We start from the raw sequence: 46,104 nt of genomic DNA, 5'->3' as shown, positions 1-46,104 counted from the left end.
GTCCGCCTCGCGAGCGCCCCATGCATCGGGTGTGAGGCTCGTCCCCAGCGGCGGCTTCCGCGTCGGTGAAGCCCCCTTTTTTACGTTCGCGGCATGTTGATGCACGCGAACGGAGGAGGAGTCGATCATCTGGAGATCGCCATCGTAAGCCGCGGAAACCCTATCGAAAATCCGGTCCCAGACGCCGATCTTCCGCCATCGGACGAAGCGGTTGTAGCAGGTCGTCGCCGGGCCGTAGCGCTCCGGGATGTCGGCCCAGGGGGATCCCGTTCGAAGGCGCCAGTAGATGCCGTTCAAAACCTTCCGATCGTCCGCCCGAGGTACCCCACGCGGCTTGTTCGGAAGCAGAGGGGCGATAATCCCCCACTCGAAATCGGTCAGTTCGTATCGACGCTGGCTCATGGTCGGCTCCTTCAAGGAGCTTGAATCACCGTTCGATCGAAAGGGGAATACCATTTATGAGTTTATGACCTAGTGCGGCGGCCTTGCTCCTGTCCCGGACAAGTCCCGTGACTCGGTGGCCGGCGTTCAAAAGTTCGTCGATGACAGCCGATCCGACCCAGCCGGTCGCCCCGGTTACGAAAATGCGCATGGTTTACCTCCTGATTTTCTTGTTTTGAGACCCACAGCAGGCTCCGCGTTCAGCCGACCCGCATGGACAACTCAACATCGTCGGCGAACGGCACGGACATGTAGCCGCCGCCCGGTCGGCGCACGCGCTCCAGATATTCCGGGCTAAGGTCTGCATTGTCGGCGACGATGAGCGCGCCGGGTCTGAGGTGGTTCTCGACCAGAGCGAGGATATCCGGGTAGAGCGCCTTCGCCCCGTCGAGCAGCAGCAGGTCGACGCTGTCGGGTAGGTTGGCGCTCAACGTCTCCAGGGCGTCGCCCTCGCGAATCTCCACCAGGTCGACCAGGCCGCCTTCCGTCAGGTGCTCGCGCGCCCGCGCCACTTTCGACGGCTCGAATTCGCTGCTGATGAGGCGTCCGCCGCCGTTGTCGCGCAGCGCAGCCGCCAGATGCAAAGTCGAGATGCCGAAGGACGTGCCGTACTCGACGATGCTGCGCGCACCTGCGCTGCGCGCTAGCATGTAGAGGAGCGCGCCAGTCTCCCGCGAAACCGGCAGCCACAGATCCTTCATCAGCCCATAGAGGCGGAGATACTCGGTCTTGCTGCGCATCAGCCGGTCCCGCTCGTCGCGGGAGAGCTCGACCATGGCCGGGCTCGTCGCCGCCTCGGCTTCCGCGAACAGCCGGTCCAGAAGTGGCGCGACGGGCGCAGTGTCCAGGGTGGTCATGAGGCAATCCTTCGAAGTAAGGTGTTGTTCTGTCTCGGGAATCAAAATACGATTGTTTCGTCACATTTCCTATTCGCATTCTCCGGCGCCCGGATGAGCAATCGACCAAACCCACGGATTTCCTCGCGAAAGCAGCCCAAGCAGGCTCGCTCGACCGAGCTTGTCTCGGCGATTCTGGAAGCGGCTGTTCAGGTTCTGGCGGAGGGGGGCGCGCAGCGCTTCACGACGGCACGCGTCGCCGAAAGGGCCGGCGTCAGCGTCGGGTCGCTCTACCAGTATTTCCCGAACAAGGCGGCCATCTTGTTCCGGCTGCAAAGCGACGAATGGCGTCAGACAACGGAGCAATGGGGAGCGATCTTGGGCGACACAGCGCGGCCGCCGCTCGAACGGCTACGAAGCCTTGTCCACGCGTTCGTCCGCTCCGAGATCGAGGAAGCGGCGCTGCGCGGGGCACTCGACGATGCCGCGCCGCTCTATCGCGACTCGGACGAGGCGGAGCAAATTCACGCTGAAGGCGATCGCATCATCGAAAGGTTCATGCGCGACGCGCTCCCGAACATTCCGGATGCAGGCCGGCGACTGGCTGGCGACCTCGTCAGCACGACGGTGATCGCAGTCGGGAAGGACTTCTCGGAAACGCCCAGGACTGACGCCGAGGCCCGTGCCTATGCGGATGCTATGGCCGACATGCTCTGCGCCTATCTCCGTGAACTGGAGCGCAGTTGAGGAATCCGCCGCTTGGTTGCGGGATTGCCGCGCTCCCATGACGCTGCGCGCGGCGCACATATTCGTATTTCTTTACAATAAGATAGAAGCTCCCATCTTCATCCTCACGGGCGCGTCGTTTCAGTTTTTGATGTGACCCTGCCCCCAAATTGCCCCCGCTCATAACCGGACTCTGATCTGGTTCTGGTCTTTCTGGGACCGTGTTGCGAACGCGTTCGGGGTTCGGCCGCCCAGAATAGTGTGCAGCCGGTGGTCATGGTCGTCGAAGCACCAAGCCCTGATGATCCCGCTGGCTGCCGACCGGCCCTGGAAGAGATACTCGTCGCGGCGCTCGTCGCCGAACCGTCCATTGAGGCTCGCGACGAAGGTGTTCTGGATCGGCTTGGCCGGCGCGATAGCGTGCCACGCGACGCGGTGGTCCTGCTGCCAGGCGAGAAATGGCGTAGGACGTCGGATCGGTGCCGGTGTCGCCGAGCACGATCGGCGGGTCGCCCCGCACCTTGATCAGACGGTCGAGCTCACGGGCGACCCGCCTAGCTGTCCGGCAGGCGGGTCGCCGTCGCGGGCAGACGAAACGATCCGATGCGGCGATCCCGTCCCGGGACCGACCTTCGGCCCCGGCCCGGGCCGCCCGCCCCCGGCCGAAGTCTTGCGGTTCCCGTTACGCCGCAGGCTGGCCGATGCGCGCCGCGCGGGCTTCGGCTTCCAGCGACAGGCGCGTGACGCGGAAGACATGGGATTGCGGCATGGCGCTTTCGGAGCGGTCGCGCACGTCGTCGAGGAAATGCCGGAAATAGGTCAGCGGCTCGGCCGAGGCGTCGATATGGCGGGTGCCCTTGCGGTCGGCGACGAAGACATGATCGGCGCCCGGGCGGCCGGCGATGTCGACATATTTGCGCAGTTCGATGGTGCCGTCGGTCCCCAGGATGGTCAGGCGGCCGTCCCCCCAGGCCGGCAGGCCGTCCGGGGTGTACCAGTCGACCCGGATATAGCCGGAGGCGCGATCGCTGCGCAGCAGGATCTCGCCGAAATCCGCAAAGGCCGGGATATCGCGGACGGCATGGTTGGCAACCGCGCTGGCGACGATCACCGCATCGGTCGAACCGGTGAAGAACAGGAACTGGTCGATCTGGTGCGAGGCGATGTCGACCAGGATGCCGCCATAGGCGGCCGGGTCGAAGAACCAGGCGGGGCGGATGGCCCGGTTCAGGCGATGCGGGCCGATCCCGATGGTCTGCACCACGGTGCCGATGCCGCCGTCGGCTACGATCCGGGCCGCCACTTCGGCGGCGCGGACGACGAAGCGCTCGGAGAAGCAGACCGAGAAGATGCGGCCGGTCTCGGCGACGCAGGCCTCGACGGCCGCGAGTTGGGCGGATGTGGTTACCCCCGGCTTGTCGACCATCACGTCCTTGCCGCGCCGCATCGCCTCGATGGCGATCCCGGCCCGGTCGCGCGGGATCGCGGCCGAGCAGACGACCGCGATGGTCGGGTCCTCCAGCAGGCGACGGCGGTCGACCGGCTCGAGATGCGGAAAACGCTCCCGGAATCCGGCCAGGACGCGCGGGTCGGAGGTCGACGGACAGTAGCCCGCGCATTCGGCCCCGGCGGCGGAGAGCTCGGCGACCATATGGTAGATGTGGCGGTGGTCGAGCCCGATGGCGGCGAAGCGGATCATGGCGGCTCAGTCGCTCCGGACGCGAACGCGTTCGCCGGTTCGGCCGGCTTCGATCAGCGCGTCGATCAGCCGATGCACCTTCAGGGCCTCCTCGCCGGTCACCCGGGGCTTGCCGCCGGAGCGGACCGCGGCTGCGAAGTCGGCCATGACGGCGCGGTGATAGTCGTGCGGGAAGGCCATCGGGTCGGCGCCGGTACCGCCCGCGCTGCGGTCGGGCTCGATCTCGGTGCGGCGGCCGTCGTGCCAGGCGATCTGCAGCGCGGTTCCGACCAGGGAGGCGGTCGCGTTGCGGGCGATCAGCTCGATGCGCTCGGGAAAGCCCGGATAGGCCGCCGTCGTGGCGTCGATGGTGCCGATGGCGCCGTTGGCGTAGCGCACCGCCGCCGCCACCATGTCCTCGGTCTCCATGCGATGCACCGGGCTGGTCAGGGCGCTGCCGGCCACTTCGGCGATCGGGCCGGCCAGGCTCAGCATCAGGTCGAGGGTATGGATGCCCTGCGAGATCAGGACGCCGCCGCCGTCGCGGGCGAAACTGCCGCGGCCCGGCTCGTCGTAGTAGCTCTGCGGCCGCCACAGGCGGATCACGGTCGAACATCCGACGATCTCGCCGAGCGCGCCCGTGGCGATCTCACCGGCCAGCGTCATCGCGGCCGGCCGGAACCGGTGCTGCAGCACGATGCCGAGCGTCACGCCGGCGGCGCGGCAGACGGCGACGACGGCCTCGGCGCGCGCGGAGGTGATCTCGATCGGCTTTTCGAGGAGCACATGCTTGCCGGCGTCGGCGCAGCGGCGGACGATATCGAGATGCGTGTTGGCGGGCGTCAGCACGAGGACGGCGTCGACGGTCCGGTCGTCGAGGATCGCGTCCAGGCTGTCGGCGAGCGGAAACGGGAACCGCCCGGCGAAGGCGGCCCGCCGCTCCGCGCTCGGGCTGAAGGCGTGGGCCACCTCGACGGTGTCGGCGAGGTCCATGAGGCCGCGGGCATGGGGGGTGACCGCCATCCCGAGGCCGACGATGCCGATGCGCAGCTTGGTCATGGCAGATGCGTTCCGATCAGGGGCCGAGCCAGCGGACCGGGCCAAGGGTGAGGACCGGCACGTAGGTGACCAGCAGGAGGACGGCGCAGAGCGCGGCGATGAAGGGGAGGACGGCGCGGAAGACCTCGACGACATTGGCGCCGCCGACGCGCGCCGTCGTGAAGACCAGGACGCCCATCGGCGGCGTGAGGGCACCGATGACCAGATTCATGACCAGGACGATGCCGAACTGGACCGGATCGACCCCGGCGGCAACCACCACCGGCACCAGGATCGGCACCAGGATGACCATCGCGGCGATCATCTCCATGAACAGGCCGACCACCAGCAGGAAGAGGTTGATCAGCAGCAGCAGCAGGACGGGGCTCTGGGTATAGGCGCCCAGCGCCGCGGCGATCTTCTGCGGCACCTGCTCGGCCGCGAGCACCCAGGCGAAGGGCGCGGCGGCGGCGATGATCACCACGATGACGACCGTGTCGAAGGTCGATTCGCGGACGGCCTCCAGGAAGCGCCGCGCCGACAGGCTGCGGTAGTAGAAGGCGCCGCACAGGAGCGCGTAGACGAAGGCCACGGCGCCGGCCTCGGTCGCCGTGAAGACGCCGAAGCGGACGCCCCCGACGATGAGCAGCGGCAGCAGCAGGGCCGGGATGGCCTTGACGAGAGCGTCGCCCCGCGTGCCCCAGCTTGCCCGCGCGACATTGCCGCCGAAGCCTTTCACGCGGGAGACCACATAGACCACGACGATCAGCGCCGCGGCGGCCATCAGGCCCGGAATGATGGTGGCGACGAACAGGGCGCCGACCGACACGGAGGCGAGCGCGGCGTAGATGATCAGGCCGAGGCTCGGCGGGATCAGGTTGGCGAGCGTCGAGGAGGCGGAGGTCAGCGCGCAGCCGAAGGCGCGGTGATAGCCGTGCCGCTCCATTTCGGGGACCATCAGCTTGGCGATCGCCGAAGCGTCGGCGGTCGACGATCCGGACACGCCGGCCAGCAGCGTGTTGGTGACCACGTTCGCCTGGCCGAGGCCGCCGCGGAAATGGCCGACCAGGGTGATCGCGAAATCGACCAGACGCGACGTGATGCCGCCCGCATTCATCACGGCCGCCGCCATGATGAAGAACGGGATCGCGAGCAGCGTGAACGAATTCAGCGACGACGCCATGTTCTGCGGCACGATGACCAGCATGATGTCGCCGAGCGGCGCGAAAGCCGCAAAGGCGCCGAAGGCCAGCGCAAAGGCGATCGGAACTTCCAGGAAGACGAGCACGAAGGCCACCGCCATCAGCGCCGTGGCGCTGCCGGCCTCGTGCCAGACCAGCGCCGCCCCATGCCGGACCGCCAGATAGACGGCCGCACCGGCGAGGACGCAGAGCAGTCCGGCGAGGCTCGGCCGGCCGCCCACCGGGCGCACCAGATAGACGAGGTTCAGCACGCCGCCGGCCGCGATCGAGACGAAGAGCCAGGTCAGCGGCCACTGCATCGCCGGCGAAACCTGAATGGCCCGCCCGGCGAAATCCAGGCCCTGCACGACCATCATGACGCTGGTGGCCGCGACCATGGCCTCGACCATATGGGCATGGACCCGGCGCAGGCGCGGCGGGAGATGCCGGCTGATCAGGTCGATGGCGATATGCGAGCGGCGTCCCACGGCGAGCGCCATGCCGAGGAAGACCGCCCAGGTGAACAGCCAGATCGCGACCTCTTCCGGCCACGGCAACGCCGCGGAGAGCACATAGCGGCAGAATACCTGCAGCACGGCGATCCCGGCCGAGCCGAGCATCAGGCCGACGCAGAGGGTCTCGAGAACGCCGTCGAGCAGCCCGAAGCCGCGCCACGCGGCGGGCGGGACGGTCGAATCTTCCGACATCATTTGGGCAACCATGGCACTCGAAATCCGGGGGCGACAGACGGGCGCCGTCGGCCGGATGCACGCTCCGGCCGACGGCGTGCGGGATGCGATCAGGCGAGCTGCCGGATCTTCTCGATCATCGCCTTGGTCTCCGGGCTCTTGGCGCCGAACTGATCGAACAGCGGCGCGGTGAGCTTGGCCCACTGGGCGCGCTCCTCGGGCGAAACCCGGTTGACCGAGCAGCCGAGCTTCTCGAGGTCGGCGAGCGCCTTGTCGGCATTGGCGCGATTGGTCGCGCGCTGCTCGGCGAAGACTTCGCGGGCGGAGCTCCGCACGAGATCCTGCAGGTCGGCCGGCAGGCTATCGAGCCAGCGGGCGTTGACGCGCACCGCCTTGGGCAGGAACCAATGCGCCGTCACGGTGATGTTCTTGGCCTGCTCGAACCACTTGAAGCCGATGATCGAGAAGAAGTCCGAATCGAGCCCGTCGATGACGCCGGTCGACAGCGCCGAATACTGCTCCGAATAGGGCAGCGGAGTCGGGTTGGCGCCCAGCGCCTTCCAGAAATCGACCCAGATGCGCAATTCCGGCACCCGGATCTTGAGGCCCTTCAGCGTCTCCAGCGAGGTGACCGGGCGCTTGGACAGGATGTGGCGGAAGCCGGTCTCCGCATAGGCGACGAATTCGACGCCGGTCTTCTTGCGTGCGATGTCGGAGACTTCCTTGCCGAGCGGCCCCTGCAGGACGCGGTCGACATGGGCCTCGTCCTTGTAGATGAAGCCGGGCGCGCCACCGAAGGCCGCGATCTCCGGGGCGATCGCCTCCTCGCTGTCGGGGCCGGCCGTGGTCACCTGGATGGTTCCGATCCGGCTGCCTTCCAGCGCCTGGGCGAGACCGCCGAGCTGGGCGGCGGGGAAATGCTGGGCGTCGATCCGGCCGCCGCTCTTCTCCTTGAGAATGCCGGTCCACTTCTCGAAAGCCAGCGTGATCGGCGTGCCGATGCCCTCGGTATGGGCGATCCGGCAGATGAACTTCTGCTGCGCCCTGGCAGAGGTGATCACGCCCGGCATCGCCAGGGCCGCAAGCCCGAGGCCGCCGAGGCGCCTGCGCGAAATGGGTGTTCCGAAGCCCGAATCCATGAAATCCTCCCGATTGGTCTTTTTGGACAATGCGAATGCGGTCCGGGTGTCCCGGGCACCGCTGCCGCGTCTGGAGGAAACGGTACGTGCAAACGATTGCGCTGTAAACAGCCCGATGTGCCTGCTAGTTTGTCGCCCGTGAACCATGAGACGCGCAATCGATTGCGCAGGACTGTCGATGAAGCAACCGGTCAAGATGAAGGACCTCGCCGAAGCGCTCGGACTTTCGGTTTCGACCGTCGCCCGCGCGCTGGCGGATTCGCCCAGAATCAGCCGCGAGACCCGGGAGCGGGTCGCCGAAGCGGCCGAACGCCACGGCTATGTCGTCGATCGCGCCGCCCAGGCCATGCGGACGGGCACCAGCGCGATGGTCGGGCTGCTGGTCCCCGACATCCAGAACGATCTCTATTCGACCGCCGCCAAGGCCATCGCCCGGTGCTGCCGGGAGCGCGGCGTGCAGCTGGTGCTGGCCGTCACGGACGACGACGCGGCGCTCGAACTGCACCACCTGCGCAACCTGCGCTCCGCCCGGGCGATCGGCGTGATCATGATCCCAAGCATCGCGCCGCGGCCCGAGACGCTGAAGCTCATGCGGTCGATGGATCACATCCAGTTCGTACGGCATTGCCCCGCGGTCGAATCCGACTGGTTCGGGATCGAGGATGTCGAGGCGATGCGGCTGGCGGCGAGCCACCTGATCGCCCGCGGGCACCGCCGGATCGCCTATATCGGCTCGACGGTGGCGATCTCGACCGGCGAGTTGCGGCTCGCCGGGTTCCGCAGGACCCTGCAGGAGGCCGGCATCGCGGTCGACGAGGACCTGATCCATGCCGGAAGCTGCGACAGCGAATTCGGCCGCGCCGCCATGGACCGGCTCCTTGGCGGCGCCCGCCCGCCGACCGCCGTGGTGACCGCCGGCGCCCGCATCAGCATCGGCGCCTATGACAGCGTGCGCCGGCACGGGGTGTCGGTTCCCCGTGACCTGTCCTTCGTCGGCTTCGGTGATTCGCCGACCCTGCGCTGGTGCGGCGACGGCATCACCACGATCGCGTTGCCGGTCGAGGAACTGGCGACGGCCTCGACGGACTTCCTGTTCCGGATGGCCACGCGCGAGGGGCAGGTCCGCGAGACCCGCTGCAAATTCATGCTCCGCCCGACCCTGATCGAACGCGGATCGACAGCGGCGCCGAGCCTTGCGCCGACGGCCGAAATGGCCGGGTGAAGCGGCTTCGGACAACCCGGCATGCACGGCTCAGGCTGCCGATGCTGCGCCGCATCCGATCGTGATCCCGGCCGCGGACCGTCGGAACGGACGCGCGGCTTACCAGCGGAATTGCGCGTTGAGGCTGGCGAAGATCGCCGCCATCTCGTCGGCGACCGATGCGGCCCGGTCCGTCCCGGCGTCGACCCGGTCGAACACGCGCTGCTTCAGGAAGTAGCGCCAGTCGACCGGTGCGGCGGCAAGGAAATCGGTCAGGAGGGCGAAACGCTCCTCGGTCCAGACCGCCTCGAAGGCGTCGCGCTCGGCGCCGAAGGCGAAATCCCGCGCCGGCCGGACCGGGCGGCCGGCGCGAAGGGCCAGCGTGGCGGCGTCGTCGACGGCGCCGTCGCGCAGTACGACGCCGTAGTCGCGCCGCGCGCTTTCGGCCGAGACCGCGCCGCGCCGGACATCGGCCAGCACCCTTTCGGCCGGCCGTTCGAACGGATCGCCCCAGCCGCCGGCGCCCGGGCCGACCACGCGGACCACGTCGCCCGGACCGCAGCGCACGACATCGGTGTTGCCGAGTTCGACCGCATCGGGCCGGCCGGGGTTGCGCACGAAATGCGAGACGCAGCCGGCCTCGCCGCCGGCCACGCCCCAGCCGGCCAGGATCGAGCGGTTGCGGTTGCGCGCCGTCACGACCGTATCCGGCGCGGCGATCTCGAATTCCATCACCGCCGACAGCCCGCCGCGATGGCGGCCGGGCGCGCCGGTATCCGGCTCCAGCCCGTAGCGCAGGAAGCGGATCGGGACTTCGGCCTCGGAGATCTCGATCGGGGTGTTGCGCAGGAAGCCGGTCGCCCCGCCGGCTCCGTCGCCGCCGTCGCCGAAGGGCGTGCCACCGCCGCCGCCGCCGACCGGACCGATCGAGGCCATCACGGGCCGCCCGTTCCGGCCCGCCGTCTTGATGTTCATGATCGCATTGCCGCCCGGCGAGGCGGCCGGGATCAGGTCCGGCAGCGCCTTGGCGAAGGCGCCGACGGTGACGATCTGGGTCATCGCGCAGGTCAGCGAGCGCATGCCGACCGCCGCCGGCCGGGTGCAGTTGACGACCGAGCCCTCCGGCAGCACGGCGCGCGCCGGTCTGAGCGTGCCGGCATTGAGCAGCAGGCTGTTGTCGAGGGTGAACAGCACGTAGGTCAGCCCGACCATGACCAGCGGATGGCGCTCGCGCCCGCCCGTCGGCATGTTGAGCGAGGAGGCGAGCTGCGGGTCGCTGCCGGTATAGTCGAGCTCGACCTCGTCGCCGCGGATCCGGAGCGTCAGCGCGATCCGGCTCGGCCGGCCGCCGGGCGCGTCCTCGTCGGCGAAGTCGGCGAAGAAATAGTCGCCGTCCGGGATGGTCGAAAGGATGCGCCGCGCCTGCGCCTCGGCATAGTCGAGGATCGCCTCGACGCCCTCCAGGAAATCGGCGAAGCCGAAGCGGCGGATGATCTCGCCGATCTTGCGTTCGCCGATCGCCAGCGACGCGATCTGGGCCTGCAGGTCGCCGAGATTCTGCTCGGGCATGCGCACATTGGTCCGGATCATCTCGGCCACGAAGGGATCGAGCCGGCCGGCCGAGACCAGCTTGACCGGCGGGATGCGCAGCCCCTCCTGCTCGATCTCGGTCAGCGCGCGCGACAGCGAGGCCGGCACGGCGCCGCCGACATCGGTGTTGTGGATATGGCCGACGACGAAGCAGGCGATCTCGCCCTCGTGGAAGACCGGCTTCCAGACATGCAGGTCCGGCGTGTGGGTCGCAACGAAGCCGCTATAGGGATCGTTGGTCAGCCCGATATCGCCCTCTTCGTAGTGGTCGAACATGGCGATCAGGGGCTGATAGTCGATGCCGCTGTACCAGGGCGCGCCGAAATGGCGCGGATTGGCGAAGGCCAGCCCGTCGCGGGTGACGATCTGGCAGGAGAAGTCCTCGGTCTCCTTGACGAAGGCCGAATGCGCCGTGCGCATCAGCGTGAACGCCATGGCGTCGGCGGCGGCCTCGCAGAAATTGGCCAGGATCTTCAGGTTGCGGCGATCGAACGCCATGACTCAGCCCTCCGACCGGGTGATGAGGAGATTGCCGAGGCCATCGACCGCGACCTGGAAGCCGGGCGGCACCACCGTGGTGGTGTCGTCCTGATCGATCACCGCCGGACCGGCGAAGCGGTGGCCGGCCTGGAGGGCCGCACGGTCGTAGAGCGCGGTCGGGGTCGCCCGGCCGTCGAAAAAGGCCGTCACGGTCGCCCGCGGAACGGCTGGGCCGTCGGCCGCAGAGAGACGCGCCAGACGCGGCTTCGGCGTGCGGCCGACGATGACCAAGCGCAGATTGACGATCTGAACGGACGCGGACGGGTCGGCATGGCCGTAGACGCGGGCATGCTCGGCATGGAAGGCGTCGCGCAAAGCGCCGTCGTCGCCGGCGGCGAGCCAGGCCGGATCGAGGCGCGTCTCGATCTCGTAGGACTGGCCGGCATAGCGCATGTCGGCCGAAAGCCCGATCTCGCCCGGCCCACTGAAGCCCTGCCGGGCGAGCCAGTCGCGTGCCTCCGCGGTCAGCGCGCGCATGTCGCGGTCCAGTGCGGCGACGGTGGCGGCGTCGGCCTCGCGATAGACCGTGCGGATGAAGTCGTTCTTCACGTCCGCGATCAGCCCGCCGAGCGCGGAGACGACACCGGGCGAGGGCGGCACCACGACGCCCTTCATGTCCAGTTCGCGCGCCAGGAAGCAGGCGAGCATCGGGCCGGCGCCGCCGAAGGCGAACAGATGGAATTCGCGCGGATCGATGGCGAAGCGCGAGACGAGGCCGCTCACCTCCGCGAACATGCCCGAGACGGAGACTTCGACGATCCGTCCGGCCACCGCCTCGATGGAGAGATCGAGGGCGGCGGCGAGCGGCGCGATCGCCTGCCGGGCGGCCTCATGGTCGACCGAGACGGCGCCGAAGCCGAGCGCGCGGTGGCCGATCAGGTTGGCGGCCGCCATGGCGTCCGAGATGGTCGGCCGCGTGCCGCCGCGGCCGTAGCAGGCCGGTCCCGGCGTCGACCCGGCGCTGTCGGGTCCGACCTGGAGCACGCCGAAATCGTCGACCCGGGCGATCGAACCGCCGCCCTGGCCGACGGAAGAGACCGAGACCGACGGGATGTGGACCTGGAAGTCGCCGACCCTCTCGCCGACGCCATATTGCGCCTCGCCGTCGAGGATCACCGCCACGTCGGCGCTGGTGCCGCCGATATCGAGGCTCAGCACCCGGTCGAAGCCGCTCTCGCGGGCGAGCCAGCCGGCTCCGATCACGCCTGAGGCGGTGCCGGACAGGACCATCTGGACGCATTCGGCCCGGGCCTGGTCGAGGCCCATCACGCCGCCGTTGGACTTGGTGATCAGGATCGGCCCGGCCACGCCGGCGCCGCGCAGGGTCGCCTCGAAGCGGTCGAGATAGTGGGCGACGCGCGGGCGGACATAGCCGCTGATCGCCGCCGTCACGGTGCGCTCGTATTCGCGGATGATCGGCCAGGTCTCCGCCGAGCCGATCACCGGCAGGTCGGGGGCAAGGCCGGCGATCAGGGCCGCGACGGCGCGCTCGTTGGCCGGGTTGCGATAGGCGTTCAGGAAGGCGAGCACGATGGCCTCGGCGCCGGCCGCAAGGGCGGCCGCGACCGCGGCGGCGACATCGGCGGCTTCCGGCGCCTGCAGGACCTCGCCGGTCGCCAGCGTGCGCTCGCCGATGCCGAAGACCCGGTCGCGCGGGATCAAGGGCGTGGGTCGGACCGAATAGAGATTGTGGATCTGCGGGATCTTCAGCCGGCCGATCTCGAGCACGTCCTCGAAGCCGCGCGTGGTGAAGAGCGCCAGGCGGGCGCCGTTGCGCTGGATGACGGTGTTGATGCCGACCGTGGTGCCGTGGGTGAAGCGCTCGACGGCCTGCGGATCGATGCCGTCTCGCTCCCCCAGGCGGGCGAGGGCCGCGATCAGTTCCTCGCCCGGCCGGTCAGGGCGGGAGAACACCTTGAGGCTGGCGAGCCGGCCGTCGGCATCGTCCAGCACCGCGAAATCCGTGAAGGAGCCGCCGACATCCACCCCGATCCTGCAGGCCATGCGGTCAATCCTTTTCGGGTGGCGCGGCGTCGCGCGGCCGGGTCCAGGTCATGAAGCGTTCGGGATCGGGCGGCCGGCGATAGCCGGCGCGCTCGTAGACCGCATGGGCGTCGGCGGTGGCCAGCGTCCAGGTGCCGACGGTGGCGAGATCCGGATGGTTGCGGATTTCGGCGGCAAGCCAGCTGGCGAGGCCGCGGCCGCGATGCGCCGGCTGGGTGAAGACATCGCGCAGATAGGCGAAGACCGCATAGTCGGTCAGCACCCGCGCGAAGGCCGCCATGGTGCCGTCCGGGGCATAAATGCCGATCAGCAGCGAATGGGCGAGGCCGCGCTCGAGCTGCGCGCGCGGCATGCCGCGGGCCCAATAGGACTGGTTGGCGAGGAAGTCGTGGACGGCATCAACGTCGATCCGCGCCGGATCGGTGGAGAGGCGGTAGCCGTCGCCGCGCTCCACCTCGAAGAGGCGCGGGAAGACATCACCCGGTCCCGCCGCCGGCCTGCCATCGGTCATCAGATCATCCCCGGTTGGCCGAAATCGGTGCCGTCGACCATACGCTCGTAGCGGAACGGCTGCGGGTCGACGACCGGCCGCGCGCCGGTGACGAGGTCGGCCATCAGCAGGCCGGCGCCGGGGCCGATGCCGAAGCCATGGGCGCTGAAGCCGGAGCAGACATAGAGGCCCGGCTGGCGGCCGATCGGAGACACGACCGGGATCGCATCCGGCGTCATGTCGACCATGCCGCCCCAGGCGAAGGCCGGCTTCAGACCGGCAAGCGCCGGGTAGAGCCGGCCGATCCGCTCCAGGCCGCGCGCGACCAGATGGGCGTCGGGCGCGGGATCGAGCACGCGGTTGCGCTCGAAGGGCGAGACCGTGTCGGCCGTCCAGCGGGCGAAGGATTCCGGTCCGTCGAGAAACTGTCGGCTGATGCCGTAGGTCAGGTTCCGGCGCCGCGCCAGGAAGGTACGCCAGAAGGCGCGCGCCTGCAGCAGGCCCCAGGGCGAGGCCTGCCACTGGCCCTGCCCGTTCAGCCCGACCGTATAGCCGCCGTCGAGCCGGCGCCGCAGCGAGACATTCTCCATCGACAGCCCGCCCTCGATCACCGCCGCGGCGGGCATGGTCGCGAAGCTGGTCGACTTGACGGAGGCCTGCAGGAACTTGATCCCGTGATGGCGCAGGAACATGCCGGTCCAGACGCCGCCGGCCACGACCAGCGCCGCGCAGGCGATCCGCCCGCGCTCCGTGACGACCGCCGACACCCGCCCGCCGGTGGTCTCGAAGCCGCGCGCGGCGCAATTCTGGACGATGACGGCGCCGAGGCGCTGGGCGGCGCGGGCCATGGCCGGCACCGCCAGCCCCGGCTCGGCATGACCGTCGGTCGGCGAATGGACGCCGCCGATCCAGCGGCCGGCATTGCCGGGCAGTCGCTCGGAAACCTCGTCGGCGGTCAGCATGCGGGTGTCGACGCCGTGATCCCGCGCCGCCCGGCCCCAGGCTTCCCAGGTGGCGATGTCGCTCGCGCTGGTGGTGGCGTAGACGAGACCCTTCTCGCGGAAGCCGGTCTCCTCGCCGGTCAGGGCGTTCATCTCGCGCCACAGCTTGAGGCCGACCTGGGCGAGCGGCAACTCCCGCAGATCGCGGTTCTGCTGCCGGCACCAGCCCCAGTTCCGGCTCGACTGCTCGCCGGAGACCACGCCCTTCTCGACGACCGTCACCTGAACGCCGCGCCGGGCCAGTTCGAAGGCCGTCGCGATGCCGCCGATACCGCCGCCGAGCACGACGACCTCGGAACGGGCGGGCAGGCGCTCGGCGCTGGCGACGGGGGTGACCGGGGGAGACATGCCGAAACCTCCTGCCTCGCATCGCTCGCGGGCGGCACCCGGAGGATCGACGGGTCCGGCGGATGCCGGACGGAGCGAGGTTAGGGCTGTGAACGCGGTGCCGCGTGCCGAAGGCGTGGAGGCGACAGCGGATTGTTGCGATTTGCCGTCCCCGGCCGGCCGGATTTGCTGCGGGCCGCGGGTCGTCCCCGCTCGCCCTCAGCCGAGGGCCTGGCTCGCCAGGGCGTAGCGGCGCGGTCCGTCCGGCCGGACACCGCGATAGGGTTCGCGGCCGATCCCCATCGAGGTGACGATGTCGTGGTCGGCCAGGCCGCAGCGCATCAGGAAGGCGAAGAAGTCGCCCTCGGCCTCGGGCGTGTCGCAGCGCAGGAACTGGCCCACATGGGCGGCGGCATGCGGCGCCGCGACCGCGATCGCGTCGGCATCGCCGGCTGCCACGACGGGTCCGATCACATGGCCGCGCCCGAAGCGCCGGCACAGCGCAAAGGCCGCCGGCTGGCCGTCGCGGATGAGCATCGTGCCTTCGGCCTCGTCGAGCAGGCGCGCCAGCATCGGCGCGCGATCCATGCCGGTCGCCGACCGGTCGAGGGCGACAACCGCGCCCAGATCGTCCGGGCCGATCGGCCGGATCGTGGCGCCGTCCGGGGTCGGCAGATCGGGCGGCGCGAGGGCTTCGCCCTGGCATTGGTGGATCGGGCGTTCGTGGACGAAGTCGAGCGATCGGTAGAGGCGGCGAGCCACGCGGGTTGCGGTCAGCGCCAGACGACGGCCCTCGTTGCGCCGCATCGCCTCGCTCATCAGCCACCGCCCGGCGCCCAGCTCCTGCAGCCGCGGCGAGGTGATCATCATGCCGATCATGGTCGCGTCCGGGCCGTAGTGCATCCACATCACCGAACCGACCACCCGGCCGATCTCGTCGACGGCGGCCAGGCCCTGGCCGAGATCGCGCAGCATCTGCCAGTCGCTTGCACGGTGCGGCCAGCCGACTCCGATCGACAGCGCGTGCAGCGCCTCGAGGTCGACCGCCGCGATGTCGGTCAGCGTCAGTTCGAATGCGTCGAGGGTGAAGGTGACGTTCGGTTCCACCCGGCGGCCTCCGTTGCCGCGCGCCTCCCAGCGAGGACACGGCGCCATGGAAAGTGGTACCGCAAGCCGACGACAGAATGCACCGTCTTTGCCCGGCATTTCGGCATCGTGCACCGGATCCGGGCCGGCAAACGGCGTGCGAAAGGTTGCGCCACGCATAGACTGGCGGCGCGCAACGAGGCGGGAGCGGGTATGACGGTCGAAGACATCCTGGCGCGGCTGATCGCGGTTCCGTCCGTGGTCGGCCGGCCCAACGCCGCCGTCGTCGATCTCGTCGCCGACCTCCTGGACGGAACCGGCGCGCGCGTCACCGTGCTGCCCGGTCCCGAGGGCGACCGCGCCAACCTGTTCGCCACGCTCGGCCCCGCCGACCGGCCCGGCCTGATCCTGTCCGGCCATACCGACGTGGTCCCGGCCGGGGAGCCGGACTGGCGATCCGATCCGTTCCGCCTGACCGCGGAGGGCGACCGCCTGGTCGGCCGCGGCACCAGCGACATGAAGGGCTTCCTGGCTGCGGCGATCGCGGCGATGCGCGGCCTCGCCGGTCGCGACCTGCAACGGCCGATCCATCTCGCCTTCTCGTATGACGAGGAGGCGGGCTGCCGCGGCGTGCCGCACATGATCGCGCGGCTGCCGGACCTGTGCGCCACGCCGGCGGCGGCCGTGATCGGCGAGCCGAGCGGTCTGGTGCCGATCCTCGGCCACAAGGGCAAGGCGGCGGCACGCATCACGATCCACGGCCGGTCCGGCCATTCCTCGCGGCCGGACCTCGCGCTCAATGCCGTCCATGCCATGACGGAGGTGCTGGCGTTCGCGCTGGCGTCGGAGGCGGTCTGCAAGGTCGGTCCGCTCGACACCGATTTCGCCCCGCCCTGGTCGACGGTCCAGATCGGCATCGTCGCAGGTGGCGAGGCGCTCAACGTCATCCCGGCCACCTGCCGGGCGGAACTCGAGGCGCGCGCCGTGCCGGGCGTCTTGCCGGCGGCCCTGCTCGAGCCGGTGCGGGCCGCACTGGCCGGGCTGGAGGCGCGCGGCTTCACCACCGCGTGGGACTGGATCGCCGACTATCCAGGCCTCGCCCTGCCGCGCGACGCGGACATCGCCCGGCGTCTCGCCGCGCTGACCGGACAGACACCGATCGCGGCCGTCAGCTACGGCACCGAGGCAGGTCTGTTCCAGGCGGCCGGCATCGACGCGATCGTCTGCGGCCCCGGCGACATCGCGCGCGCCCACAAGGCGAACGAATATATCGAGCGCGCCGAACTCGAAGCCGCCCGGGCCCTGATCGAGCGGCTGTGCCTGGATTTCGCCGCCTGACCGTCTCCCCCGTCCATCCCGTCGCGACGCCGTCCGCGGAGGCCCCGCCATGACCTTCCTGTTCAATTCCGACGCGGTGCGGGCGCGCATCTTCGCCGCCCGCTTCGCCGAGGCGCTGCCCGGCCTGCGCTTCGCCGTGCCGGACGACGCCGTCCCGCCCGAGGAGGTCCGCTACCTGATCACCTGGACGCTGCCGCCGGACCTGCCGCGCTATGTCAATCTGGAGATCCTGTTCTCGATCGGGGCCGGCGTCGACCAGTTCAACGTCGACGACGTGCCGGCCCATGTGCGCGTGGTGCGCATGGTCGAGGACGGCATCGTCCGCATGATGCAGGAATATGCCAGCCTGGGCGTGCTCGCCCTGCATCGCGACCTCGCCGGCTATCTCGGCCAGCAGCGCGATGCGGTCTGGCGCCACCGTGCCGTGCGGCCGGCGTCCGAGCGGCGCGTCTCGGTGCTCGGTCTCGGCCTGCTCGGCCGCGCGGTGCTCGACAGGCTGAAGCCGTTCGGCTTCCCGCTCGCCGGATGGAGCCGGTCCGCCCAGACGATCGAGGGCGTCGCCTGCCACGCCGGCCCCGAGGGGCTCGCCCGGATGCTGCCGGAGACCGACATCCTGGTCTGCCTGCTGCCGCTGACCGCCGAGACGACCGGCATCCTCGACGCGAAGCTCTTCGCCGCGCTCGCCCCCGGCGCCGGCCTGGTCCATGCCGGCCGCGGCCCGCAGCTCGACCAGACCGCGCTGATCGAGGCGCTCGACCGCGATCACCTGTCGGGCGCGGTCATCGACGTGACCGATCCGGAGCCGCTGCCGGCCGATCATCCGCTCTGGCGCCACCCAAAGGTGATCCTGACCCCGCATGTCGCCAGCTTCACGCAGCCGGACGGTGCCGCCCGGGCTGTGATCGAGAATATCCGCCGCCACGAAGCGGGTCTGGACCCCATCGGCCTCGTCGACCGCCGCCGCGGTTACTGATAGGAAGCCCTTCCCGACACTCGGAGATTTCCATGTCCCTGCTGAAGCCGATCACGCCCAATCCGACCTTCGAACCGGTCGCCTCCAAGGCCCAGCCCGAACGCCTCGTCGCCGGCGATCCGGCCTTCCTGACCTGGCAGCAGGACGAGGCGCGCGACGGTCAGGTGCGCACCGGCGTCTGGGAGGCGAGCCCGGGCGAGTATCGTTCGATCAAGGGCGAGAATTTCGAGTTCTGCCACATCCTGTCCGGCCTGGTGGAGATCGCCGAGGACGGCGGCGAGACCCGCACCTTCCGGGCCGGCGACAGCTTCGTTCTGAAGCCCGGCTTCGTCGGCACCTGGAAGACGATCGAGACCGTGCGCAAGATCTGGGTCGTGGTCGGCTGAGGCCTGCCTCGGAACAATGCGCTGCGCCGGGCCCCGAAAAAGGATCGGGGCGCCGGCAACGCCTGACGCCTCGGCGGAAACTGCCGCGGCGGGCCGGTCATGGTGGGGCCTCCCTCCCGATCCGGAAACCGCCCGTGACGCTCAGCTTCGATCCCGACCTGATCGCCTGTCGGCCCGCCCATTTCATCGGCGGCGAGCGGATCGCCGCCACCGACGGCCTCGACCTGAAACGCCCGTCCGACGCCGTATCCTTCGCGGCCTGTCCGATCGCCGGTCCGGATTTGGTCGACCGCGCCGTCGCGGCGGCCCAGTCCGCCCTGGCGGCCAGCGGCTGGGGCCGGGCGCGGCCGCGCGAGCGGACCAACGCGCTGCATCGCTGGGCCGACCTGATCGAGCGCCACGCCGTCGAACTGGCCCGGCTCGAAGCGGTCGCTTCGACGCGCCCGATCGCCGAGCTGATGGCCGGCGACATTCCGATCTCGGCCGAGCAGATCCGCTTCTTCGCGGAATTCGCCGACAAGGAGGGCGGCGATCTGGTGCCGACCGGCGACGACAGCCTCGGCCTGATCGCCAGCGAGCCCTATGGCGTCGTCGGCGCCATCACGCCCTGGAACTTCCCGCTCTCCATGGCCGCCTGGAAGCTCGGCCCGGCGCTCGCCGCCGGCAATGCGGTCGTGCTGAAGCCCTCCGAGATGACCCCCTTCGCCACCGTCCGCATGGCCGAACTGTCGGTCGAGGCGGGCCTTCCGGCCGGTCTGATCAATGTCGTGCTCGGCGACGGACCGGTCACCGGCACCGCCATCACCGGCCATCCGGGCATCGCCAAGGTCAGCTTCACCGGCTCGACCGGCGCCGGGTCGGCGATCATGGCCAATGTGGCGCGGACCGGCGTGAAGCCGATGACGCTGGAACTCGGCGGCAAGAGCCCGCAGGTCGTGTTCGCCGATGCCGATCTCGACAGGACGATCGCCGCCATCGCGCGCAGCATCCTGGCCAATGCCGGTCAGGCCTGCGTCGCCGGCACCCGGCTGATCGTCGAGGCGAGCGTCGCCGAGGCGGTTGCGGACGGGATCGCGGCGGCCATGCGGTCCGTCCGGCCGGGACCGACCTGGGACGCGGCGAGCGGCTACAGCCCGATCATCTCGGAACGCCAGATCGCCCGCATCGGTAGCCTCGTCGATGCCACGGTGGCGCGCGGCGCGACCTGCCGGACCGGCGGCGCCCGCATGGACCGGCCGGGCTATTTCTTTGCGCCGACCCTGATCGAGGGCGTCGATGCCGGCTCGCCGGCGGTGACGGAGGAGATCTTCGGCCCGGTCCTGACCGTGGAGCCCTTCCGCGACGAGGAGGAGGCCTATGCGATGGCCGATCACCCGACCTATGGTCTGGCCGCCGGGGTCTTCACGCGCGATCTGGCACGCGCCGTGCGGGCGAGCCGCCGGCTGCAGGCCGGCACGGTCTGGGTCAACCGATACGGCCGCTCGCGCGACCACATCCTGCCGACCGGCGGGTTCAAGAGTTCCGGGATCGGCAAGGATCTCGGCCGCGACGCCTACCGGGCCAACCGGCGGGAAAAGAGCGTGCTGATCGGGCTATAGGACCGGGCCGAACCGGCCGCGATCGCGCGGGCGGGCGGACGGTCCATCATCGAGGCAGGGAGGAAGGCGACCATGAAGAGCTATCGCATTGCGCTCGTTCCGGGCGACGGCATCGGCCGCGATGTCACCGACGCGGCCTGGCAGGTGCTGGAACGGGCCGCGCGCGGTGCCGGATTCGGACTGGAGGGGACCGCCTTTCCGTGGTCCTGCGCCCACTACAAGGAGACGGGCGCGATGATGCCGGACGACGGCATCGCCACGCTGCGCGGCTTCGATTCGATCCTGCTCGGCGCCGTCGGCTGGCCCGCCCAGGTGCCCGACAACGTCTCCCTGCACGGCCTCCTGCTGCCGATCCGCAAGGCCTTCGTGCAATATGCCAATGTCCGGCCGCACCGCCTGCTGCCGGGCGTGGTCGGCCCGCTGCGCAAGACCGAGTTCGACATTCTGTGCATCCGCGAGAATACCGAAGGCGAATATGCCGGCGCCGGCGGCCGGGTACATCGCGGCGGGCCGGACGAGGTCGCGGTCGAGACCTCGGTCTTCACCCGCAAGGGCGTCGAGCGCATCCTGCGCTTCGGCTTCGAGCAGGCGCGCCGCCGCACCGGCCGGCTCGCCTCCGTGACCAAGTCCAACGCGCAGAAATACTCGATGGTGTTCTGGGACGAGATCACCGAGGCGCTGGCGCCCGAATATCCCGATGTGACGGTGACCAGCTACCATATCGACGCCATGGCGGCGCGCATGGTGATGGCGCCCGAAAGCCTCGACGTGGTGGTCGCCTCCAACCTGTTCGGCGACATCCTGACCGATCTCGGCGCGGCCATCCAGGGCGGCCTCGGCTATGCGGCCTCCGCCAATCTGGTGCCGGACCTGAGCGCCCCGTCGATGTTCGAGCCGGTGCACGGCTCGGCGCCCGACATCGCCCATCTCGGCATCGCCAACCCGATCGCGGCGATCTGGTCCGGCGCCATGATGCTGGAGCATCTCGGCGAGCAGGCGGCCGCGGACGCGATCATGGCGGCCATCTCGGCGACCACGGCACGCGGCATCGGCACCGTCCAGGGCCGCGAGAAGACCGGCGAGATCACCGCCGCGGTGCTGGCCGCGCTCGGCTGATCCGGTCGGTTGAGCCGACAAGATGCAAGGGCAGGCCTGCGGCGCGCCCTCGCATCGGACGTCACTGGAAGCGGTCGAGGGTCTTGTACCAGAGGCCGACCAGCGGCAGGAACCAGGGCTGGCCGAGATGGCCCGGAATGGCCGGCCAGTCGAGCCCGGCGAGCGGGTTGGTATCGGGCCGGCCCAGGATGGCGTCGGCGATGCGGATGCCCATCTCGGTCGACATCTGCGCGCCGTGGCCCGAATAGCCCATGGCGTACCAGACGCCGTCGGCGCGGCCCGCGCGGGGAAAGCGATCCTGCGTCATGTCGACCAGGCCGCCCCAGCAATAGTCGAGCTCGACATGGGCCAGTTGCGGGAAGATCGTCGCCAGGCTCGCCTTCAGGACCGCGCCGCTCTTGGCGTCGGAGCGCTGATCGGAAAAGGCCGTGAAGCGGGCGCGGCCGCCCCAGATCAGCCGGTTGTCGGGCGCCAGGCGGAAATAGTTGCCGACATTCATCGAGTTGACGCAGGTCCGGTTGCCCGGCAGCACCGCCGCGACTTCCGCTGCCGTGAGCGGCCGCGTCGCCACGATGAAGCTGCCGACATTGACCAGCCGGCGCTTGAACCAGCCGAACGGCCCGGACGTGTAGGCGCCGGTCGCCACGAACACGTCGCGCGCGGTGAGCGTGCCGCGCGGGGTGGTCAGCTCGGTCATCCCGTCGACGGTCCGGCGTGCCGTCACCGGCGCCTGCTCGAACAGGACCGCGCCGCGCCGCCGGGCGGCTTCGGCGAGGCCGACGGCGTAGCGGCCCATATGCATCATGCCGCTCTTCTTCGACAGCATGGCGCCGTGGAAGGCGTCGGTGCCGACCTCATGGGCGAGATCGGCCTTGGACAGGAACGCGGTGTCGGGGTCGACCTCGCGGTGGATGACCTCGAAATTGGCCCGGAGCCCGGCGACATGCTTCGGCTTGGAGGCGAGCTTCAGCTTGCCGGCGCGGCGGAAGGCGCAGTCGATGCCTTCCTCGGCCACGATCGCCTCGATCCGGTCGACCGAGGCGTCGAAGGCGCGGTAGAGGGCATGCGCGCGCTCGGCGCCGAGATGCGCCTTGGCGGCGACGTAGCTGTGCGCGATGCCGTTGTTGAGATGGCCGCCATTGCGCCCGGAGGCGCCGGAGCCGACCGTATTCGCCTCCAGGAGCGCCACGCGGGCGCCGCCCATCGCGAGCTGACGGGCGGCGGCGAGGCCCGTGAAGCCCCCGCCCACCACGGCCACGTCGTAGCGGCCTTCGACCGGACCGTCGGCCCCGCCGGTGAAGGCCGGGGCTGTGTCATGCCAGTAGGAGAGGAGCTTCATCGGGCGGATCTCACAGGCCGACGACGGCGGGCAGGCCGGAAATGTCGGCGATCTCGACATAGCCATAATAGGGATTGGCCGGCTCGTGGCCGCGATTGACCCAGACCTTGTTCTTGATGCCGAGATCGTGCGCCGACATCAGATCGTAGCGGAACGAAGACGAGCAGTGCAGCACGTCCTCCGGGCCGCAGCCGAGCATGTCGAACATGTATTCGAAGGCCTGGAAGCGCGGCTTGTAGGCCTGCGCCTGCTCGGCCGTGTAGACGGCGTGGAACGGCGCGCCGAGCTTGGCGACATTGTGCGGGATCTGCGCGTTCATGGCATTGGACAGGATCACCAGCGGGATCTCCTTGGCCACCTTGGCGAGGCCGGCCGGCACGTCCGGATGCGGACCCCAGGTCGGCACCTGCTCGTAGATCCAGGCGGCATCCTCGGCCCGGAACGCGACGCCATTCTTGCGGCAGGTCCGCTCGACCGCGTTGTGCACCACCTCCGCATAGGGCTTCCAGGCGCCCAGGATCTCGTCGAGCCGATAGGCCGAGAAATCGCGGATGAAGGCGGTCATGCGGGCCTCGTCCAGCGTGGCGCCGTAGATCGCCCGGGCGGCATCGGCCATCTGGTAGAAGATCAGCGTGCCGTGGCAGTCGAAGGTCACGTATTTCGGGCGGAAGCGGCTCATGACGGGGTCCTTGGGGCCGATGGCGGGATGTCCACGCCATCATAGGAGCCCGCGCCCATGCGCCCGCGCCGCAGTCGGGCCGGAGGAAAGCACATCCTGCCGAATGGTCGCCGGGGCTCGGCAGAGAGTTGCGACCCGGCCGCGAGACGGATCGCCGTCCCCGACCGGGCTCGCCGGACTGCGGCCGGCGCGTCCGAAATAAACTGCGGTGCCGCGTCCGGCGGACGGCCGAAGATGTCGCCGGACCGGAAAGCTCGACCGGAAACGCCACGCCGGCCGGGCTACCAAGGAGGCAACCCCTCCTCCTGCCGGACCCGCCGATGGCCGATACCCCGATCGCATTCCAGGACTTCGCCGAACCGCATCTGGACGGCGCCCACAGGCTCTCCGTCGAGGCGCGCTGGCCGCATCGGCGCGAGGACTGGGCGCTGGTCATGGACCTGAGCCACGGCGTCGCCGCGCTCGACGGCGAGCGGGTCGTCGGCACCGCCTTCGTCACCCCGTTCGGGCCGGCCGCGACGATCAACATGGTGATCGTCGCCGAGGCGATGCGCGGACGCGGGCTCGGCCGGGCGCTGATGGAGCGGGTCCTGGCGGCGGCGGGACCGCGGGTGACCCGCCTGACCGCCACCGCCGACGGCCTGCCGCTCTACGAAAAGCTCGGCTTCCGGCCCACCGGCATGATCCACCAGCACCAGGGCATCCCGTCCGGGCTGCCGCCGGTGCCCGACCCTGTCGCCTGGGCGGAGACGCCCGATCTCGACGCGCTCGCGGCGCTCGACCGGGTCGCCTCGGGCATGGAGCGCCGTCCGCTCCTCGAGCGCCTTGCTGGATTGGGCCGCTTCGCCGTCCTGACCGACGGCGGCGGCGCGGTCACCGGCTTCGCGGCCTTGCGCGCCTTCGGCCGCGGCGAGGTGATCGGTCCGGTCGTCGCGCCGGACCCGCAAGGCGCCATGGCGCTGATCGATTTCGTGATCGCGAACCGCCCCGGCGCCTTCCTGCGCGTCGACACGCCCGATCCGGCGGCCTTGTCCGCCTTTCTCGAATCCCGCGGCCTGGCCAAGGCCGGCGACGGCATCCCGATGATCCGCAGCGGGAACACGCCCGCCGACAACGGACCTGCGCCGGCCGGGCCGGCCGTGAAGACCTATGCCCTGGCCAGCCAGGCCCTCGGTTGAACCGGAGTTTCGCCATGCTCAGCAATTCCCTGGTCGAACTCGACCGCGCCCATCTGATCCACCCGGTCGCCTCCTATCGCGGCCACGAGAAGGCCGGCGTGCGCGTGCTGCGCTCGGCGCGCGGTGCGACCGTCACCGATGGCGCCGGCCAGCAGCTGCTCGACGGCTTCGCCGGCCTCTGGTGCGTCAATCTCGGCTACGGCGTCGAGAGCGTGGTCGAAGCCGCCGCGCATCAGATGCGCGAACTCTCCTATGCGACCGGCTATTTCAGCCTCGGTTCGGAGCCGGCCATCCGGCTCGCCGCCGAACTCGCCGAGCGCACCCCGGGCGATCTCGACCATGTCTATTTCACGCTCGGCGGATCGGACGCGGTCGATTCCACGGTGCGCTTCGTGCGCTACTACCAGCGCGCCCGCGGCAAGCCGGAGAAGGACCAGTTCATCTCGCTGGAGCAGGGCTACCACGGCTCCTCGACCGTCGGCGCCGGCCTGACCGCGCTGCCGGCCTTCCATGCCGGCTTCGGGCTGCCGTATGACTGGCAGCATAAAATTCCGTCGCACTATCTCTACCGCAATCCGGTCGGCTCCGATCCGCAGGCCGTCATCGCCGCCTCGGTGGCGCAGCTGCACGCCAAGGTCGCCGAGATCGGCGGGCCGGAGCGGGTCGCGGCCTTCTATGCCGAGCCGATCCAGGGTTCCGGCGGCGTACTGGTGCCGCCGGACGGCTGGATGAAGGCGATGCGCGAGGCCTGCCGCGCGCTCGACATCCTGTTCGTCGCCGACGAGGTGATCACCGGCTTCGGCCGCACCGGCCCGCTCTTCGCCTGCGCGGACGAGGGCATCGTTCCGGACCTGATGACCGTCGCCAAGGGTCTGACCTCCGGCTACGTGCCGATGGGCGCGGTGTTCATGACCAACCACGTCTACGACACCATCGCGGACGGGGCGGGCGCGGCCGCCGTCGGGCACGGCTACACCTATTCGGCCCACCCGGTCAGCGCCGCCGTGGGGCTCGAAGTGCTGCGGCTCTACGAGGCCGGCGTCCTGGAAAACGGCCGCAAATCCGGTCGCCGGCTGATGGAGGGGCTCGCCAGCCTCGCCGATCACCCGCTGGTCGGCGACGTGCGCGGCCGCGGCATGCTGGCGGCGGTCGAACTGGTGGTCGACAAGGCCGCCCGCACGCCCCTGCCGGCGGCCAGCGAGCCGGCGCGCCGCATCTTCGACCGCGCCTGGGCCAACGGGCTGGTCATCCGCGCCTTCGGCAACGGCGCGATCGGCTTCGCGCCGCCGCTCTGCGCCACCCTGGCGGAGATCGACGCCATGGTCGAACGGACCCGCCGCACGCTCGATCAGACGCTCGAGGATCCGGACGTGCGCGCCGCCATGGCGTGAGCCGGTCGCGGCGCTTCGGCCGGCATTTCGGCCGATATGTTGGAATGCCGCGCGATTCGAAATTTTGTGCCGAACCGCTTCGCGCATTCAGCGGATAAGGCGCACGTCCCTTGGGGAAACTCCTGAGGGCGCGATCGGAAGAAATCCGCTCCAGCCGGCCATCGCCAGGAGGTCCCCGGGTGTCCAAGAGTTTCGCCGATTTCCGGTACCTGACCTTCGACGTGGTCGGCACCCTGATCGACTTCGAGGGCGGCATCACCGGTACGCTCGCCGAGATCGGCCGGGAGGCGGGCGTCGCGGTCGACGGCGAGGCCGCGCTGGCGCTTTACCGGGCGGCCCGCTACATGCCGGAGGCGCAGCGCTTCCCCGACGATCTCGCCCGCGTCTACGGCGTCATCGCCCCGAAGCTCGGCCTTCCCGCCGGTGAGGAATTCGGCGCGCGGCTGCGTGACGGGGCTGCGACCTGGTCGGCCTTCCCGGACAGCGCCGCGGCGCTCGCCCGGCTGGCCCGGCACTACCGCCTGATCGCCATGACCAACGCGCAGCGCTGGGCCTTCGAGCATTTCGCCCGGACCCTGGGCAACCCGTTCCATGCCGGTTTCACGGTCGACGATACCGGCACAGAGAAGCCCGATCCGGAATTCTTCCGCCACGTCTTCCGCTTCGTCGAGAGCGAGGGCGCCACGCCGGACCAGATCCTGCACGTGGCGCAGAGCCAGTATCACGACATCGGCATCTCGCGCCGCCTCGGCATGACCAACTGCTGGATCGAGCGCCGTCACGCCCAGCCCGGCTACGGCGGCACGATCGAGCCCGAGCGCTTCACCGAGCCCGACTTCCATTTCACCTCGATGGCGGCCCTGGCCGATGCCGTCGAGGCCAGCCTGCCGGCCTGATCAGCCGGATCGCGCAAATCCGATCGAACGGTGGGCATCCGCCCGCGGAACCACGAAAGGGGAACGTCGTGACCGACAAGTTCGCATCCCACTGGACCAAGTCCGACGACGCCATGGTCGAGCACGCGCTTCGCCACGGCGCGACCCGCCGCGATCTCATCAAGATGCTGATGGCCGGCGGCCTCACCGCGGCCGCGGGCGGCCTGGTCATCGGCCGCGCCACCTCGGCGCTGGCGGCGACCCCGGTTTCCGGCGGCACCCTGAAGGCGGCCGGCTGGTCGTCCTCCACCGCCGACACGCTCGACCCGGCCAAGGCCTCGCTGTCGACCGACTATGTCCGCTGCTGCGCCTTCTACAACCGTCTCACCTTCCTGGACGAGACCGGCGTGCCGCAGATGGAGCTCGCCGAGAGCATCGACTCCAAGGACGGCAAGGTCTGGACCGTCAAACTGCGCAAGGGCGTCACCTTCCATTCCGGCAAGACCCTCTCGTCCGCCGACGTGATCTATTCGCTGAAGCGCCATCTCGACCCGGCGACCGGTTCGAAGGTCAACGCGATCGCCAAGCAGATGACCGGCTTCAAGGCGGTCGACGATCTGACCGTCGAGATCACGCTGGCCGAGTCCAACGGCGATCTGCCGACCATCCTGTCGCTGCATCACTTCATGATCATCGCCGACGGCACCACCACCTTCGCCAAGGCGAACGGCACCGGCGCCTTCGTGTGCGAGAACTTCGAGCCGGGCGTCCGTTCGATCGGCGTGAAGAACAAGAACTACTTCAAGTCCGGCGTCGTTCATCTCGACAGCTTCGAGTTCTTCGCCATTCCGGACGACGCCGCGCGCATCAACGCGCTGCTCGCCGGCGACATCCAGCTCGCGGCCTCGATCAACCCGCGCAACATCCGCCTGGTCGAAGGCCAGCCGGGCGTGGTCCTGTCCAAGACCACCGCCGGCAACTACACCAACCTGAACATGCGCCTCGACATGACGCCGGGCGACAAGGCCGACTTCGTCGCCGGCATGAAGTATCTGATCAACCGCGAGGCGATCCAGAAATCCGCACTGCGCGGCCTCGCCGAGATCGCCAACGACCAGCCGGTCTCGCCGGCGAACCGCTACCACAATGCCAGCCTGAAGCCGAAGGCGTTCGATCCCGAGAAGGCCAAGTTCCACTTCCAGAAGGCCGGCCTGATCGGTCAGGAAATCCCGATCGTCTGCTCCGACGCGGCCTCCTCGTCGGTCGACATGGCGACCATCGTGCAGTCCGCCGGCCAGGCGATCGGCATGAAGTTCGATCTGAAGCGCGTCCCCTCGGACGGCTACTGGTCGAACTACTGGTTGAAGGCGCCGGTCCATTTCGGCAACATCAACCCGCGGCCGACCCCCGACATCCTGTTCTCGCTGCTCTACGCCTCGTCGGCGCCGTGGAACGAGAGCCAGTACAAGTCGGAGAAGTTCGACCGCATGCTGATCGAGGCGCGCGGCTCGCTCGACGAGGCCAAGCGCAAGCAGATCTACGGCGAGATGCAGGTCATGGTGGCCGAGGAAGCTGGCACGGCGATCCCGGTCTACATCTCCAACGTCGATGCGATCTCGTCCAAGCTGCAGGGCCTCAAGGCCAATCCGCTCGGCGGCATGATGGGCTACGCCTTCGCCGAATATGTCTGGCTGGCCTGACCGGCCGACCGTCGCCGGCGCGCTGCGGCGCCGGTGACCGCCTTGCGCGGCCGGGGTTCGAACCCCGGTCGCGCCGTTCCGACGACGGACGAGACCTGAGCCGGTCCCGCATCCGGACCGTCCGCGGCGCCGGCCGATTCTATCCCGGTGCCCTGCGGGAACCGCCATCCGGGCGCGCACCTCCGGGATGCGCGATCCGCCCGGTTCCGGCCCGCTCCTTGCTAAGCGAAACTGCGAATCGAGACCATCGTCGAGGCCGGCATGCGGTATGGTTACCGCAGCGGGCACGCCGATCCTGTGGCCGAACGAAGGGAGCGCGGATGAAAGCCAGGATACCGTCCCTGATCGCAGGACGCCTGCTGATCGCGCTGTTCACGATGGTGGTCGTGTCCTTCACGGTCTTCGCCGCGACCGCGATCCTGCCCGGCGACGTGGTCGAGATCCTGCTCGGCCAGGCGGCGACGCCCGAGGCGGTCGCCGGCCTCCGGACCGCGATGCATCTCGACGAGCCGGCCCTGGTCCGTTTCGGCCACTGGCTGGCCGGCCTCGCCACCGGCGATCTCGGCACCTCCTATGCCAACCACCTGCCGATCGCGCAGCTGATCGGCGGCCGGCTGGTCTCCTCCCTGAAGCTCGCCGGGCTGACCGCGCTGTTCTCGGTGCCGATCGCCCTGACGCTCGGCATCACGGCCGCCGCCATGCGCGGCTCGATCTACGATCGGACGGTCTCGATGCTGACCATCGGGGTCATCTCGGTGCCGGAATTCATGGTCGCGACCAGCGCGGTGCTGATCTTCGCCGTCTGGCTGAAATGGCTGCCGGCCCTGTCGATCGCCCGCGACGTGTCGACCTTCGGCGAACTCCTGAAGATCTACGCCATGCCGATCATGACGCTGAGCTTCGTCATCTCGGCCCAGATGATCCGCATGACCCGCGCCGCCGTGATCGAGGCCCTGCAGAGCCCCTATGTCGAGATGGCCATCCTCAAGGGCGCCTCGCCGGCGCGCGTCGTGCTGCGCCATGCCCTGCCCAACGCCATCGGGCCGATCGTCAACGCGGTCGCACTCTCGCTGTCCTACCTGCTCGGCGGGGTGATCATCGTCGAAACCATCTTCAACTATCCGGGCATCGCCAAGCTGATGGTCGATGCGGTCGCGACCCGCGACCTGCCGCTGATTCAGACCTGCGCCATGATCTTCTGCCTCGTCTACCTGCTCCTGACCACGACCGCCGACATCCTCGCCATCCTGGCCAATCCGAGGCTCCGCTGATGGCCGTCCTGTCGCATCATATCGGCCGCTGGACCGGCTACCGCGTCAACGGCGTCGGCCTGGCGAGCTTCGCCGTCGTGCTGGCCTGGGCGATCGTCGCGATCGCGGCGCCTTGGATCACGCCGCACGGGGTCGGCGAGATCGTCGACTACGACTATTTCGGCCCGCTGACCGCGAAATTCCCGCTCGGCACCGACTATCTCGGCCGCGACATGCTGTCCCGCGTGCTGATGGGCGCGCGCTACACGGTCGGCATCTCGCTCGCCGCGGTGGCGATCGCCTGTTTCGCCGGCGTCTCGCTCGGCATGGCGGCGGCGGTGATGGGCGGCTGGGCGGATTCGGCGCTGAGCCGGCTTCTGGATGCGCTCAACTCGATCCCCAGCAAGCTGTTCGGCCTCGTCGTGGTCGCCGGCGTCGGCTCCTCGATCCCGGTCCTGATCATGACGCTGGCGATCATCTACACGCCGGGCGCCTTCCGCTTCGCCCGGGCGCTCGCCGTCAACGTCAACACGATGGACTTCATCACCGTGGCGCGCATCCGCGGCGAAAGTCTCGGCTATCTGATCGGATCGGAGATCCTGCCGAACATCGTCGGGCCGGTCTTCGCCGATGTCGGGCTGCGCTTCGTGTTCATCGTGCTGCTCCTGTCAGGCCTCTCCTTCCTGGGCCTCGGCGTGCAACCGCCGAATGCCGACTGGGGCGCGCTGGTGCGCGAGAATATCGGCGGCCTGTCCTTCGGCGCGCCGGCCGTGATGGCGCCGTCGCTGGCCATCGCCAGCCTGACGATCGGAGTCAATCTCCTGATCGACAACCTGCCGCAGAAGATCCGGGACCGGAGCGCGTGATGGCGACGATCGTTGAGATTCGCGACCTCGAGGTCGAGGCGACCACCGATGCCGGGCGCAGGGTCGAGATCATCCGCAAGGTCGGCTTCACGATCGAGGACGACGAGATCGTCGCCCTGATCGGCGAAAGCGGCTCGGGCAAGTCGACCATCGCGTTGACGCTGATGGGCTATACCCGGCCCGGCTGCCGCATCTCCGGCGGCTCGGTCACGGTCGGCGGCAAGGACATGGTGCGGCTCTCCGAGCGCGAGCGGCAGGCGATCCGCGGCACCGATGTCGCCTATGTGCCGCAGAGCGCGGCGGCGGCCTTCAATCCGGCCAGCACCATCATGGACCAGGTGATCGAGGTCACCCGCATCCATGGCCTGATGTCCGACGCCGAGGCGCGCATCCGCGCCGTCGAACTGTTCCGCGCCCTGTCGCTGCCCGAGCCCGACACGATCGGCGACCGCTATCCGCATCAGGTCTCCGGAGGCCAGTTGCAGCGGCTCTCCGCCGCCATGGCGCTGATCGGCGGCCCGAAGCTGATGATCTTCGACGAGCCGACCACCGCGCTCGACGTGACCACCCAGATCGAGGTTCTGCGCGCCTTCAAGGCGGTCATGAAGCGCGGCGGCATGGCCGGGGTCTATGTCTCGCACGATCTTGCCGTGGTGGCGCAGATCGCGGACCGGATCGTCGTGCTCAAGGCCGGGGAGATCCAGGAGATCGGCACCACGGCGGCGATCCTGGAGCGGCCGCAGCATCCCTATACGCGCGAACTGCTCGCCGCCTTCGCCCCCAACCGGGCCGTGCCGGCGACGACCGAGGCGGCCGTCCATCCGCATCCGCTCTTGGAACTCTCCGGCGTCATCGCCGGCTACGGCCGCGTCATGTCCGACGGCATGCCGGCCGTACCTGTCGTGCGCGACGTGACCCTGTCGCTCGCCGCCGGCCGCAATCTCGGCATCATCGGCGAATCCGGTTGCGGCAAGTCGACGCTTGCCCGCGTCATCGCCGGCATCGTGCCGCGCGCCCGCGGCCATATCCTGTTCGACGGCAAGGAACTCGCCGCCGATGCCGGCGCCCGCTCGCGCGACGAACTGCGCAAGCTGCAGATCGTGTTCCAGTCCGCCGACACCGCGCTCAATCCGATGAAGTCGGTCGACGAGATCCTCGGCCGTCCGATCACCTTCTATCACGGCATCGGCGGCGCCGAGCGGCAAGCCCGCGTCGACCGGCTGCTCGACATGGTCCACCTGCCGCGCAGCCTGCGCCACCGGCGGGCGACGGAACTGTCCGGCGGCCAGAAGCAGCGCGTCAATCTCGCCCGGGCGCTCGCCGCCGAGCCGCGCCTGATCCTGTGCGACGAGATCACCTCCGCGCTCGACACCGTCGTGGCGGCGGCGATCATCGACCTGCTCAAGGAACTGCAGCGCGAACTCGGCGTCTCCTACCTGTTCATCAGCCACGACCTGAACACCGTGCGGGCGATCTGCGACGAGGTCGCGGTCATGTACAAGGGCGAGAAGATCGAACAGGCCGCCCCGGACCAGCTCGGCGGCCCGGACAGCCACCCCTATTCCCGCCTCCTCTACGCCTCGGTCCCCAAACTCGACCCGACCTGGCTCGACAGCCTCGACCGCGATCCGGAACTCGTGAAGGCGTTCGGCGGGCGGTAGGCGGGGGATACATCCGGCAGGGAGACGGGTAGCCAATCGGAGTCCCTGACTGGCGGACTGCGGAGCGGGACCCATCCCCCTCAACCGCAATCCCGGCCGCAGCGAAGCGGAGAGCCGGGACCCACTCCGCTGGCGACTTGCCGTAAGACCATGCTTTCATTGATGATCTTGATGCGGCTGTGAGGTGAATGGGTCCCGGATCGGCGGCCCTTCGGGCCTTGTCCGGGATTGCGGTTTGGGGGATTGCCCAGGGACAATTCACCACCGGCTACCGTCCACCACCCTCTGCCTCCCCTCACTCCGCATGAAACAAAGTCGCCAGCGGGACGTGCGGTTTCACGATCGGGGATTTCAGGACGACGAGGCTGAAATACTTGTCGATGCCGGACGTCGATCAGGCGCTCCATCAGGACCTTCTATGCGGGCAGGGAGACCGGTAGCCAATTGGAATCCCAGACGCGCGGACTGCGGAGCGGGACACATCCCCCTCAACCGCAATCCCGGCCGGAGCGAAGCGGAGAGCCGGGACCCACTCCGCTGGCAAATTTCCATAAGACCATGCTTTCATTGACGATCTTGATGCGGCCGCGAGGCGAGTGGGTCCCGGATCGGCGGCCCTTCGGGCCTTGTCCGGGATTGCGGTTTGGGGGAACGGCCCAGGGACAATTCACCACCGGCGACTGCCTCCCCTTACTCCGCATGAAACAAGGTCACCAGCGGGATGTGCGGTTTCACGATCGGGGATTTCAGGACCACGAAGCTGAAATACTTATCGATACCCATGTCGAGGTCGATCCGGCGCTCCATCAGGACCTGCTATGCGGGCAGGGAGGCCGGTAGCCAATTGGAAACCCCGACTGGCGGACTGCGAAGCGGGACACATCCCCCTCAACCGCAATCCCGGCCGGAGCGAAGCGGAGAGCCGGGACCTACTCCGCTGGCGAATTGCCGTAAGACCATGCTTTCATTGATGGTCTTGATGCGGCTGTGAGGCGAGTGGGTCCCGGATCGGCGGCCCTTCGGGCCTTGTCCGGGATTGCGGTTTGGGGGAATTGCCCAGGGACAATTCACCACCGGCTACCGCCCACACCCTACCGCCCAATCCCAACTCCCAGCTCCCAACTCCCTCCTCCCCCCCCCCCTGCCTCCGCTCACTCCGCATGGAACAGGGTCGCCAGCGGGATATGCGGTTTCACGATCGGGGATTTCAGGACCACGAAGCTGAAATACTTGTCGATGCCGATGTCGAGGTCGATCAGGCGCTCCATCAGGACCTGGTACTCGGCGATGCCGCCCGTGACGAATTTCACGAGATAGTCGTAGCCGCCCGAAACGAGGTGGCATTCGACGACGGAATCGAGCTTCTCGACCACCGCCAGGAAGCGCGCGAAATCCGACTGGCGGTGGTTCTTCAGGGTGATCTCGGTGAAGACGGTCAGCGGCTGGCCGAGCTTGGCGACGTTGATGCGGGCCGAATAGCCGAGGATGTAGCCCTCCTGCTGCAGCTTCTTGACCCGCATCAGGCACGGGCTCGGCGACAGATTGACCAGTTCGGCCAGCTCCACATTGGTGATGCGGCCGTTCTTCTGCAGTTCGGAGAGGATTTTCAGGTCGATCTGATCGAGCTTCATGCAGGGTCCCGAAGCTGCGCCGCCGGTCGGCCGACCGATGTCATCAGGCGCCACAGGCGATCATGGTCGAGCCGCGAGGCCGGGGCAATCCCGCGGTGGCCGGCCGCTCCATTGGAGCCTGCGGACGGGCGAAGGTTGCGCCGTCGGTCGACGGCGCGGCAGCATGTTATGCCGTCCCGGCCCGCAGTCCGGCGGCTCCGGCCGCCGCCACCCGGATAGTCTCGGGGCGTCAGACCGGAGATCCGCATGCCCGCACCGCTGCTTGCCATCGAATCGTCGCCCGTCCTGCCGTCCGCAGCCGATGTGGTCGTGATCGGCGGCGGCATCGCCGGCGTGTCGGCGGCCTACTATCTGGCCCGGCGCGGCGTCAGCGTGGCCCTGGTCGAAAAGGGGCGGATCGGTGCCGAGCAGTCCAGCCGGAACTGGGGCTGGTGCCGGCAACAGAACCGCGACGTTCGCGAATTGCCGCTCGCCACCCGCAGCCTCGAACTGTGGGATCGGCTTGCCGGCGAGATCGGTGCGGATCTCGGCTTCAGCCGCTGCGGGCTGCTCTATCTGAGCGACGACGAGGCCGAGATCGCCCGTTGGGCCGCCTGGCGCGACATGGCCCGGCACCACGGCGTGACGACCCATATCCTCGACGCGGCCGAGGCGGCCGAGCGCGGCCGGGCGACCGGCAAGGCCTGGAAGGGCGGGGTCTTTTCGCCGAGCGACGGCATCGCCGATCCGAGCCGGGCCGCGCCGATCATCGCGCGCGGCGTGATGGCGGCCGGCGGCACGGTGCATCAGATGTGCGCGGCGCGCGGCCTGGAGCTGGCCAGCGGGCGGATCGCCGGCGTGGTCACCGAGAAGGGCACCATCCGCACCGCGACCGTGGTCCATGCCGGCGGCGCCTGGACCTCCTCCTTCTGCCGGCAGGTCGGCATCGACTTCCCGCAGGCCTCGGTCCGCTCCTCGATCCTCGCCGTGGCGCCGGTCGACGCGACGCTGCCGGATGCACTCCACACCGCGCGCGTCTCGGTGACCCGGCGCGGCAGCGGCGGCTGGACGCTCGCGGTCAGCGGCAAGGCGCGGGTCGACCCGACGCTGCAGCAGCTCCGCTTCGCCCGCCAGTTCGTGCCGATGTTCCTCGGCCGCTGGCGCAGCCTGGCGGTCGGCGGCCTCGAGGGCCTGCGCGGCGGGCACGAGACGCTGGCCCGCTGGGCGCTCGACCGGCCGACGCCGATGGAGGCGAACCGGATCCTCGATCCGAAGCCGGACCGGGGCCAGATCGAGGTGACCCGCCGGCGTGCCGGCATCCTGCTGCCGGCCCTCGCCGATGCGCCGGTGACCGCCGCCTGGGCCGGCTATATCGACAGCACCCCGGACGGCGTGGCGGCGATCGGCGGCTACGACCGACTGCCGGGCTTCATCCTGGCCTCCGGACTGAGCGGCCACGGCTTCGGCGTCGGGCCGGGCATCGGCCATCTGGTCGCCGACCTGATCACCGGAGCGACGCCGATCGTCGATCCGGCACCCTACGATCCGCGCCGGCTCGACGCCTCGGTCTGGGGCCGGGTGGCGCAGTTCTGACCCGGGCCGACGCCGCCGCTGCGGAGTGCGGCGACGGCATGGGCGATATCGCCCGAAAGGCCTGGACGGACGGCCCGCGCCGCGCGAGAAGGCGTCTTTCGCCGGCAGACGGCCGGCCGAACGAGGATACTCTGTCCATGCACCTGACCCCGACCGCCGCAGGCGTCTTCCCGATCGCTCCGACGCCCTTCGCGGCCGACGGCAGCCTCGACTGGGCCTCCGCCGAGCGGCTGTTCGCCTGGTATGACGGGCTCGGCGCCGACGGCACCACGGTGCTCGGCATCATGGGCGAGGCGCCGAAGCTGGAGCCGGAGGAATCGCTCCGGATCGTCAAGGTGGCGGTCGCCGGCATGCCCGGCAAGCCGGTCATCGTCGGCGTCTCGGCGCCCGGCTTCGCGGCGATGCGCCGGCTGGCCCGGGACGCGATGGAGGCCGGCGCCGCGGCGGTGATGATCGCGCCGCCGCCGTCGCTGCGCACCGACGACCAGATCACCGGCTACTATGGCCAGGCGATCGAGGCGATCGGCGCCGATATCCCCTTCGTCATCCAGGACTATCCGCTGACGCTGTCGGTGATCATGACCCCGGCCGTGATCCGCCGGATCGTGATGGACAATCCGTCCTGCGTGATGCTGAAGCACGAGGACTGGCCGGGCCTGGAGAAGATCTCCGCCTTGCGCCGCTTCGAGGCGGACGGCTCGCTGCGGCACATCTCGATCCTGACCGGAAACGGCGGCCTGTTCCTGGATTTCGAGATGGAGCGCGGTGCCGACGGTGCGATGACCGGCTATGCCTTCCCGGAGATGCTGATCGACACCGTCGCCCTGCAGAAGGCCGGCCGGCGCGACGACGCGCACGACCTGTTCGACGCCCACCTGCCGCTGCTGCGCTACGAGCAGCAGCCCGGCGCCGGCCTCGCGGTGCGCAAGTATACCCTGATGCGCCGCGGCATCCTGGCCAGCGACGCCCAGCGCAAGCCCGGCGCGGGCCTGACGCCCGCCGCCAAGGCGGAGGTCGACTACCTGCTCGCCCGCCTTGCCCGCAAGGATGCCCGCGCGGCCCTGTAGCCGACCCGGCGCATTCTGGAGCCTCGGCATCGCCGCGCGCCATGGCGCGCGGCCGGACGGCGCCGCGTGGCTGCCGCGAACCCGGCCCCCGGTCGATCCGATCGGGTGGGGCCGACGCGGGCGGACCGATCGATCCGCCGATCCGTTCAGATCGGATGCCGCACCGCAGGGCGCGCTAGATCTCCCATGCCACCATCTGGGCGTTGGCCCGCACGCCGCCGAGATGGCGGCGAAGGGCCTGGCGCGCGGCATCGGCATTCCTGTCCTGGAGCGCTTCGACGATGGCTTCGTGCTCCTGCTGGTACACGGCCCATTTCTCCAGCGAGAAGCTGCCTTCCTTGAGGCGCAGCCAGCCGCGGCTGTCCCGTGCCGCGCTCAGCCGCCTGCCGAGTTCCATGTAGAGCCTGTTGCTGGTCAAGTCGAAGATCGCCTCGTGGAAGCGCCGGTCGGCATGCTCGGCGTCGCGCCAGGCGGCCACCCGCCGGCCCGCCTCGGCCACCGACGACAGATGCTCGAGCTGGGCGTCGGTCGATTTCAGCACCGCAAGTTCGACCAGGGGCGGTTCGCAGGACAGGCGAAATTCCATGAACTCGGCCGGCGTCGGCCAGAGCTCCTCAGTGGCCGCCGGCGCGGTGGCAGCGGCGGCCTCTTTGACATAGGTGCCGCGCCCGACATGGCGGGCGATGCGCCCCTCCTGCTCGAGCAGCCCGAACACCACCCGCACGGTCGAGCGCGAGAGGCCGCTGCGCTCGGCCACCAGCCGCTCATTCGGCAGCCGGGCACCCGGGCGCAGCATGCCGCCCGCGATGGCCTGCCGCAACTGGGCCAGCAGGTCGTCGCGCGACTGCGCTGGGGCAACGGGCAGGGTGTCGTCTTGAAGATCCATGGGAATCGGTGCCGGATGAAGACAGACCTATACCAATCATACCAATACACCCGTGGCAAGCACGGGTTCAGGGCATATGAGGCCCATAAATTGGACTTTACACGGAAGATGGTCGCTCATACTGTCGATATGGTCTGAATTGGTTAGTCCAATCCACATGAGATGAGGATCCCCCCATGGGCAACCGGCGCATTTCCGCTCCCTCGTCAGGCAAGGCCATCGATCGCCGGCTGTTGCTCAAATTCGGCGGCGCGTCGCTGCTCGCCGTCTCGGCGCCCAGCGTGCTTCGGGCGCAGGCCAAAGAGGTGGTGTTCGCAAGCTGGGGCGGCTCATGGGAAGCGGCCATGCGCGAAGCGTGGTTCAAGCCGTTCACGGCCAAGACCGGCATCGAAGTGCGCACCGTGCAGGGCAATACCTATGGCCGCGTGCAGGCGATGGTCGAATCCGGCCGCACCGACTGGGATGTCGTCGAAGTCCTGCCCGACTTCCAGTGGATCGGCCCGAAGCGCGGCCTGCTCGAGCCCATCGATTTCAACGTGGTCGACAAGAGCCAGATCATGCCCGGTGCGGACATGATCACCGAATATTCCGTGCCGCAGGTGCTGTTCTCGCGGCTCGTCGCCTACAACAAGAAGCTCGGCGCCGGCCCGCAGAGCTTCGCCGACGTCTTCGACACCAAGAAGTTCCCGGGAAAGCGCGCCTTCTACACCAAGGCCAACGGCGCCTATCTCGAGGCCGCGCTGCTGGCCGACGGCGTCGACCCGGCCAAACTCTATCCGCTCGACATTCCGCGCGCGCTGAAGAAGCTCAGCACGATCCGCGACGACATCCAGTTCTACGAGACCAATGCCCAGGCCGAGCAGATGATGAGCGACGGCCAGGCGGCCATCGCGCTGACCCCCGACGGCCGGGCGCTCAACGCCCGCTCGCACGGCGCCCCCATCGATATCCAGTTCGGCCTCAGCTTCCTCACCTGGTCGGCGATGGTCGTGCCGAAGGGCACCACGCGCAAGGCCGAGGCCATGCAGCTGATCGCCTTCTGCCTCACCCGCGAGGCGCAGGCCGAGATCGCCAAGGTCTACACCTATGGCCCGGTGGTGCCGAAAGCCTTCGAGCTTCTGCCGCCGGAGCGCGCCAACATCCTCTCGGGCGGCCCGCAGATGCAGGGCAAGGCTGTGATCATGGGCGAGAAATGGTGGGGCGAGAACCTCTCCGGCGTCACCGAGCAGGTCAACGCCTGGAAACTGTCCTGAACGGATCGACGGCGGGATGTCCTCGACGATGATGCATGCCGTGCGCCGGCACGGGCCGTATGTGCTGATCCTGCCGGGCTTCATGCTGCTGGCAGGGCTGTTCGTGCTGCCCGTCGGCCAGTTGCTGGCGACGAGCTTTGGCGACCCGGCGGGCTCGTTCGTGCATTACGAGCGGATCCTCACCCAGCCCGTCTATCTGCGCGTCATCCTGCGCACGCTCACCTTGAGTGCCGCGACCGCAGCTCTGTGCCTCATCCTTGGCTATCCCCTCGCCTATCAGCTGAACCGCTCGAAAGGTGTGGCGCGGGGGCTGATCCTGCTGTGCATCCTCATCCCCTTCTGGACCAATCTGCTGGTGCGCTCCTATGGATGGATCGTGCTGCTCAATCCGCAGGGAGTGATCAACGGCGCGCTGCGCGAGGCCGGGCTGGTCGAGAGCGGGCTGCCGCTGGTCTACAACACCACCGGCGTGCTCATCGGCATGACGCAGATCATGCTGCCCTACATGGTGCTGCCGCTCGCCGCCGTGATGAGCCGGATCGATCCGCGCGTGATGGATGCCGCCCGCTCGCTGGGCGCCTCTCCACGCGCGGCCTTCCTCAAGGTCTACGTCCCGCTGACGCTGACGGGCGCGCTGGGCGGCGTCCTGCTCGTCTTCATGATCAGCCTGGGGTTCTTCGTCGTGCCGGCGATGCTGGGCGGCCAGCGTGACATCCTTCTGGCGCAGTTGATCGAATTCAACGTCAACCAGACGCTCAACTGGCCCTTCGCCGGGGCGCTCTCGGCGGTGCTGCTGGTATCGACCCTGGTGCTCTATGCGTTCGGCGACCGCTTTCTCGGATTGCGCCGGTTGTGGGGGGCGGAATGAGACGGCCGGGCCGCCTGCTCCTCGGCGCGATCGCGGCGACCGTCTGCGTCTATCTGATCCTGCCGACGCTGATCGTGGTGCCGATCTCGTTCACCAAGACCGACTTCATCACCTTTCCGCCGCAAGGCTTCTCGACCCGCTGGTACGCGGCCTTCTTCACGCGGCCGGAATGGAGCGGGGCCTTCGTCACCAGCCTTGTCGTCGCGACCTTCACCGCCGCGCTGACCACCGTGCTCGGCACCATGATCGGGCTTGCCCTGCCCAGGCTGCCGCCACGCGCCAACCGGCTGCTCGGCCTGTTCTTCCTGCTGCCGATGATCGTCCCGGCCATCATCACCGCCGTCGCGCTCTACCGGCCCTTCGCCCAGATCGGTCTCATCGCCTCGGTGCCGGGCCTTATCGTGGCGCATACCATTCTCGCCCTGCCGTTCGTCGTCATCAACGTGGCCGCCGTGGTGCACAAGCTCGACTGGCGCATCGTCGATGCCGCCCGGTCGCTCGGTGCCACACCCGCCATTGCCTTCCGGAAAGTGACGCTGCCCGCACTGGCGCCGGGCATCGCGGCGGGCGGCATCTTCGCCTTCCTGACGAGCTTCGACGAAGTGGTGGTGGCGCTGTTCATCTCGGGCTCCGGCGCGACCACCCTGCCGGTGCAGATGTGGAGCGGCATCCGCTTCGAGATCAGCCCGATCGCCGCCGCCGCTTCCTGCCTGCTGCTGCTCGGCTCCTGCCTGCTGCTGGCCCTGTTTTCCCTGCTGAAACGGACATGACCCCATGACGAAGCCGATCATCCCCGCCGAGGAATTCGCCGAGCGCCGCGCCCGCGCGGTCGACGCTGCCCGTGCGCGCGGGCTCGACGGCCTTCTGGTCGCCTCGCGGGGCGGCGGCACGCTCGACCGCTATGCCGACGTGCTTTATCTCACGAACTTCTACACCCATTTCCCCTTCATCCCGGATTTCGAGGGCAACTGGTCGGCCCGCGCCCACACCTTCCTGGTGCTGCCGGTCGACGCCGCGCCGGAACTGCTGATCGACGTGCCCGACGACGGGCGCATCCGCCTCGCCGACGGCAAGGTCAGCTATTCCGACTTCGTGCTTGAAGACACCGCCGAGGCGCTGAAGCGCGCCGGTCTGGCGCGCGGCCGCGTCGGGCTTGTCGGTGGCGACGTGCTGACCTTCACCATGCTGAACAAGCTGAAGGCGGCCCTCCCCGATCTGACGCTGGTTCCGGCGGACGACGTGCTGACCAAACTGCGCTCGATCAAGTCGCCGGGCGAAATCGCGCTGCTGCGGCGCGCCTCGCAGGTCGGCTCGCGGATGATCGAAGCGATGATGGCGGCGGCCGAGCCGGGCGCCTCGCATGGCGACGTGGTGGCCGCCGGGCTCAACCATCTCGTTCCGGCCGGGGGCATTCTCTACAATTCCTTCATGGCCTCCGGCCGCGGCGGCGATCCCTCCCGCCTTGCCAAGAGCAACTTCCCCACCTGGGGATCAGAGAAGCGCCTGGAGAAGGGCGACTGGATCCGCCTCGGCATTTCCGGCGCGGTCGACGGCTACGTGTTCGATCTCGCGCGGGCCAAGGCGGTAGGCCCCGTGTCGGCCCGGCAGGTCGAACTGTTCGAGGCTGCCATCGCCTGCATCGAGGCAACGCTCGGAGCCATTCGCCCCGGTGCGACGGCGCACGATCTCGGCGCCGCCGGGCTCGGCAAGCAGACGGCGCTGGGCTTCAAGATCGACGGCGTGTTTTCCGCCATGGGGCACGGCATCGGGCTGGGCTGGGACGATCCGTGGCTGGCGCGCGGCGTGACCACGCCGATCCTGCCCAACATGGTGCTCTCGGTGGAGAGGACCATCACGCAGGACGGCTATCTCGGCGACTTCGAGGAATCGATCCTGGTGACCCCGGACGGCTACGAACTGATCACCGATGCCCCCCGTCGGTTCTGGTGAGGCGATGGCAGGAGCAGCCATCCGCATTGAGGGGCTGAGCAAGCGCTACGGCGATTTCGTTGCCGTGGACAATGTCTCGCTCGATATCGCACCCGGCGAGTTCGTGACGCTGCTCGGCCTGTCCGGCTCGGGCAAGACCACGACGCTGATGGCCGTGGCCGGCTTCGTCGAACCGGATGCCGGCCGCATCGCCATCGACGGGCGCGACATCGTCGACCTGCCGCCCGAGAAGCGCAATCTCGGCGTGGTGTTCCAGAGCTATGCGCTGTTCCCGCATCTGAACGTGTTCGAGAACGTCGCCTTCCCGCTGCGCATGCGCAAGCGTCCTGCCGGCGAGATCGAGGCGGAGGTGAAGCGTCTGCTCGGCACCGTTCATCTCGAGGCCTTCGCCGACCGCAAGATCGCCGCGCTCTCCGGCGGCCAGCAGCAGCGCGTGGCGCTCGCCCGCGCCCTCGTCTTCGCCCCGCCGGTCCTCTTGATGGACGAGCCGCTCGGCGCGCTCGACCGCAGCCTGCGCGACGAGTTGCAGACCGAGATCAAGCGCATTCAGCGCGACCTCGGCGTGACGGTGATCTATGTCACCCACGACCAGGAGGAGGCGCTGGCGCTATCCGACCGCATCGCGGTGATGGCCGGCGGCACGATCTGCCAGCTCGCCACGCCGGACGAGATCTACGAACGGCCCCGGAATGCCTTCGTCGCCTCCTTCGTCGGCGAATCCAATGCCTTCGACGTCCGCCTGACCGGCCCGGCGGTGGCCGGTTGCCAGCCGGTCGAGATCGGCGGCCTCGCCTTTACCGCCATACGGCAGGAGGACATCTCCGGCGAGCGCGGTCTGATGGTGATCCGTCCCGAGGCCATCACCCTCGCCGGCGCGCCGGCCCCGGCCGGAAATGTCATCGCGGGCCGGATCGTCGCGCGCGAATTCCTCGGCGCCACCATCCGACTGTCCATCGTCACGGCGCTCGGCACCTTCCTGGTGCGCCAGCCCCGCACGGCGCCGGCGGCGCGCGCCGGGCTGGACGAGACGGTCCATCTCTCCTGGAACGCCGCGGATGCGCTCCTGTTCGCGCCGCGCCCGTGACCCGCCGAAAGGTGCCTGCCCCCATGATGCCCGATCTCATCGACTTCGACAGCGCCACCACGGAGCCGACACGGAGTGCGCCTTCGCAGGACCGCATCCTCGCCGGGGACCCCCGCTGGCGCAGCTGGATCCACTTCGCCGAGGGGGACATGACCGGCGGCGAGTGGGAATCGACGCCCGGCCGCTGGACCATCGCCTATGACAAATGGGAATTCCTGCGCATTCTCTCCGGCCGCGGCGTGCTGCGGCGCGACGACGGGCACGCGATCGCCCTGGAGCCGGGCACGACGGCCATCATCCGCCCCGGTTTCACGGGTGTCTGGGAAGTGAGCGAGACCATGCGCAAGCATTTCCTCGTTCGCCACCGGGAAGGCTGATCATGGCACCGGCCGCCGCACCGCAAGGACTCTGGGCCGCGTCCAGTCAGGTTCCGCCTTTCGAAGGCCGGCCGCTCGACGGCGAGAAGGGCGTCGATATCGCCATTGTCGGCGGCGGCTTCACGGGCCTCTCCGCCGCGCTGCACGCCGCGGAGATCGGCAGTTCGGTGTGCGTGCTGGAGGCCGAGAGCATCGGTTTCGGTGCGAGCGGACGCAATGGCGGGCAGGTCAATCCCGGCCTGAAGCTTGACGAAACGGCGCTGGCGGCGCGCTTCGGCGAGAGCGGCCGGGGGCTCTACCGGCTCGGCCAGGAGGCGCCGGACTTTCTGGCCGACCTCATCGCCCGCAAGCGCCTGAACTGCCGCTTCGAGCGTAACGGGCTGTTCCGCCTCGCGCACAACCGCGTGGCCTTGCAGACGGTGCGCGAGGCCGCCGCCGGCTTGCGCCGGAGCGGTGTCGCGGTCGAGGATCTCAGCGCCGCCGATGTCGTAGCCCGCGTCGGCACCGGGCGCTATCCCGGCGGTCTGTTCGATCCGCGCGGCGCGAGCGTGCATCCACTCGACCTCTGCCGCGAACTGGCGCGCGCGGCGCAAGCCGCCGGCGCCGCCCTCTTCCCCGATTCTCCGGCACTCACCCTGAACCGCATCGGCAAGGGTTGGCGGATCACCACGCCCGGCGGCATGGTTCACGCGCGCAAGGTTCTGGTCGCGACCAATGCCTATACGGACGCGCTGGTCCCGGGCCTGGCGCGCAGCCTGCTGCCGGTGAACAGCTTCCAGATCGCCACGGAACCGCTCGGCGCGCACGGCGACGCCATCCTGCCCGGCAATCAGGCCGTCTATGACAGCCGCCGTCTGGTGCTCTATTTCCGAAAGAGCCCGGACGGGCGCCTCGTGCTCGGCGGGCGGGCGTCCTTCTCGTCCTCGCGAGTGACGTCCGACAAGGTCGCGGACTACTCGACCCTGAAATCCGTCCTGGCCGGCATCTTCCCGTCGCTCGCCGACCTGCCGATCGCCCATGGCTGGACCGGTCTGGTCGGCATCACCCTCGACTATCTCCCGCACTATCACGCCCTGCCGGACGATCTCCACGTGCTCGTCGGCTACAATGGCCGCGGCGTCGCCCTGTCGCACCGCGCCGGTGCCTGGTTGGGACGCAAGCTCGCCGGTCGGCCGGAATCGTTCGACATTCCGACGGTTCCGGTGACGCCCTTTCCCTTCCATGCCTGGCGCGAGACCGTGCTCGATCTGGGCATGCGCTGGAACCGCATCCTGGACATCTTCGGGCGATGATCGCGGTTTCCCCGCCCCTTGCCGGCCGGCGGAGCGCGCCTTTGAGCTGTCGGGCGCCGGCCATTCCACGCAAGGACTTCGCCACAGCGCGCCTGCGCCGACACGGACGACGTTGCCGCTTCCCTGTTCACGTTGCTTGGCCACCCGAAGCTCGCGGAGGCTTATCGTCGCAAAGTCGAAGTGTTGGAAGCGGCACTCGACGGACCGGAGGCCCTGGAAGAGCGAATAGAAGGCCTTCTGCACCTCGTGCGAACAGGCATTCAGCTCGTCGAGGAACAGGCAATAGGGCTCGTCGCGCGCGATCAGGGTCGGCGGGCAGAAGCGCGACTTGCCGTCGACGATCTGCGGCACGCCGATGATGTCTTCCGGGGCCAGTTGCGAGCCGAGCAGGGAGACGCAGGGCAGGCCGACCGCTTCCGCGAAGCCGCGCACCAGCGCCGACTTGCCGATGCCGGGCGGCCCCCAGATGAAGACCGGCATGGCCGGCGCGACATTGAGGAGAAACGGCGCCAGGGCCGAAGGTGTCAGGATGGCGGCGGCTTCCATGGCGGCAACCTCGGCAACCGGCCGCCCGGTCCGGGGCGGCGCAACACAGGATGCCGCCGTCAATAGCCGATGGTCCCCGCGCTGTCGCCCGCCGGCCCCCGCCCCGCCCGGCAATCGCATTGGGGAGGGTGCGTGCGAGGTGTGAGCGCCGCGGCCGGCTTTGCCGCGGAATGGGCCGTTAGAATAACGCAAAACGCCCCGTGCTTTTGGGCACGGGGCGTCGAACGTTTTGGTTGCGGGGGCCAGATTTGAACTGACGACCTTCAGGTTATGAGCCTGACGAGCTACCGGGCTGCTCCACCCCGCGGGATGGGAGGTTTTGCCAGCGAGTTTGTGCTGGGTGTTGTGGAGAGAAGGTTTGGGAGAGAGGCTTGGTGTGTTTCGTGCTTTGCAGGCCTGGCAGCGACCGACTCTCCCGCGTCTTGAGACGAAGTACCATGGGCGCTGGGGGGTTTGACGGCCGAGTTCGGAATGGGATCGGGTATGGGCCCCCCGCTGGAACCACCAGGCCAGCGAAGCACGAAAGGGTTTTCTCGGGGTTTGCCTTCGGCAGTGTCGCATGGGCATTGGCGCCGGGAGCCTGGTGGCTCCGACGGACTGTCGCCCATTGCCGACCGCCTGATGGCGTAAGCATGGATAAATGAGAGTCATCAAGCCGATCGGGCTATTAGTACCGGTAAGCTGAACACATTGCTGCGCTTACACACCCGGCCTATCGACGTGGTCGTCTCCCACGGCCCTATTTAGCGAGACCTTGTTTTGACGTGGGTTTCCCGCTTAGATGCCTTCAGCGGTTATCCCGTCCGCACATAGCTACCCTGCACTGCCCTTGGCAGGACAACAGGTCCACCAGTGGTGCGTCCATCCCGGTCCTCTCGTACTAAGGACAGATCGTCTCAAGTCTCGAACACCCACGGCAGATAGGGACCGAACTGTCTCACGACGTTCTGAACCCAACTCACGTACCACTTTAATCGGCGAACAGCCGAACCCTTGGGACCTGCTCCAGCCCCAGGATGTGATGAGTCGACATCGAGGTGCCAAACCTTCCCGTCGATATGGACTCTTGGGGAAGATCAGCCTGTTATCCCCGGCGTACCTTTTATCCGTTGAGCGATGGCCCTTCCACGCGGGACCACCGGATCACTATGGCCGACTTTCGTCTCTGCTCGACGTGTCAGTCTCGCAGTCAGGCAGGCTTATGCCATTGCACTCGACGACCGATTTCCGACCGGTCTGAGCCCACCATCGCGCGCCTCCG

General features: G+C 69.0%; 39 protein-coding genes, 1 tRNA gene, 1 rRNA gene, 4 pseudogenes and 3 other annotated features. Of the genes and pseudogenes, 23 read left to right on the top strand and 22 right to left on the bottom strand.

Annotation, left to right across the window (positions count from 1 at the left end; translation table 11 throughout):
* The 3 genes and pseudogenes from ABB55_RS29090 to ABB55_RS17545 form a co-directional block, all read right to left on the bottom strand.
* A partial coding sequence (locus tag ABB55_RS29090; protein ID WP_244472065.1) for an IS5 family transposase occupies positions 1-402 on the bottom strand: 402 nt, incomplete at its 3' end.
* Positions 403-472: 70 nt separating this feature from the next.
* A pseudogene (locus ABB55_RS29085) lies at positions 473-592 on the bottom strand (NAD-dependent epimerase/dehydratase family protein); the annotation flags it as partial.
* Between the two features lie 49 nt (positions 593-641).
* Complete coding sequence (locus ABB55_RS17545; RefSeq protein WP_054359955.1) at positions 642-1,298, bottom strand: O-methyltransferase; 657 nt, start codon at positions 1,296-1,298, stop codon at positions 642-644.
* A gap of 93 nt (positions 1,299-1,391) precedes the next feature.
* Between ABB55_RS17545 and ABB55_RS17540 the strand changes: the two genes are divergently transcribed.
* Positions 1,392-2,024, top strand: a complete 633-nt coding sequence (locus ABB55_RS17540; protein ID WP_054362139.1) for a TetR/AcrR family transcriptional regulator — start codon at positions 1,392-1,394, stop codon at positions 2,022-2,024.
* A gap of 159 nt (positions 2,025-2,183) precedes the next feature.
* Here ABB55_RS17540 and ABB55_RS31300 read toward each other — a convergent pair whose 3' ends face one another.
* The 5 genes from ABB55_RS31300 to ABB55_RS17520 form a co-directional block, all read right to left on the bottom strand.
* Positions 2,184-2,480 carry an integrase core domain-containing protein gene (locus tag ABB55_RS31300; RefSeq protein WP_083464146.1) on the bottom strand — a complete coding sequence of 99 codons (297 nt, stop codon included), beginning with the start codon at positions 2,478-2,480 and terminating at the stop codon, positions 2,184-2,186.
* A gap of 205 nt (positions 2,481-2,685) precedes the next feature.
* Positions 2,686-3,702 (bottom strand): Gfo/Idh/MocA family protein, encoded by a 1,017-nt coding sequence (locus ABB55_RS17535; protein ID WP_054359954.1) that lies wholly within the window; start codon positions 3,700-3,702, stop codon positions 2,686-2,688.
* Between the two features lie 6 nt (positions 3,703-3,708).
* A complete protein-coding gene (locus tag ABB55_RS17530) occupies positions 3,709-4,740 on the bottom strand; it encodes a Gfo/Idh/MocA family protein (RefSeq protein ID WP_054359953.1) in 1,032 nt (343 codons plus the stop codon).
* 16 nt (positions 4,741-4,756) lie between these two features.
* On the bottom strand, positions 4,757-6,622 hold the full coding sequence (locus ABB55_RS17525; protein ID WP_200912038.1) for a TRAP transporter large permease: 1,866 nt from the start codon (positions 6,620-6,622) through the stop codon (positions 4,757-4,759).
* Positions 6,623-6,699: 77 nt separating this feature from the next.
* Positions 6,700-7,728 carry a TRAP transporter substrate-binding protein gene (locus ABB55_RS17520; RefSeq protein ID WP_054362137.1) on the bottom strand — a complete coding sequence of 343 codons (1,029 nt, stop codon included), beginning with the start codon at positions 7,726-7,728 and terminating at the stop codon, positions 6,700-6,702.
* A gap of 178 nt (positions 7,729-7,906) precedes the next feature.
* Between ABB55_RS17520 and ABB55_RS17515 the strand changes: the two genes are divergently transcribed.
* Positions 7,907-8,950 (top strand): LacI family DNA-binding transcriptional regulator, encoded by a 1,044-nt coding sequence (locus ABB55_RS17515; protein WP_054359952.1) that lies wholly within the window; start codon positions 7,907-7,909, stop codon positions 8,948-8,950.
* 99 nt (positions 8,951-9,049) lie between these two features.
* Here the strand turns inward: ABB55_RS17515 and ABB55_RS17510 are convergent, their stop codons facing one another.
* The 5 genes from ABB55_RS17510 to ABB55_RS17490 all read right to left on the bottom strand — a co-directional run bounded on the left by ABB55_RS17510 (position 9,050) and on the right by ABB55_RS17490 (position 15,988).
* Positions 9,050-11,017, bottom strand: a complete 1,968-nt coding sequence (locus ABB55_RS17510; protein ID WP_054359951.1) for a hydantoinase B/oxoprolinase family protein — start codon at positions 11,015-11,017, stop codon at positions 9,050-9,052.
* A gap of 3 nt (positions 11,018-11,020) precedes the next feature.
* Positions 11,021-13,063, bottom strand: a complete 2,043-nt coding sequence (locus ABB55_RS17505; protein ID WP_054359950.1) for a hydantoinase/oxoprolinase family protein — start codon at positions 13,061-13,063, stop codon at positions 11,021-11,023.
* A 4-nt stretch (positions 13,064-13,067) separates the two neighbouring features.
* Positions 13,068-13,574, bottom strand: a complete 507-nt coding sequence (locus ABB55_RS17500) for a GNAT family N-acetyltransferase (protein WP_054359949.1) — start codon at positions 13,572-13,574, stop codon at positions 13,068-13,070.
* Entirely contained in the window at positions 13,574-14,902 is a 1,329-nt protein-coding gene (locus ABB55_RS17495; protein WP_054359948.1) for an NAD(P)/FAD-dependent oxidoreductase, read from the bottom strand. The genes ABB55_RS17500 and ABB55_RS17495 overlap by 1 nt, the downstream gene beginning before the upstream one ends.
* Before the next feature lie 198 nt (positions 14,903-15,100).
* Positions 15,101-15,988, bottom strand: a complete 888-nt coding sequence (locus ABB55_RS17490) for a GNAT family N-acetyltransferase (protein ID WP_054359947.1) — start codon at positions 15,986-15,988, stop codon at positions 15,101-15,103.
* A gap of 192 nt (positions 15,989-16,180) precedes the next feature.
* Between ABB55_RS17490 and argE the strand changes: the two genes are divergently transcribed.
* The 5 genes from argE (at position 16,181) to ABB55_RS17465 (ending at position 21,378) form a co-directional block, all read left to right on the top strand.
* Positions 16,181-17,305, top strand: coding sequence for an acetylornithine deacetylase (gene argE / locus ABB55_RS17485; RefSeq protein ID WP_054359946.1), 1,125 nt, complete (start codon positions 16,181-16,183; stop codon positions 17,303-17,305).
* 49 nt (positions 17,306-17,354) lie between these two features.
* Positions 17,355-18,278: a 2-hydroxyacid dehydrogenase gene (locus ABB55_RS17480; RefSeq protein WP_054359945.1), complete on the top strand. Its 924-nt coding sequence runs from the start codon at positions 17,355-17,357 to the stop codon at positions 18,276-18,278.
* 32 nt (positions 18,279-18,310) lie between these two features.
* A complete protein-coding gene (locus ABB55_RS17475) occupies positions 18,311-18,664 on the top strand; it encodes a cupin domain-containing protein (protein WP_054359944.1) in 354 nt (117 codons plus the stop codon).
* Between the two features lie 134 nt (positions 18,665-18,798).
* Positions 18,799-20,262, top strand: coding sequence for an aldehyde dehydrogenase family protein (locus ABB55_RS17470; protein ID WP_054359943.1), 1,464 nt, complete (start codon positions 18,799-18,801; stop codon positions 20,260-20,262).
* A 72-nt stretch (positions 20,263-20,334) separates the two neighbouring features.
* Entirely contained in the window at positions 20,335-21,378 is a 1,044-nt protein-coding gene (locus tag ABB55_RS17465) for a tartrate dehydrogenase (protein WP_054359942.1), read from the top strand.
* 61 nt (positions 21,379-21,439) lie between these two features.
* Here the strand turns inward: ABB55_RS17465 and ABB55_RS17460 are convergent, their stop codons facing one another.
* Together ABB55_RS17460 and ABB55_RS17455 are read right to left on the bottom strand one after the other, a co-directional pair.
* On the bottom strand, positions 21,440-22,717 hold the full coding sequence (locus ABB55_RS17460; RefSeq protein ID WP_054359941.1) for an NAD(P)/FAD-dependent oxidoreductase: 1,278 nt from the start codon (positions 22,715-22,717) through the stop codon (positions 21,440-21,442).
* A gap of 10 nt (positions 22,718-22,727) precedes the next feature.
* Positions 22,728-23,396: a haloacid dehalogenase type II gene (locus tag ABB55_RS17455; protein WP_054359940.1), complete on the bottom strand. Its 669-nt coding sequence runs from the start codon at positions 23,394-23,396 to the stop codon at positions 22,728-22,730.
* Between the two features lie 320 nt (positions 23,397-23,716).
* Between ABB55_RS17455 and ABB55_RS17450 the strand changes: the two genes are divergently transcribed.
* From ABB55_RS17450 to ABB55_RS17420, 7 genes are all read left to right on the top strand, one after another.
* On the top strand, positions 23,717-24,574 hold the full coding sequence (locus ABB55_RS17450) for a GNAT family N-acetyltransferase (protein ID WP_054359939.1): 858 nt from the start codon (positions 23,717-23,719) through the stop codon (positions 24,572-24,574).
* A gap of 14 nt (positions 24,575-24,588) precedes the next feature.
* The gene (locus ABB55_RS17445; RefSeq protein ID WP_054359938.1) at positions 24,589-25,965 is read left to right on the top strand and encodes an aspartate aminotransferase family protein; all 1,377 of its coding nucleotides are present in this window, start codon (positions 24,589-24,591) and stop codon (positions 25,963-25,965) included.
* A gap of 179 nt (positions 25,966-26,144) precedes the next feature.
* A complete protein-coding gene (locus ABB55_RS17440) occupies positions 26,145-26,861 on the top strand; it encodes an HAD-IA family hydrolase (RefSeq protein WP_054359937.1) in 717 nt (238 codons plus the stop codon).
* Between the two features lie 113 nt (positions 26,862-26,974).
* Positions 26,975-28,540: an ABC transporter substrate-binding protein gene (locus ABB55_RS17435; RefSeq protein WP_394367216.1), complete on the top strand. Its 1,566-nt coding sequence runs from the start codon at positions 26,975-26,977 to the stop codon at positions 28,538-28,540.
* A 320-nt stretch (positions 28,541-28,860) separates the two neighbouring features.
* A complete protein-coding gene (locus ABB55_RS17430; RefSeq protein ID WP_054359935.1) occupies positions 28,861-29,811 on the top strand; it encodes an ABC transporter permease in 951 nt (316 codons plus the stop codon).
* Positions 29,811-30,656 (top strand): ABC transporter permease, encoded by an 846-nt coding sequence (locus ABB55_RS17425; RefSeq protein WP_054359934.1) that lies wholly within the window; start codon positions 29,811-29,813, stop codon positions 30,654-30,656. The genes ABB55_RS17430 and ABB55_RS17425 overlap by 1 nt, the downstream gene beginning before the upstream one ends.
* Positions 30,656-32,317: an ABC transporter ATP-binding protein gene (locus ABB55_RS17420; RefSeq protein ID WP_054359933.1), complete on the top strand. Its 1,662-nt coding sequence runs from the start codon at positions 30,656-30,658 to the stop codon at positions 32,315-32,317. Before ABB55_RS17425 ends, ABB55_RS17420 begins: the two co-directional genes overlap by 1 nt.
* A 295-nt stretch (positions 32,318-32,612) precedes the next feature.
* Here ABB55_RS17420 and ABB55_RS30640 read toward each other — a convergent pair.
* From ABB55_RS30640 to ABB55_RS17415, 3 genes and pseudogenes are all read right to left on the bottom strand, one after another.
* Positions 32,613-32,702 (bottom strand): annotated as a pseudogene (locus ABB55_RS30640) (Lrp/AsnC family transcriptional regulator); the annotation flags it as partial.
* 305 nt (positions 32,703-33,007) lie between these two features.
* Positions 33,008-33,133: pseudogene (locus tag ABB55_RS29075) on the bottom strand (Lrp/AsnC family transcriptional regulator); the annotation flags it as partial.
* A 335-nt stretch (positions 33,134-33,468) separates the two neighbouring features.
* Positions 33,469-33,948: an Lrp/AsnC family transcriptional regulator gene (locus tag ABB55_RS17415; protein ID WP_054359932.1), complete on the bottom strand. Its 480-nt coding sequence runs from the start codon at positions 33,946-33,948 to the stop codon at positions 33,469-33,471.
* A 246-nt stretch (positions 33,949-34,194) separates the two neighbouring features.
* On the opposite strand from ABB55_RS17415, the gene ABB55_RS17410 reads away from it, so the two are divergent.
* Positions 34,195-35,520: an NAD(P)/FAD-dependent oxidoreductase gene (locus ABB55_RS17410; RefSeq protein WP_054359931.1), complete on the top strand. Its 1,326-nt coding sequence runs from the start codon at positions 34,195-34,197 to the stop codon at positions 35,518-35,520.
* A 137-nt stretch (positions 35,521-35,657) separates the two neighbouring features.
* Positions 35,658-36,587, top strand: coding sequence for a dihydrodipicolinate synthase family protein (locus tag ABB55_RS17405; protein WP_054359930.1), 930 nt, complete (start codon positions 35,658-35,660; stop codon positions 36,585-36,587).
* 175 nt (positions 36,588-36,762) lie between these two features.
* Here ABB55_RS17405 and ABB55_RS17400 read toward each other — a convergent pair whose 3' ends face one another.
* Entirely contained in the window at positions 36,763-37,473 is a 711-nt protein-coding gene (locus tag ABB55_RS17400; protein ID WP_054359929.1) for a FadR/GntR family transcriptional regulator, read from the bottom strand.
* A gap of 176 nt (positions 37,474-37,649) precedes the next feature.
* On the opposite strand from ABB55_RS17400, the gene ABB55_RS17395 reads away from it, so the two are divergent.
* From ABB55_RS17395 to ABB55_RS17365, 7 genes are read left to right on the top strand one after another with little or no spacing between them, the layout of a single operon-like run.
* The gene (locus tag ABB55_RS17395) at positions 37,650-38,726 is read left to right on the top strand and encodes an ABC transporter substrate-binding protein (protein ID WP_054359928.1); all 1,077 of its coding nucleotides are present in this window, start codon (positions 37,650-37,652) and stop codon (positions 38,724-38,726) included.
* A gap of 16 nt (positions 38,727-38,742) precedes the next feature.
* Positions 38,743-39,594, top strand: a complete 852-nt coding sequence (locus ABB55_RS17390) for an ABC transporter permease (protein ID WP_054359927.1) — start codon at positions 38,743-38,745, stop codon at positions 39,592-39,594.
* Entirely contained in the window at positions 39,591-40,364 is a 774-nt protein-coding gene (locus ABB55_RS17385; protein ID WP_054359926.1) for an ABC transporter permease, read from the top strand. Before ABB55_RS17390 ends, ABB55_RS17385 begins: the two co-directional genes overlap by 4 nt.
* Positions 40,365-40,368: 4 nt before the next feature.
* Positions 40,369-41,544 (top strand): M24 family metallopeptidase, encoded by a 1,176-nt coding sequence (locus tag ABB55_RS17380; RefSeq protein WP_054359925.1) that lies wholly within the window; start codon positions 40,369-40,371, stop codon positions 41,542-41,544.
* 4 nt (positions 41,545-41,548) lie between these two features.
* Entirely contained in the window at positions 41,549-42,628 is a 1,080-nt protein-coding gene (locus ABB55_RS17375) for an ABC transporter ATP-binding protein (protein WP_083463704.1), read from the top strand.
* A gap of 23 nt (positions 42,629-42,651) precedes the next feature.
* The gene (locus ABB55_RS17370; protein WP_054359923.1) at positions 42,652-43,005 is read left to right on the top strand and encodes a cupin domain-containing protein; all 354 of its coding nucleotides are present in this window, start codon (positions 42,652-42,654) and stop codon (positions 43,003-43,005) included.
* Positions 43,006-43,007: 2 nt separating this feature from the next.
* A complete protein-coding gene (locus ABB55_RS17365) occupies positions 43,008-44,297 on the top strand; it encodes an NAD(P)/FAD-dependent oxidoreductase (RefSeq protein ID WP_054359922.1) in 1,290 nt (429 codons plus the stop codon).
* A gap of 267 nt (positions 44,298-44,564) precedes the next feature.
* On the opposite strand, the pseudogene ABB55_RS31295 reads toward ABB55_RS17365, so the two are convergent.
* The 3 genes and pseudogenes from ABB55_RS31295 to rrf all read right to left on the bottom strand — a co-directional run.
* Positions 44,565-44,777: pseudogene (locus ABB55_RS31295) on the bottom strand (AAA family ATPase); the annotation flags it as partial.
* Between the two features lie 296 nt (positions 44,778-45,073).
* Positions 45,074-45,150: transfer RNA gene (locus tag ABB55_RS17360), tRNA-Met, on the bottom strand.
* Between the two features lie 87 nt (positions 45,151-45,237).
* Positions 45,238-45,352 (bottom strand): 5S ribosomal RNA (gene rrf, locus ABB55_RS17355).
* A 150-nt stretch (positions 45,353-45,502) separates the two neighbouring features.
* Positions 45,503-45,752, bottom strand: a sequence feature (23S ribosomal RNA rRNA prediction is too short).
* A gap of 20 nt (positions 45,753-45,772) precedes the next feature.
* Positions 45,773-45,932, bottom strand: a sequence feature (23S ribosomal RNA rRNA prediction is too short).
* A gap of 19 nt (positions 45,933-45,951) precedes the next feature.
* Positions 45,952-46,097: a sequence feature (23S ribosomal RNA rRNA prediction is too short), on the bottom strand.
* Positions 46,098-46,104 lie beyond the last annotated feature (7 nt).

It is taken from the genome of Prosthecodimorpha hirschii (assembly GCF_001305515.1).
Taxonomy (GTDB): domain Bacteria; phylum Pseudomonadota; class Alphaproteobacteria; order Rhizobiales; family Ancalomicrobiaceae; genus Prosthecodimorpha; species Prosthecodimorpha hirschii.
This window is presented reverse-complemented; position numbering and strand designations above follow the sequence as displayed.

Bases quoted from the DNA above. Each gene is read 5' to 3' on its own strand.
- ABB55_RS17545 (WP_054359955.1), bottom strand. From the start codon at position 1,298: ATGACCACCCTGGACACTGCGCCCGTCGCGCCACTTCTGGACCGGCTG.
- ABB55_RS17540 (WP_054362139.1), top strand. From the start codon at position 1,392: ATGAGCAATCGACCAAACCCACGGATTTCCTCGCGAAAGCAGCCCAAG.
- ABB55_RS17535 (WP_054359954.1), bottom strand. From the start codon at position 3,702: ATGATCCGCTTCGCCGCCATCGGGCTCGACCACCGCCACATCTACCAT.
- ABB55_RS17530 (WP_054359953.1), bottom strand. From the start codon at position 4,740: ATGACCAAGCTGCGCATCGGCATCGTCGGCCTCGGGATGGCGGTCACC.
- ABB55_RS17525 (WP_200912038.1), bottom strand. From the start codon at position 6,622: ATGGTTGCCCAAATGATGTCGGAAGATTCGACCGTCCCGCCCGCCGCG.
- ABB55_RS17520 (WP_054362137.1), bottom strand. From the start codon at position 7,728: ATGGATTCGGGCTTCGGAACACCCATTTCGCGCAGGCGCCTCGGCGGC.
- ABB55_RS17515 (WP_054359952.1), top strand. From the start codon at position 7,907: ATGAAGCAACCGGTCAAGATGAAGGACCTCGCCGAAGCGCTCGGACTT.
- ABB55_RS17510 (WP_054359951.1), bottom strand. From the start codon at position 11,017: ATGGCGTTCGATCGCCGCAACCTGAAGATCCTGGCCAATTTCTGCGAG.
- ABB55_RS17505 (WP_054359950.1), bottom strand. From the start codon at position 13,063: ATGGCCTGCAGGATCGGGGTGGATGTCGGCGGCTCCTTCACGGATTTC.
- ABB55_RS17500 (WP_054359949.1), bottom strand. From the start codon at position 13,574: ATGACCGATGGCAGGCCGGCGGCGGGACCGGGTGATGTCTTCCCGCGC.
- ABB55_RS17495 (WP_054359948.1), bottom strand. From the start codon at position 14,902: ATGTCTCCCCCGGTCACCCCCGTCGCCAGCGCCGAGCGCCTGCCCGCC.
- argE (WP_054359946.1), top strand. From the start codon at position 16,181: ATGACGGTCGAAGACATCCTGGCGCGGCTGATCGCGGTTCCGTCCGTG.
- ABB55_RS17480 (WP_054359945.1), top strand. From the start codon at position 17,355: ATGACCTTCCTGTTCAATTCCGACGCGGTGCGGGCGCGCATCTTCGCC.
- ABB55_RS17475 (WP_054359944.1), top strand. From the start codon at position 18,311: ATGTCCCTGCTGAAGCCGATCACGCCCAATCCGACCTTCGAACCGGTC.
- ABB55_RS17465 (WP_054359942.1), top strand. From the start codon at position 20,335: ATGAAGAGCTATCGCATTGCGCTCGTTCCGGGCGACGGCATCGGCCGC.
- ABB55_RS17460 (WP_054359941.1), bottom strand. From the start codon at position 22,717: ATGAAGCTCCTCTCCTACTGGCATGACACAGCCCCGGCCTTCACCGGC.
- ABB55_RS17455 (WP_054359940.1), bottom strand. From the start codon at position 23,396: ATGAGCCGCTTCCGCCCGAAATACGTGACCTTCGACTGCCACGGCACG.
- ABB55_RS17450 (WP_054359939.1), top strand. From the start codon at position 23,717: ATGGCCGATACCCCGATCGCATTCCAGGACTTCGCCGAACCGCATCTG.
- ABB55_RS17445 (WP_054359938.1), top strand. From the start codon at position 24,589: ATGCTCAGCAATTCCCTGGTCGAACTCGACCGCGCCCATCTGATCCAC.
- ABB55_RS17435 (WP_394367216.1), top strand. From the start codon at position 26,975: ATGGTCGAGCACGCGCTTCGCCACGGCGCGACCCGCCGCGATCTCATC.
- ABB55_RS17430 (WP_054359935.1), top strand. From the start codon at position 28,861: ATGAAAGCCAGGATACCGTCCCTGATCGCAGGACGCCTGCTGATCGCG.
- ABB55_RS17425 (WP_054359934.1), top strand. From the start codon at position 29,811: ATGGCCGTCCTGTCGCATCATATCGGCCGCTGGACCGGCTACCGCGTC.
- ABB55_RS17420 (WP_054359933.1), top strand. From the start codon at position 30,656: ATGGCGACGATCGTTGAGATTCGCGACCTCGAGGTCGAGGCGACCACC.
- ABB55_RS17415 (WP_054359932.1), bottom strand. From the start codon at position 33,948: ATGAAGCTCGATCAGATCGACCTGAAAATCCTCTCCGAACTGCAGAAG.
- ABB55_RS17410 (WP_054359931.1), top strand. From the start codon at position 34,195: ATGCCCGCACCGCTGCTTGCCATCGAATCGTCGCCCGTCCTGCCGTCC.
- ABB55_RS17405 (WP_054359930.1), top strand. From the start codon at position 35,658: ATGCACCTGACCCCGACCGCCGCAGGCGTCTTCCCGATCGCTCCGACG.
- ABB55_RS17400 (WP_054359929.1), bottom strand. From the start codon at position 37,473: ATGGATCTTCAAGACGACACCCTGCCCGTTGCCCCAGCGCAGTCGCGC.
- ABB55_RS17395 (WP_054359928.1), top strand. From the start codon at position 37,650: ATGGGCAACCGGCGCATTTCCGCTCCCTCGTCAGGCAAGGCCATCGAT.
- ABB55_RS17390 (WP_054359927.1), top strand. From the start codon at position 38,743: ATGTCCTCGACGATGATGCATGCCGTGCGCCGGCACGGGCCGTATGTG.
- ABB55_RS17385 (WP_054359926.1), top strand. From the start codon at position 39,591: ATGAGACGGCCGGGCCGCCTGCTCCTCGGCGCGATCGCGGCGACCGTC.
- ABB55_RS17380 (WP_054359925.1), top strand. From the start codon at position 40,369: ATGACGAAGCCGATCATCCCCGCCGAGGAATTCGCCGAGCGCCGCGCC.
- ABB55_RS17375 (WP_083463704.1), top strand. From the start codon at position 41,549: ATGGCAGGAGCAGCCATCCGCATTGAGGGGCTGAGCAAGCGCTACGGC.
- ABB55_RS17370 (WP_054359923.1), top strand. From the start codon at position 42,652: ATGATGCCCGATCTCATCGACTTCGACAGCGCCACCACGGAGCCGACA.
- ABB55_RS17365 (WP_054359922.1), top strand. From the start codon at position 43,008: ATGGCACCGGCCGCCGCACCGCAAGGACTCTGGGCCGCGTCCAGTCAG.